Source organism: Streptomyces sp. NPDC107500, from assembly GCF_055582785.1.
The window spans coordinates 222,866-280,536 of the sequence record NZ_JBVJPF010000011.1; the positions used below are offsets into that span (position 1 = coordinate 222,866).

General features: G+C 72.5%; 45 protein-coding genes (2 of these 45 running past the window's edge). 32 read left to right on the top strand and 13 right to left on the bottom strand.

Features of this window, described 5'->3' with window-relative positions:
* From ACZ67M_RS36380 to ACZ67M_RS36415, 8 genes are all read left to right on the top strand, one after another.
* Positions 1 to 665 carry the end of a gamma-aminobutyraldehyde dehydrogenase gene (locus tag ACZ67M_RS36380; protein WP_469854178.1) on the top strand. The gene continues 871 nt to the left of window position 1, outside the view, so only the last 665 of its 1,536 coding nucleotides appear in the window; its start codon lies off the left edge, out of view; the stop codon is at positions 663 to 665.
* 55 nt (positions 666 to 720) lie between these two features.
* Positions 721 to 1,968 (top strand): polyamine ABC transporter substrate-binding protein, encoded by a 1,248-nt coding sequence (locus tag ACZ67M_RS36385; protein ID WP_469854179.1) that lies wholly within the window; start codon positions 721 to 723, stop codon positions 1,966 to 1,968.
* Between the two features lie 5 nt (positions 1,969 to 1,973).
* Positions 1,974 to 3,134, top strand: coding sequence for an ABC transporter ATP-binding protein (locus ACZ67M_RS36390; RefSeq protein ID WP_122615188.1), 1,161 nt, complete (start codon positions 1,974 to 1,976; stop codon positions 3,132 to 3,134).
* The gene (locus tag ACZ67M_RS36395; protein WP_392016701.1) at positions 3,134 to 4,066 is read left to right on the top strand and encodes an ABC transporter permease; all 933 of its coding nucleotides are present in this window, start codon (positions 3,134 to 3,136) and stop codon (positions 4,064 to 4,066) included. The genes ACZ67M_RS36390 and ACZ67M_RS36395 overlap by 1 nt, the downstream gene beginning before the upstream one ends.
* Positions 4,067 to 4,867 (top strand): ABC transporter permease, encoded by an 801-nt coding sequence (locus tag ACZ67M_RS36400; RefSeq protein ID WP_385802282.1) that lies wholly within the window; start codon positions 4,067 to 4,069, stop codon positions 4,865 to 4,867.
* Between the two features lie 35 nt (positions 4,868 to 4,902).
* Positions 4,903 to 6,330, top strand: coding sequence for an NAD(P)/FAD-dependent oxidoreductase (locus tag ACZ67M_RS36405; RefSeq protein WP_469854180.1), 1,428 nt, complete (start codon positions 4,903 to 4,905; stop codon positions 6,328 to 6,330).
* 123 nt (positions 6,331 to 6,453) lie between these two features.
* A complete protein-coding gene (locus tag ACZ67M_RS36410; protein WP_361365480.1) occupies positions 6,454 to 6,909 on the top strand; it encodes a hypothetical protein in 456 nt (151 codons plus the stop codon).
* Between the two features lie 87 nt (positions 6,910 to 6,996).
* On the top strand, positions 6,997 to 8,811 hold the full coding sequence (locus ACZ67M_RS36415) for a chitinase (protein WP_453441348.1): 1,815 nt from the start codon (positions 6,997 to 6,999) through the stop codon (positions 8,809 to 8,811).
* Here the strand turns inward: ACZ67M_RS36415 and ACZ67M_RS36420 are convergent.
* Positions 8,799 to 9,449 carry a phosphatase PAP2 family protein gene (locus ACZ67M_RS36420; RefSeq protein WP_469854181.1) on the bottom strand — a complete coding sequence of 217 codons (651 nt, stop codon included), beginning with the start codon at positions 9,447 to 9,449 and terminating at the stop codon, positions 8,799 to 8,801. The genes ACZ67M_RS36415 and ACZ67M_RS36420 overlap by 13 nt on opposite strands.
* A gap of 429 nt (positions 9,450 to 9,878) precedes the next feature.
* Positions 9,879 to 11,213 (bottom strand): 4-aminobutyrate--2-oxoglutarate transaminase, encoded by a 1,335-nt coding sequence (gabT, locus tag ACZ67M_RS36425; RefSeq protein ID WP_392016712.1) that lies wholly within the window; start codon positions 11,211 to 11,213, stop codon positions 9,879 to 9,881.
* A gap of 268 nt (positions 11,214 to 11,481) precedes the next feature.
* Here gabT and ACZ67M_RS36430 point away from each other — a divergent pair, with 268 nt between their 5' ends.
* The 3 genes from ACZ67M_RS36430 (at position 11,482) to ACZ67M_RS36440 (ending at position 16,976) form a co-directional block, all read left to right on the top strand.
* Positions 11,482 to 13,614 (top strand): ATP-binding protein, encoded by a 2,133-nt coding sequence (locus ACZ67M_RS36430; RefSeq protein ID WP_469854182.1) that lies wholly within the window; start codon positions 11,482 to 11,484, stop codon positions 13,612 to 13,614.
* 124 nt (positions 13,615 to 13,738) lie between these two features.
* A complete protein-coding gene (locus tag ACZ67M_RS36435; RefSeq protein WP_361365494.1) occupies positions 13,739 to 15,373 on the top strand; it encodes a PucR family transcriptional regulator in 1,635 nt (544 codons plus the stop codon).
* 157 nt (positions 15,374 to 15,530) lie between these two features.
* Positions 15,531 to 16,976, top strand: coding sequence for an aldehyde dehydrogenase family protein (locus ACZ67M_RS36440; RefSeq protein WP_392104015.1), 1,446 nt, complete (start codon positions 15,531 to 15,533; stop codon positions 16,974 to 16,976).
* A gap of 73 nt (positions 16,977 to 17,049) precedes the next feature.
* Here ACZ67M_RS36440 and ACZ67M_RS36445 read toward each other — a convergent pair whose 3' ends face one another.
* Positions 17,050 to 17,463 (bottom strand): cytidine/deoxycytidylate deaminase family protein, encoded by a 414-nt coding sequence (locus ACZ67M_RS36445; RefSeq protein ID WP_392016721.1) that lies wholly within the window; start codon positions 17,461 to 17,463, stop codon positions 17,050 to 17,052.
* Positions 17,464 to 17,715: 252 nt separating this feature from the next.
* Positions 17,716 to 20,574 (bottom strand): glycoside hydrolase family 3 C-terminal domain-containing protein, encoded by a 2,859-nt coding sequence (locus ACZ67M_RS36450; protein WP_469854183.1) that lies wholly within the window; start codon positions 20,572 to 20,574, stop codon positions 17,716 to 17,718.
* A gap of 311 nt (positions 20,575 to 20,885) precedes the next feature.
* Between ACZ67M_RS36450 and ACZ67M_RS36455 the strand changes: the two genes are divergently transcribed.
* The 5 genes from ACZ67M_RS36455 to ACZ67M_RS36475 are packed head-to-tail and all read left to right on the top strand — an operon-like array spanning position 20,886 to position 27,308.
* Complete coding sequence (locus ACZ67M_RS36455; protein ID WP_469854184.1) at positions 20,886 to 22,571, top strand: extracellular solute-binding protein; 1,686 nt, start codon at positions 20,886 to 20,888, stop codon at positions 22,569 to 22,571.
* Positions 22,572 to 22,598: 27 nt separating this feature from the next.
* Complete coding sequence (locus ACZ67M_RS36460) at positions 22,599 to 23,639, top strand: ABC transporter permease (RefSeq protein ID WP_469854185.1); 1,041 nt, start codon at positions 22,599 to 22,601, stop codon at positions 23,637 to 23,639.
* The gene (locus ACZ67M_RS36465; RefSeq protein WP_385802259.1) at positions 23,636 to 24,586 is read left to right on the top strand and encodes a carbohydrate ABC transporter permease; all 951 of its coding nucleotides are present in this window, start codon (positions 23,636 to 23,638) and stop codon (positions 24,584 to 24,586) included. Before ACZ67M_RS36460 ends, ACZ67M_RS36465 begins: the two co-directional genes overlap by 4 nt.
* Positions 24,586 to 26,574, top strand: a complete 1,989-nt coding sequence (locus ACZ67M_RS36470) for a beta-galactosidase (protein WP_469854186.1) — start codon at positions 24,586 to 24,588, stop codon at positions 26,572 to 26,574. Before ACZ67M_RS36465 ends, ACZ67M_RS36470 begins: the two co-directional genes overlap by 1 nt.
* 26 nt (positions 26,575 to 26,600) lie before the next feature.
* A complete protein-coding gene (locus ACZ67M_RS36475; protein WP_361365517.1) occupies positions 26,601 to 27,308 on the top strand; it encodes a glycoside hydrolase family 12 protein in 708 nt (235 codons plus the stop codon).
* A 39-nt stretch (positions 27,309 to 27,347) separates the two neighbouring features.
* Here ACZ67M_RS36475 and ACZ67M_RS36480 read toward each other — a convergent pair whose 3' ends face one another.
* Positions 27,348 to 28,361: a LacI family DNA-binding transcriptional regulator gene (locus ACZ67M_RS36480; RefSeq protein WP_122615118.1), complete on the bottom strand. Its 1,014-nt coding sequence runs from the start codon at positions 28,359 to 28,361 to the stop codon at positions 27,348 to 27,350.
* Positions 28,362 to 28,650: 289 nt separating this feature from the next.
* Here ACZ67M_RS36480 and ACZ67M_RS36485 point away from each other — a divergent pair, with 289 nt between their 5' ends.
* From ACZ67M_RS36485 to ACZ67M_RS36515, 7 genes are all read left to right on the top strand, one after another.
* The gene (locus ACZ67M_RS36485) at positions 28,651 to 30,597 is read left to right on the top strand and encodes an acyl-CoA dehydrogenase family protein (RefSeq protein WP_467321223.1); all 1,947 of its coding nucleotides are present in this window, start codon (positions 28,651 to 28,653) and stop codon (positions 30,595 to 30,597) included.
* A 118-nt stretch (positions 30,598 to 30,715) separates the two neighbouring features.
* Positions 30,716 to 31,972, top strand: coding sequence for a 1-deoxy-D-xylulose-5-phosphate reductoisomerase (dxr, locus tag ACZ67M_RS36490; RefSeq protein WP_361365523.1), 1,257 nt, complete (start codon positions 30,716 to 30,718; stop codon positions 31,970 to 31,972).
* Between the two features lie 8 nt (positions 31,973 to 31,980).
* Positions 31,981 to 33,273 (top strand): M50 family metallopeptidase, encoded by a 1,293-nt coding sequence (locus ACZ67M_RS36495; protein ID WP_361365534.1) that lies wholly within the window; start codon positions 31,981 to 31,983, stop codon positions 33,271 to 33,273.
* A gap of 217 nt (positions 33,274 to 33,490) precedes the next feature.
* Positions 33,491 to 34,648 (top strand): flavodoxin-dependent (E)-4-hydroxy-3-methylbut-2-enyl-diphosphate synthase, encoded by a 1,158-nt coding sequence (gene ispG, locus ACZ67M_RS36500; protein WP_365641952.1) that lies wholly within the window; start codon positions 33,491 to 33,493, stop codon positions 34,646 to 34,648.
* Between the two features lie 98 nt (positions 34,649 to 34,746).
* On the top strand, positions 34,747 to 35,595 hold the full coding sequence (locus ACZ67M_RS36505) for a GNAT family N-acetyltransferase (RefSeq protein WP_361368195.1): 849 nt from the start codon (positions 34,747 to 34,749) through the stop codon (positions 35,593 to 35,595).
* Between the two features lie 30 nt (positions 35,596 to 35,625).
* Positions 35,626 to 36,156: a GNAT family N-acetyltransferase gene (locus ACZ67M_RS36510; protein WP_392239749.1), complete on the top strand. Its 531-nt coding sequence runs from the start codon at positions 35,626 to 35,628 to the stop codon at positions 36,154 to 36,156.
* A 73-nt stretch (positions 36,157 to 36,229) separates the two neighbouring features.
* Entirely contained in the window at positions 36,230 to 37,933 is a 1,704-nt protein-coding gene (locus ACZ67M_RS36515; RefSeq protein ID WP_361368189.1) for a proline--tRNA ligase, read from the top strand.
* 81 nt (positions 37,934 to 38,014) lie between these two features.
* On the opposite strand, the gene ACZ67M_RS36520 is transcribed toward ACZ67M_RS36515, so the two are convergent.
* Genes ACZ67M_RS36520 through ACZ67M_RS36530 form a run of 3 tightly spaced genes read right to left on the bottom strand, consistent with a single transcriptional unit; the run spans position 38,015 to position 40,041 of the window.
* Entirely contained in the window at positions 38,015 to 38,926 is a 912-nt protein-coding gene (locus tag ACZ67M_RS36520; RefSeq protein ID WP_469854187.1) for an aminoglycoside phosphotransferase family protein, read from the bottom strand.
* A 39-nt stretch (positions 38,927 to 38,965) separates the two neighbouring features.
* Positions 38,966 to 39,472 carry a ferritin-like domain-containing protein gene (locus ACZ67M_RS36525; RefSeq protein ID WP_392104031.1) on the bottom strand — a complete coding sequence of 169 codons (507 nt, stop codon included), beginning with the start codon at positions 39,470 to 39,472 and terminating at the stop codon, positions 38,966 to 38,968.
* Positions 39,473 to 39,474: 2 nt separating this feature from the next.
* Positions 39,475 to 40,041 carry a hypothetical protein gene (locus ACZ67M_RS36530; RefSeq protein ID WP_392016745.1) on the bottom strand — a complete coding sequence of 189 codons (567 nt, stop codon included), beginning with the start codon at positions 40,039 to 40,041 and terminating at the stop codon, positions 39,475 to 39,477.
* Positions 40,042 to 40,305: 264 nt separating this feature from the next.
* On the opposite strand from ACZ67M_RS36530, the gene rimP reads away from it, so the two are divergent.
* The 9 genes from rimP (at position 40,306) to ACZ67M_RS36575 (ending at position 52,594) form a co-directional block, all read left to right on the top strand.
* Positions 40,306 to 40,836 (top strand): ribosome maturation factor RimP, encoded by a 531-nt coding sequence (rimP, locus tag ACZ67M_RS36535; protein ID WP_392016748.1) that lies wholly within the window; start codon positions 40,306 to 40,308, stop codon positions 40,834 to 40,836.
* Between the two features lie 2 nt (positions 40,837 to 40,838).
* Positions 40,839 to 41,861 carry a transcription termination factor NusA gene (gene nusA, locus ACZ67M_RS36540; protein ID WP_161331259.1) on the top strand — a complete coding sequence of 341 codons (1,023 nt, stop codon included), beginning with the start codon at positions 40,839 to 40,841 and terminating at the stop codon, positions 41,859 to 41,861.
* Positions 41,862 to 41,963: 102 nt separating this feature from the next.
* Positions 41,964 to 42,245, top strand: a complete 282-nt coding sequence (locus ACZ67M_RS36545) for a YlxR family protein (protein WP_361368176.1) — start codon at positions 41,964 to 41,966, stop codon at positions 42,243 to 42,245.
* Between the two features lie 176 nt (positions 42,246 to 42,421).
* On the top strand, positions 42,422 to 45,520 hold the full coding sequence (gene infB, locus ACZ67M_RS36550) for a translation initiation factor IF-2 (protein WP_361368174.1): 3,099 nt from the start codon (positions 42,422 to 42,424) through the stop codon (positions 45,518 to 45,520).
* 154 nt (positions 45,521 to 45,674) lie between these two features.
* A complete protein-coding gene (locus ACZ67M_RS36555; RefSeq protein WP_064730112.1) occupies positions 45,675 to 45,968 on the top strand; it encodes a DUF503 domain-containing protein in 294 nt (97 codons plus the stop codon).
* A gap of 59 nt (positions 45,969 to 46,027) precedes the next feature.
* Complete coding sequence (gene rbfA / locus ACZ67M_RS36560) at positions 46,028 to 46,504, top strand: 30S ribosome-binding factor RbfA (RefSeq protein WP_064730113.1); 477 nt, start codon at positions 46,028 to 46,030, stop codon at positions 46,502 to 46,504.
* Entirely contained in the window at positions 46,501 to 47,406 is a 906-nt protein-coding gene (gene truB / locus ACZ67M_RS36565; RefSeq protein WP_469854188.1) for a tRNA pseudouridine(55) synthase TruB, read from the top strand. The genes rbfA and truB overlap by 4 nt, the downstream gene beginning before the upstream one ends.
* Before the next feature lie 255 nt (positions 47,407 to 47,661).
* On the top strand, positions 47,662 to 51,543 hold the full coding sequence (locus tag ACZ67M_RS36570) for a trypsin-like peptidase domain-containing protein (protein ID WP_469854189.1): 3,882 nt from the start codon (positions 47,662 to 47,664) through the stop codon (positions 51,541 to 51,543).
* Between the two features lie 91 nt (positions 51,544 to 51,634).
* Positions 51,635 to 52,594: a bifunctional riboflavin kinase/FAD synthetase gene (locus tag ACZ67M_RS36575; protein ID WP_307015403.1), complete on the top strand. Its 960-nt coding sequence runs from the start codon at positions 51,635 to 51,637 to the stop codon at positions 52,592 to 52,594.
* 3 nt (positions 52,595 to 52,597) lie between these two features.
* On the opposite strand, the gene ACZ67M_RS36580 is transcribed toward ACZ67M_RS36575, so the two are convergent.
* The 5 genes in view from ACZ67M_RS36580 to ACZ67M_RS36600 are tightly spaced (each overlapping or abutting the next) and all read right to left on the bottom strand, a layout consistent with a single transcriptional unit that may run on beyond the window.
* Positions 52,598 to 53,632 (bottom strand): ABC transporter ATP-binding protein, encoded by a 1,035-nt coding sequence (locus ACZ67M_RS36580; protein ID WP_392016753.1) that lies wholly within the window; start codon positions 53,630 to 53,632, stop codon positions 52,598 to 52,600.
* Positions 53,629 to 54,669 carry an ABC transporter ATP-binding protein gene (locus ACZ67M_RS36585; RefSeq protein ID WP_469854190.1) on the bottom strand — a complete coding sequence of 347 codons (1,041 nt, stop codon included), beginning with the start codon at positions 54,667 to 54,669 and terminating at the stop codon, positions 53,629 to 53,631. The genes ACZ67M_RS36580 and ACZ67M_RS36585 overlap by 4 nt, the downstream gene beginning before the upstream one ends.
* Positions 54,666 to 55,625, bottom strand: a complete 960-nt coding sequence (locus ACZ67M_RS36590; protein WP_385803562.1) for an ABC transporter permease — start codon at positions 55,623 to 55,625, stop codon at positions 54,666 to 54,668. The genes ACZ67M_RS36585 and ACZ67M_RS36590 overlap by 4 nt, the downstream gene beginning before the upstream one ends.
* On the bottom strand, positions 55,622 to 56,683 hold the full coding sequence (locus tag ACZ67M_RS36595) for an ABC transporter permease (protein ID WP_385803564.1): 1,062 nt from the start codon (positions 56,681 to 56,683) through the stop codon (positions 55,622 to 55,624). The genes ACZ67M_RS36590 and ACZ67M_RS36595 overlap by 4 nt, the downstream gene beginning before the upstream one ends.
* On the bottom strand, positions 56,676 to 57,671 hold the 3' portion of the coding sequence (locus tag ACZ67M_RS36600) for an ABC transporter substrate-binding protein (RefSeq protein ID WP_469854191.1). 864 nt of this gene lie beyond the right edge of the window; the window shows 996 of its 1,860 coding nt (coding positions 865-1,860); the start codon falls outside the window, past its right edge; its stop codon occupies positions 56,676 to 56,678. Before ACZ67M_RS36600 ends, ACZ67M_RS36595 begins: the two co-directional genes overlap by 8 nt.

Below are 57,671 nucleotides of genomic sequence, written 5' to 3' on the forward strand. Positions count from 1 at the left end.
GCGCGCTGATCAACACCGGCCAGGACTGCACCGCCGCCACGCGCGCGTACGTGCAGCGGCCCCTGTACGAGGCGTTCGTCGAGAAGACCGCCGCCCTCATGGAGACCGTGCGGGTCGGCGACCCCTTCGCGCCGGGCACCGACCTCGGCCCGCTGGTCAGCCACGTCCAGCGGGACCGCGTCGCCGGGTTCGTCGACCGGGCACGCTCCTACGCGCGCGTGGTGGCCGGCGGCGAGGCACCGCGGGGCGACCTCAAGGACGGCGCCTTCTACCGGCCCACCCTCATCGCCGACGCCGCGCAGGACAGCGAGGTCGTCCAGTCCGAGATCTTCGGGCCCGTCCTGGTCGTGCTGCCCTTCGACAGCGACGACGAGGGCATCCGGCTGGCCAACGACACGCCGTACGGGCTCGCCGCCTCCGCCTGGAGCCGGGACGTGTACCGGGCGAACCGCGCCACCCGCGAGATCAAGGCGGGCTGTGTGTGGGTCAACGACCACATTCCGATCATCAGCGAGATGCCGCACGGCGGATACAAGGCGTCCGGCTACGGCAAGGACATGTCGGCCTACTCCTTCGAGGAGTACACACAGGTCAAGCACGTCATGTTCGACAACACCGCGGTGGCGGCCAAGGACTGGCACCGCACCGTCTTCGGGGACCGATAGTCACGTCGAGAGGCCGCCGACCACGGCCGACCCACCCGAAAGGGCAACCACGCGCATGGAGCAGTACGAGCCCGACCGCCTGTCACCGGCCCAAGTGGCCGCCGTGCGGCGCAGTATCAGGAGCGGCAGGGCCGCCCTCACCCGTCGCTCGCTGCTGCGCTCCTCCGCGGGCGGCGCGCTCGCGGTCGGCGGCCTCGGCATGCTGAGCGGCTGCGGGATCCCGGCGGCCGGCAAGACCGAGGGCGGCGTCTCCGCCGAGGACCGGTCCCAGAAGGAGAAGCGGATCGCCTTCTCCAACTGGACCGAGTACATGGACGTCGACGAGGCCGGCCGGCGCCACCCCACGCTGGAGGCGTTCACCAAGCGCACCGGCATCAAGGTCACCTACACCGAGGACATCAACGACAACAGCGAGTTCTTCGGCAAGATCCAGCCGCAGCTCGCCGCGGGCCAGGAGACCGGCCGCGACATCATCGTCCTCACCGACTGGCTGGCGGCCCGACTGATCCGCCTCGGCTGGGTCCAGAAACTGGATCCGGCCAACCTGCCGCACGCCTTCGTCAACCTGTCGCCCCAGTTCCGCAACCCGGACTGGGACCCGGGCCGCGCCTACTCGTACCCCTGGCAGGGCATCTCGACGGTCATCGCCTACAACAAGAAGGCGCTGGACGGCATCGAGGTGAAGTCGGTCGCCGACCTGCTCGACAACCCGAAGCTCAAGGGCCGCGTCGGCTTCCTCACCGAGATGCGCGACACCGTCGGCATGGTGCTGCTCGACGAGGGCAAGGACCCGGCCCGCTTCACGGACGACGACTACGACGCCGCGATCGCCCGGCTCCAGAAGGGCGTCGACCGCGGTCAGATACGCCGCTTCACCGGCAACGACTACACGTCCGACCTGAGCAAGGGCGACTTCGCGGCCTGCCTGGCCTGGGCCGGGGACGTCGTCCAGCTCAAGGCGGACAACCCGGACATCGACTTCGTGATCCCGGACAGCGGCTACGTCACGTCGAGCGACAACATGCTGGTCCCCAACAAGGCGCGGCACAAGACGAACGCCGAGCGGCTCATCGACTACTACTACGAGCCCCGCCCGGCCGCGGAACTCGCCGCCTACATCAACTTCGTCTGCCCCGTCGACGGCGTGAAGGACGAGCTGGCGAAGATCGACGAGGACGCGGCGAACAACCCGCTGATCATTCCCGACAAGGCCATGCAGGCCAAGTCGCACTCCTTTCGCTCCCTGAGTTCGAAGGAAGAGACGGCATACGAAGAGAAGTTCGCGAAGCTCACTGGGGCGTGACGACGATGACGAATACGACGAAGGCTCAGCCGGGCGGCGGCGACGTCCGCCTCTCCGGCATCAGCAAGACCTACGGCTCCTTCACCGCCGTGCACCCGCTCGACCTGACCGTCCCGCAGGGCTCCTTCTTCGCCCTGCTCGGCGCTTCCGGCTGCGGCAAGACCACCACCCTGCGCATGATCGCCGGACTGGAGGAGCCCAGCGGCGGCACCGTGCACCTCGGCGACCAGGACGTGACCGCCCTCCCGCCGTACAAGCGGCCGGTCAACACGGTCTTCCAGTCCTACGCCCTCTTCCCGCACCTCGACATCTTCGAGAACGTCGCCTTCGGCCTGCGCCGGCGCGGTATCAAGTCGGTGAAGAAGCAGGTCGAGGAGATGCTGGACCTGGTCCAGCTCGGCGAGCAGGCGCGCAAGAAGCCGCACCAGCTCTCCGGCGGCCAGCAGCAGCGCGTCGCGGTCGCCCGTGCGCTGATCAACCACCCCAAGGTGCTGCTCCTCGACGAACCGCTCGGCGCCCTCGACCTCAAGCTGCGCCGCCAGATGCAGCTGGAGCTGAAGCGCATCCAGACCGAGGTCGGCATCACCTTCGTGCACGTCACGCACGACCAGGAGGAGGCCATGACCATGGCCGACCAGGTCGCCGTGATGAACGGGGGCCGCGTCGAGCAACTGGGCGCCCCCGCCGACCTGTACGAGAACCCGCAGACCACCTTCGTCGCCAACTTCCTGGGCACCTCCAACCTGATCCAGGCCGAGGTCGACACCCGCAGCGGCGACGACATCGTGGTGCGGGCGGCCGGCGACAAGCTGCTCCTGCCCGGCTCCCGCTGTGCCGTGCCCGCGCAGGCGGGCGGCAAGGTGCTGGTCGGTGTACGCCCGGAGAAGGTCGGCCTCACCCACGCGGACGAGGCCGGCTCCATACCCGAGGGCCGCAACCGCATCACCGGCAAGATCAGCAACAGCAGTTTCATCGGCGTCTCCACCCAGTACGTCGTGGACTGCGCGGCCTGCCCCGACTTCGAGGTGTACGCCCAGAACATCGACCGCGACGCCCGCCTCGTGCCCGGCGCCGACGTCGTCCTGCACTGGAACCCGGCGCACACCTTCGGCCTGGACGCCTCCCAGGACATCGACGCCGGCGTCGCCGAGGGCGAGGCCGCCTGATGTCGACCCTCACCGAGGCGCCGCCGCCGCTCACCCCGCCCGCGCCCGAGCCGAAGAAGCCCCCGCGCAAGAGGGGCCGCTGGACGCCGTACTGGCTGCTGCTGCCCGGCATCCTGTGGCTGGTCGTCTTCTTCGCGGCGCCGATGATCTACCAGGCCTCCACGTCCGTGCAGACGGGCTCGCTGGAGGAGGGCTACAAGGTCACCTGGCACTTCGTGACCTACTGGGAGGCGCTGTCCGAGTACTGGCCGCAGTTCCTGCGCTCGGTCGCCTACGCCGCCTCCGCCACCGTGCTGTGCCTGCTGCTCGGCTACCCGCTCGCGTACCTGATCGCCTTCCGCGCGGGCCGCTGGCGGAACCTGATCATGATCCTGGTGATCGCGCCCTTCTTCACCAGCTTCCTGATCCGCACCCTGGCCTGGAAGACGATCCTCGCGGACGGCGGACCGGTCGTCGGCGCCCTGAACACGCTGCACGTCCTGGACGTCACCGGCTGGCTCGGCTGGACGTCCGGCGACCGCGTGCTGGCCACGCCGCTCGCGGTGGTCTGCGGTCTGACGTACAACTTCCTCCCCTTCATGATCCTGCCGCTGTACACGTCCCTGGAACGCATCGACGGGCGGCTGCACGAGGCCGCGCGCGACCTGTACGCGAAGCCCTCCACGGTCTTCCGCAAGGTCACCTTCCCGCTGTCGATGCCGGGCGTGGTCTCCGGCACGCTGCTGACCTTCATCCCGGCGACCGGCGACTACGTCAACGCCTCGCTGCTCGGCTCGGCGGACACCGGAATGATCGGCAACGTGATCCAGTCGCAGTTCCTCAGGGTGCTCGACTACCCGACGGCGGCCGCGCTCTCGTTCATCCTGATGGCCGCGATTCTCGCCATGGTCACCGTCTACATTCGCAAGTCCGGCACGGAGGATCTGGTTTAAATGGCCTTCGTCAACTGGTTCAAGCGCAATCTGGTCGTCATCGCAGGACTGCTGACGCTCGCATATCTCCTGCTGCCCAACGTCATTGTCACGGTGTTCTCGTTCAACAAACCGAACGGGCGCTTCAACTACGAATGGCAGCAGTTCTCCACGGACGCCTGGAAGGACCCGTGCGGTGTCGCGGGGCTGTGCGGATCGCTGTCGCTGAGCCTCCAGATCGCCCTCTGGGCGACGCTCGGCGCCACGGCGCTGGGCACCGCGATCGCCTTCGCGCTGGTCCGCTACCGCTTCCGAGCGCGGGGCGCGATCAACTCGCTGATCTTCCTGCCGATGGCCATGCCCGAGGTCGTGATGGCCGCCTCGCTGCTCACCCTGTTCCTCAACATGGGCGCCCAGCTGGGCTTCTGGACGATCCTGATCGCCCACATCATGTTCTGCCTCAGCTTCGTGGTGACGGCAGTCAAGGCGCGGGTGATGTCGATGGACCCGAAGCTGGAGCAGGCGGCGCAGGACCTGTACGCCGGTCCCGTCCAGACCTTCGTCCGGGTCACGCTGCCCATCGCGGCCCCCGGCATCGCGGCCGGCGCGCTGCTCGCCTTCGCGCTCTCCTTCGACGATTTCATCATCACGAATTTCAACGCGGGCTCCACCGTCACCTTCCCCATGTTCGTCTGGGGCTCGGCGCAGCGCGGAACGCCCGTTCAGATCAATGTCGTCGGTACGGCCATGTTCGTCATCGCCGTACTGTTCGTTCTGGCCTCGATGGCCATCGGCAACCGCCGAAATCGCCGCAAGGCGTAGCGCACTGAGCAATACCTTCGTAGGGAGTTGAAATCATGGCCCCGAGCGCCATGAGCCGCAGCAACGACTGGACGAAATCCCTTTCCGACGCCCAGCCGGTCCCGTACTGGCTGGACGACCCCGGCCGCCCCCGCCCGCAGCCCGCCCTCACCGGCGCCGAGACCTGCGACCTGCTGGTCGTCGGCGGCGGCTACAGCGGGCTGTGGACCGCGCTGATCGCCAAGGAGCGCGACCCGGGCCGGGACGTGGTGCTGCTGGAGGGCCGCGAGGTGGGCTGGGCCGCCTCCGGCCGCAACGGCGGCTTCTGCGCCGCCTCCCTCACCCACGGCCTGTCCAACGGCCTGAGCCGCTGGCCGGACGAGATCCACAAGCTGGAGGAGCTGGGCGCCCGCAACCTCGACGCGATCGAGACGGCGGTCGCCCACCACTCCCTGGACTGCGACTTCGAGCGCACTGGCGAGATCGACGTGGCGACCGAGCCGTACCAGGCCGCCGAGCTGAAGGACTGGTACGAGGAGATCCGCGCGAAGGGCCTCGCGGACGGCGTCGAGTACCTGGACGGCGACGCGGTACGGGAACAGGTCGACTCCCCGACCTTCCGGGCGGGCCTGTGGGACCGCGGGGGCGTGGCCATGCTCAACCCCGCCAAGCTCGCCTGGAACCTCAAGCGGGCCTGCCTCGGTCTCGGGGTGCGCGTCTACGAGAACACCCCGGCGCTCACCCTGAAGCCGTACGGCGCCGGCATGGCCGTCCGCACCCCGTACGGCGGGGTACGCGCCCGCACGGTCGCGCTCGGCACCAACATCTTCCCGAACCTGGTCAAGCGGGTGCGCCCGTACACCGTCCCGGTCTACGACTACGCCCTGATGACCGAGCCGCTCACCGACGGGCAGCTGGCCTCGATCGGCTGGCGGAACCGACAGGGGCTCGGGGACAGCGCCAACCAGTTCCACTACTTCCGGCTCTCCGCCGACAACCGGATCCTGTGGGGCGGCTACGACGCGATCTACCCGTACGGCGGCCGGGTGCGCGCCGAGTACGACGACCGCCCGGAGACCTACGCCAAGCTCGCGGGGCACTTCTTCACCTGCTTCCCGCAGCTGGAGGGCGTCCGCTTCACGCACGCCTGGGGCGGCGCGATCGACACCTGCTCCCGCTTCTCGGCGTTCTTCGGCACCGCCCACCAGGGCAAGGTCGCCTACGCCGCCGGGTACACCGGCCTCGGGGTGGGCGCGACCCGGTTCGGTGCCGAGGTGATGCTCGACCTGCTGTCGGGGGAGCGCACCGAGCGCACCGAACTGGAGATGGTCCGCCGCAAGCCGCTGCCCTTCCCGCCCGAGCCCTTCGCCTGGACGGGCATCGCGCTCACCAAGTGGTCGCTGGCCCGCGCGGACGCCCAGGGCGGCCGGCGCAACCTGTGGCTGCGGACGATGGACAAGCTCGGGCTGGGCTTCGACAGCTAGCCGGCCGAGTCCGTGTGACCCGCTTCACCCGAACGGGGTGCGGGGACTCGCGTAATGCCCGGCGGTGACCTCCCTCTCCCTCGTGACGCACCCGCGTCCAACGAGCGAGAGGGAGGTCCTCACATGCCTGGTGCGAAGACGGCGGTCGCGTGGCTGGCATCCGTCGCACCGGATCCCGAGTCCTGCCGGCGGGAGTGGGAGCGCGACCCCCTGGGTGTCGCGCTGCTGCCCGCGGGCCGGGCCTGGGACGTGCTCATCCTGCCGAGCAGGCTCGGCTATCCGACCCTCGACGTGCTCTCCCGCGTCCTGGACCGGCCGGGCCCCGTGCTCGCCGACTTCGGCGACGCGCGGACGGGCTTCTTCGTGCCGGCCGGCACGGCGACCCGCTGGGTGGGCACCGGGGTCCGGACGGCCGGGCTCGGCACCTGGATCGTGGTGCCGCACCCGGGGGGAGCGTCCGGCGGGGTCCGCTGGCTGATCCCGCCGGACGGCTCCGGCACCCTCACCGACCCGGCCCTGCTGGAACTGGCGATGCACGAGGCGGCGGCGGCACTCGCGGGGGAGGAGGGAGGGACATGAGCAGCGCGAGGGGTTGACAAGCGAATTGGTCTGGACCAAGTTGGGCGCGCTCCACCCTCCCCATCTCCCCCATGTCCGGAGGCACTTGTGGAACGCTCCAGACCGCTCGCCCGCCGCCCCCTCGTCACCCTGCTCACCGCCGCGGCACTCGCCGCGTCCGGACTGACCGCGCTCACGTCGGCCGCCCGTGCGGCCGACGCGGACCTCGCGCGCAACGGCGGCTTCGAGTCCGCCCTGGACGGCTGGACCTGCACGGCGGGCGCGGTCGTCGGCGCGCCCGTGCGCAGCGGCACGGGGGCCCTCAAGGCCACCCCGGCCGGCGCCGACAACGCGCGCTGCGCGCAGACGGTGACCGTGAAACCCGACTCGCAGTACACGCTCTCCGGTTACGTCCGCGGTACCTACGTCTACCTCGGCGCGAGCGGCACCGGCACCACCGACGTCTCCACCTGGGCCCAGTCCGCCCCCGACTGGCAGCGCCTGACGACCACCTTCCGCACCGGCCCGTCCACCACCCGCGTCACGGTCTACACCCACGGCTGGTACGGCACCGGCGCCTACCATGCCGACGACATCTCGCTCACCGGCCCGGGCGGCGAGGCGGGCCAGCCCCCGGCGGTCCCCGGCGGTCTGACGGCCGGTTCCGTCACGCCGACCGGCGTCGCGCTGAGCTGGTCGCCCGTCCCCGGCGCGACGGGCTACGCCGTCTACCGCGACGGCACCCGCGTCAGCACGGTCACCGGCACCTCGACCACCGTCACCGGCCTGACCCCCTCGACCGCGTACGCCTTCCAGGTCGCCGCCGTCAACGACGCCGGTGAGTCGGCGCGTTCGGCGACGGTCACCGCCACCACCGCCGAGCGCCCGGACGGCGGCGGGTCCGGCGACCTCCCGGCCCACGCCCTGGTCGGCTACCTCCACGCCAGCTTCGCCAACGGCTCCGGCTACACGCGGATGGCCGACGTGCCCGACAGCTGGGACGTCATCGACCTGGCCTTCGGCGAACCCACCTCGGTCACCTCCGGCGACATCCGCTTCGACCGCTGCCCGGTCGCCGAGTGCCCGAACGTGGAGAGCGACGCCGAGTTCAAGGCCGCGATCAAGGCCAAGCAGGCGGCGGGCAAGAAGGTCCTGATCTCCATCGGCGGCCAGAACGGCCAGGTGCAGCTCACCACCGCCGCCGCCCGCGACAAGTTCGTCTCCTCCGTCTCCGCGATCATCGACACGTACGGCCTCGACGGCCTCGACATCGACTTCGAGGGCCACTCGCTGTCGCTGAACGCCGACGACACGGACTTCAAGAACCCGAAGACCCCCGTCATCGTCAACCTGATCTCGGCCCTGAAGACCCTCAAGGCCAAGTACGGCGACGACTTCGTGCTGACCATGGCCCCCGAGACCTTCTTCGTCCAGCTCGGCTACCAGTACTACGGCACGGGCAAGTGGGGCGGGCAGGACCCGCGGGCCGGCGCCTACCTCCCGGTCATCCACGCCCTGCGCGACGACCTCACCCTGCTGCACGTCCAGGACTACAACTCGGGCCCGATCATGGGCCTCGACAACCAGTACCACTCCATGGGCGGCGCCGACTTCCACATCGCGATGACCGACATGCTCCTCACCGGCTTCCCGGTCGCCGGCGACGCGGCCAACGTCTTCCCGCCGCTGCGCCCCGACCAGGTCGCGATCGGCATGCCGGCCTCCGTCAACGCGGGCAACGGACACGTCTCCCCGGCCGAGGTGAACAAGGCGCTGAACTGCCTCACCAAGAAGACCGACTGCGGCTCCTACGCGACCCACGGGACCTGGCCGGACCTGCGCGGCCTGATGACCTGGTCGATCAACTGGGACCGGTTCGGGAACTGGGAGTTCATGAAGAACTTCGACGCCTACTTCGGCTGACCTCCCCCGGGGTGCGGCCGGGCCGCCGTCCGCCGCACCCCGGCCGTCCGCCCCACCTCGGCCACCCGCCACACCCCGGCCAGCAGCACCGCCCCCAGGCACCAGCTGCCGACCACGTCCAGCGGCCAGTGGTAGCCCCGGCGCACCAGCCCGTAGGAGGCGCCCAGGACGAGGAGCGCGCAGAGCACGGCCAGTGCACGGCGTACGGCGGGCGAGCGCAGCGCGCCGAACAGCAGCAGCGTCGCCGCGCCGTACGCGACGAGCGCCGTGGCGGTGTGGCCGGAGGGGTAGTAGCCGACGGCCGGAGGTACCGCCGGGGTGCCGGGGCGGTCGGTCCACGCCTTCAGCGGGGCCACCAGCGCGGGCACCAGCGCCATCGCCAGGGCGCCCGCCAGCGGCGCCGGCCACCAGCGGTCCGCACCCCGCGCCCGCCCTTGCCACGCGACGTACGCCAGCGCGACGGCGAGAACCGGCACGGCGACCTGCACGTTGCCGAGATCGGCCAGCAGCTCGGAGAGGCGGTCCGGACGGACGAGCGCCCGGCTCAGCCGCTCGTCCACGCCGACCAGCGGGCCGTCGGCGACGACCTGCCAGGTGATCAGCGCGAAGAGGAGGACGGGGAGCCCGAGCAGCAGCATGGCGCACAGCTTGGCAAACACACCGAAGGGCCGGCACAAGGGGGGGAGTGTGCCGGCCCTTCGGTGAACCGCCGTCCCGGGTGCCAGGACGGCCGTCCTGACCGGAACGCCGCGCGCCCCGGGGGGTTTGGGGCGGGCGACCGTCCGATCGGTGAGGAGACCCGGAACCCACGGGTTCCGGCTGTGTGCGCGAGGCACGACCAGGTCGAAGCTGGGGAAGCCGCGGCCTGAGATCCGCCCACAGTCCCCTGTGGGCGGGGTGTATCTCTCATCTGCGTAGAACCTACGGCAGGGGGTGCGCTCAGGACAGGGGCATCGGCGTCCTGCCATCCACCCCGCACACCTTCTTCACACGCTCTGCCGCTCCCCACGTCAGGCGTGCGAAACGCAGCTCAGATGCGCGTTCGGGCGCTCGCGCACCTGCCCGTCCTACAGGCCCGCGAAGCCCTGCTCGATGATGTCGAGGCCCTCGTTCAGCAGGTCCTCGCCGATCACCAGCGGCGGCAGGAAGCGCAGCACGTTGCCATAGGTGCCACAGGTCAGGACCAGCAGGCCCTCGGCGTGGCAGGCCTTGGCGAGCGCGGCGGTCGCCTCCGGGTTCGGCTCCTTGGTGGCGCGGTCCTTGACCAGCTCCACGGCGATCATCGCGCCGCGGCCCCGGACGTCGCCGATGATGTCGAACTTCTCCGCCATGGCGGTGAGGCGGGACTTCATGACCGCCTCGATGTGCTTCGCCCTGGCGTTGAGGTCCAGCTCCTTCATCGTCTCGATGGCGCCGAGCGCGCCGGCGCAGGCCACCGGGTTGCCGCCGTAGGTGCCGCCGAGGCCGCCGGAGTGCGCGGCGTCCATGATCTCGGCGCGGCCGGTGACCGCGGCCAGCGGCAGACCGCCCGCGATGCCCTTCGCGGTCGTGATCAGGTCCGGGACGATGCCCTCGTCCTCGCAGGCGAACCACTGGCCGGTGCGGCAGAAGCCGGACTGGATCTCGTCGGCGACGAAGACGATGCCGTTGTCCTTGGCGAACCGGCTGACGGCGGGCAGGAAGCCCTTGGCCGGCTCGATGAAGCCGCCCTCGCCGAGCACCGGCTCGATGATGATCGCGGCCACGTTCTCCGCGCCCACCTGCTTGCTGATCTGGTCGATGGCCTGGGCGGCGGCCTCCGGGCCGGCGTTCTCCGGACCGGTCGGCCAGCGGTAGCCGTAGGCGACCGGGACGCGGTAGACCTCGGGCGCGAAGGGGCCGAAGCCGTGCTTGTACGGCATGTTCTTCGCGGTCAGCGCCATCGTCAGGTTGGTCCGGCCGTGGTAGCCGTGGTCGAAGACGACGACCGCCTGACGCTTGGTGTACGCGCGGGCGATCTTGACGGCGTTCTCGACGGCCTCGGCGCCGCTGTTGAACAGCGCCGACTTCTTGGCGTGGTCGCCCGGCGTCAGCTCGGCCAGCGCCTCGGCGACGGCCACGTAGCCCTCGTACGGCGTCACCATGAAACAGGTGTGGGTGAAGTCGGCGAGCTGCGCGGACGCCTTGCGTACGACGGCCTCGGCGGAGGCGCCGACCGAGGTCACGGCGATGCCCGAACCGAAGTCGATCAGGCGGTTGCCGTCGACGTCCTCGATGATGCCGCCGCCGGCGCGCGCGGTGAAGACGGGCAGGACGGAGCCCACACCCTGCGCGACCACGGCCGTGCGCCGGGCCTGCAGCTCCTGCGACTTCGGGCCGGGGATGGCGGTGACGACGCGGCGCTCCTGCGGAAGGGCGGTCATGAGGGCTCCTGGGGCTTGCGGGATCTTGCGGACTCTTGCCTTCTTTTCTCGCAGGCTAGGACCGGTGGGGTGGGGTGGGCATGCTCCATGTGGGCGTTGTCCGTGGTGTCGGTTGTCCGTCCTGGACAGGTGCCGGAGACCCGACGGGTACGGCGACATCGGGACACGTCGGGGCGGGCCCGGCCGCGTAAGCGGTGAACTCCCCCTGGGAGGGCGTTAGATTGGCTCGCTGATGGTGGACGGAGCGGCTGGTCAGGGGGCAAGGGCGATGGACAGCGACGGGAACCGGGACGCGCGGGGTACGCATGCGAATCCTGTGCCGCGTCCGGCGGGGCCTCCCGAGGTGCCCGGGGCGCCGCCGCGGCCCTCCCGGGCACCGGGGACGCCGGGCGTGCCGCCCTTGCCCGACGGGTCCGCGTTCCTGTCCTGGCTGCGCACCCCGCGGCCGGAGGCGCTGCCCGGCGTGTGGCGGTTCGGACACCGGCCGCGACCGGCGGAGGAGCCCGAGCGGGTGCCGGGACGGCAGCTGGTGAGCGGGGCGGTGATCGCCTTCCTGGTGGGCTGGCTGATCTGGTCGCTGCTGTGGAACGGCTACCTGGGCGGCTGGTGGCTGCTGCCCCTGTACGCGATGATCCCGGACTCCTGGGCCGAGCCGCACAGCTTCGGCTCCGTCGTGGCCGTCTACGCCTACTACGCCCTGATCGCCGGCATCATCATGGTCGGCGTCGGCCGGCTCGGCCGCTGGGACGAGATCTGGCGGCGCTACGGCCCGCCCGCCTGGCGCCCCGCCACCCCGGCCGCCGGACCCCCGCCCGCCCCCGAGGAGGACCCCGCCGCCTGGCCCGCGCTGCGCGCCGCCGGTGCCGTCGAGGCCGCCGAGCGGCTCGCCGGCGAAGCGCGCCAGGGGCTGATGCGGGACGTCGACCACGCCCGCATCGCGCGGGCCTGGCAGGGCGTGCAGCGCGGCCGGCACAGCCTGGCCACCTTCACCGGCGCCGTGCTCGGCGCGGGCGCCGGCGCCTGCCCGCACCCCTCGGGCGACCGCGACCTGCCCGCCCGGCGGGCCCGGCACGACCTGGTCACCGGACAGGTGCGGATCGGCACCGCCGCCGACGACGCCCGCAACCCCTACGCCTACCGCGGCGCCGGCCTCGCCCTCGGCCCCGACCTGCTCGGCACCTCCCTGCTGGCCGTCGGCCCGGCGGGCTCCGGCAAGACCGGCAGCGTGGTCCGGCCGCTCACCGAGTCGCTGTGCCTGCACGCGCTAGCCGGGCAGGCCGCGGTCGTCGTGGTCGGCGCCGCGGGCGCGGACCTCGGCCCCGCCGACGCCTACGACGTCGTCGTACGGATCGGCCACCCGGACTCGGTGTACGACCTCGACCTGTACGGCGGCACCACCGACCCGGACGAGGCCGCGATCGTGCTCGCCGAGGCCCTGGTCGGCGACCTCGCCGACCCGCACCCGGGCAGCGACACCCGCCGCTCCACCACCGTCCTCGCCCAGCTCCTCGGCCCCTTCCGCGCGGTGCACGGCCGCTTCCCCGGCGTACCGGAGCTGCGGCAACTGCTCGACGGGACACCCGGTCCGCTGGCCGAACTGCGGCAGGGCCTGCGGGCGGCCGGCCAGGAGTCCCTGCTGCGCGAGCTGGACGCGCGCGAGCGGCAGATGGGCCACCCCGGGGACGTCGGCGGTGTGCTGGCCGACCGCGTGGCACTCCTCGACCGGCCCGCCTTCGCACCCTTCTTCGACACCTCGGGGCAGTCCCGGCCCTTCTCCCTCAAGTCCCTCGACCACCCGGTGCGGGTCCGCATCGACCTGCCGCAACGCGGTCACGCCGACGCCTCCCGGATGCTGGCCCGGCTGGTCCTCGCCCAGTTCACGGCGAGCGTCTCGGTACGGGAGGACCGGTCGCTCTTCGCCTGCCTGGTGCTGGACGACGCCAGCGGGGTGGTGACGCCGGAGGCGGTACGGGGCGTGCAGCGGCTGCGCTCGGCGGGCGCCGGGGCCGTGCTGACCCTGCGCACCCTGGACGACGTACCGCGACCGCTGCGCGGGCCGTTGCTCGGGGCCATCGGCTGCCGCATGGCACTGTCCGGGCTCACCCCCTGGGACGGGCAGGACTTCGCCGAGGTGTGGGGCAAGGAGTGGACCGAGGCCCGCGACGTCACCGACCGGCAGATCATCGCCGAGACCCCGGCGGGCAAGGCCGCGCACATGGTGCGCCGGGTGATCACCGGGAAGGCGCCCACCGCGCGGGCGGTCACCGTCCGGCAGGTCGAGCGTGAGCGCTGGTCGGCGTCCGAGCTGGCGCACGCCGTGCCGGCCGGGCACGCGGTGCTGTCACTGACCACCGTCAAGGGCGAGCACGCGCCGCCGCTGCTGGTGGATCTACGCGGGTGACCGTCGGGGCCGGGCGCCCGGGACCGTACAGTGAGGCAGAATCGACACAGGTCGTTCATACGCGACGGCCAAAAGATCACAGCCATCTCACACCACTGACACGGATCCGAAGGCCCAGGACCCCATGCGCCCCACGCTCGCCTCGCTCGTCCACCACTCGGCGCTCAAACTGACCGTGCGCGCGGGCGAGGACCGTCTGGACACCCCGGTGCGCTGGGCCCACGTCAGCGAACTCGCCGACCCCGTGCCCTACATGGAGGGCGGGGAGCTGCTGCTCATCACCGCCCTCAAGCTGGACGCCGAGGACCCCGCGGCGATGCACCGGTACGTGAAGCGGCTGGCGGACGCCGGAGTGGTCGGCCTCGGGTTCGCCGTCGGCGTCAACTACGACGAGATCCCCGGGGCACTGGTCGACGCGGCCCGGCAGGAGGGCCTGCCGCTCCTCGAGGTGCCCCGCCGCACGCCCTTCCTCGCCATCAGCAAGGCCGTGTCCGCCGCGATCGCCGCCGACCAGTACCGGGCGGTCACCGCGGGCTTCGCCGCCCAGCGGGAGCTGACCAGGCGGGCGCTGACCGACGGCCCGGAGGGGCTGCTGGCCGCGCTCGCCTCCCAGGTCGACGGGTGGGCGGCGCTGTACGACGCCTCGGGCGCCGTCGTCGCCACGGCTCCGGAGTGGGCCGGGCGCAGGGCCGGCCGGCTCACCGCCGACGTACGGCGGCTGCGCGAGCGGCCCGCGCCCGCCTCCGCCGTGGTCGGCGGGGCCGAGGACCCCGAGCACCCGGAGAACGCCGACCGGGTCGAACTGCACTCCCTCGGCACCTCGCGCAGGCCCCGCTCCGCCCTCGCCGTCGGCACCGCCGCCGCCCTCGGCACCGCCGAGCGGTACGCCGTGCACTCGGCCGTCGCCCTGCTGACGCTCACCACGGAACGCTCGCGCTCCCTGTACGAGGCCGGACTGCGGATAGACGAGGCCGTGCTGCGCATGCTGCTGGCCGGCGAACCGGACCACGCGCGGACGGTCGCCGGGGACCTGTACGGCGGCCTGCTGGACGCGCCCTTCCGGATCATCGTCGCCGAGTCGGTGCCGGCGTCCGCCGCGCGGGCGCACGGCCGCGGGTCCGCCGCGGGCACCGGCGGCGACCGGCTGGGCGCGCTCGCCGAGGTCGTGGAGTCCGCGGCGGCCCGTGCCGGGGAGGCGGTGCTGGCCGTCCCCGAGGGCGAGCGGCTGGTGGTGCTCGCCACGGACGGGGGCGCGGCCGTCGCCGCCTGCGTCGAGTACGCGTCGGCGCTGGAGACCGGCCGCCCGGCGCCCGACCCGGCGGGCGGCGACGAGGACGGCCTGACCGTCGGCCTGTCGGCGCCGTCCGGGCCGATCGCCGCGTCCGCCGCCTACAAGCAGGCCGAGCAGGCGCTGTCGGTGGCCCGGCGGCGTGGACGCGTCTGCGTGGAGCACGAACACCTGGCGGCCGGATCGGTGCTGCCGCTGCTCGCGGACGACGCGGTGCGCGCCTTCGCCGACGGCCTGCTCCGGGCGCTGCGCGACCACGACGCGACCGGCCGGGGCGACCTGGTGGCGTCCCTGCGCGCGTGGCTCTCCCGCCATGGCCAGTGGGACGCGGCCGCGGCCGACCTCGGCGTCCACCGCCACACGCTGCGCTACCGGATGCGGCGTGTGGAGGAGATCCTCGGCCGGTCCCTGGACGACCCGGACGTACGGATGGAGCTGTGGCTGGCCCTGAAGGCGACGTCGGCCGACTAGCCCGTCGGCGCCGGCCCTCACCTGGCCGCCACGTCGAACAACGCACCCCCACCACTACACCCCGGACAAACGCTCCCCGCCGGACCCCGCCCTACCGTGGACCCGCACCCCCGTACACCCCGTACACACCCCCAACGCGGAAGGGCCCGGACGCCACATGACTTCCACCCACGCCTTCTGGCTCGCCGGCCGCCAGGCCACCGGCGAGGCCGCCTTCGACGTCACGTCCCCCTGGGACGGCAGCCGGGTCGGCGCGGTGAGCCTGCCGACCGACGCCCAGGTCGAGGAGGCCGTGGCCGCCGCGTACGCCGTACGGGACGAGTTCGCCGCCACCCCCGCCCACGTCCGCGCCGCCGCACTGGACCACGTCAGCCGACGGCTGGCCGAGCGCACCGAGGAGATCGCCCGCCTGATCTCCGCCGAGAACGGCAAGCCGGTCAAGTGGGCCCGCGGCGAGGTCGGCCGCGCGGTCTCCGTCTTCCGCTTCGCGGCCGAGGAGGCCCGCCGCTTCAACGGCGGCGAGGCCCAGCGCCTGGACACCGACGCGGGCGGTCAGGGGCGGCTCGCGCTGACCCGCCGCTTCCCGAAGGGCGTCGTCCTGGGCATCGCGCCGTTCAACTTCCCGCTGAACCTGTGCGCCCACAAGATCGCCCCCGCGATCGCCGCCGGTGCGCCGATCATCCTGAAGCCGGCCCCGGCCACCCCCCTCTCCGGCCTGATCCTCGGTGAGCTGCTGGCCGAGACCGAGCTGCCGGCCGGTTCCTGGAGCATCCTCCCGGTGCCCAACGAGAAGATGCCCGCCCTCGTCCAGGACGAGCGGCTGCCGGTCATCTCCTTCACCGGCTCCGAGACCGTCGGCTACGCGATCATGGACTCGGTGCCGCGCAAGCACTGCACCCTGGAGCTGGGCGGCAACGGCGCGGCCGTGGTCCTCGCCGACTGGGCGAGCGACGCCGACCTGGACCGGGCCGCGCAGCGCATCGCGACCTTCTCCAACTACCAGGGCGGCCAGTCCTGCATCTCGGTGCAGCGCGTGATCGCCGACGCCGCCGTCTACGACCGCCTGCTGCCGCGCGTCGTCGCCGCCGTCGAGGCCCAGGTGACCGGCGACCCGAACGACGACGCGACGGACGTCGGCCCGCTGGTCAGCGAGGCCGCCGCCGAGCGCGTGGAGGCGTGGGTGCGGGAGGCCGTCGACGCGGGTGCCACGCTGCACACCGGCGGCAAGCGGGACGGCGCCACGTACGCGCCGACCGTGCTCACCGGCCTGCCGGCCGACGTCACCCTCGCCCGCGAGGAGGTCTTCGGCCCCGTGCTCAGTGTGCAGAAGGTCGACGGCGAGGCCGAGGCGTTCGCCGCGGTCAACGACTCCAAGTACGGCCTCCAGGCGGGCGTGTTCACCCACGACCTCCAGGCCGCTTTCCGCGCCCACCGCGCCCTGGAGGTCGGCGGCGTCGTCATCGGCGACGTCCCCTCCTACCGGGCCGACCAGATGCCGTACGGCGGCGCCAAGCAGTCCGGCGTGGGCCGCGAGGGCGTCCGGTTCGCGATGGACGACTACACCTACGAGCGCGTGCTGGTCCTGACGGACCTCGCCCTCTGAGGCACCCCGGGAAGACCGGCGGCCCGAACCCACTGTGCGGGGGTTCGGGCCGCCGGTGCGTGTGGGCCCCGTCCTATCCGGCGTCGAGCTGGTGGTCGGCCCACACGTACGTCTCGGGCAGCAACTCGGCGACGGGGACGGCCCGCAGACGGTCGCCGGCGCCGACGATCACCCGGAGCGCGGGGAAGTAGTCGAGCAGCACCTGGCGGCACCGCCCGCAGGGCGGGACGACGCCCCGCTCCCGGTCGCCCACGGCGACGATCGTCTCCAGCTCGTGGGCGCCCTGGGCGGCGGCCGCGCCGATGACGACCAGCTCGGCGCAGGGGCCGCCGGTGAAGTGGTAGGCGTTGACCGCCGTGACGATCCTGCCGTCCCGGGCGCGGGCGGCGGCCGCCATGGTGTGGTTGTCGCCGCGGCAGCGGGTGCGGGCGACGCCGGCCGCGGCCTCGACGAGTTCGTGGTCGACGGGGTGGTTCTGCGTGGTCATCCTTCTCGCCTTCTCCGGTGTCCGCCGACGGTGCCCCGTGCGGGGCGCGTGTGCAAGGGGATATCGCGGTGCCGGACCGTCCGTTCGGTCAACCGCGAGGGCGGGCGCGCATGGGGCGGGCCGCGTCATACGGGGGCTTCCGCTCCGTTGAAGGCCGGTTTCGTAGAGGTCGTGGCGGCCGCTCCCGGACCGGCCCCACCCCCCGGCCGGCCGGCGCGACCAACTGGGCCTCTCCGGCCGGGCAGGGCCCCCTCAGCCGGAGAAGCCGACGTGCGCGAGCCGCAGTGAGCCGCGCAGCCGGACGCGGACGTCGTGGACGCCCCCGGCGGTGAATGCGCCGTCGAGGTCCACGTAGTCGTACGGCCCCGACGTGGGCGCGTCCGGCGACAGCACCGCCACCGGCGGCCCCCCGTCGAGGGCGATCTCGACCGTGCCCCCGCCCGCCACCGACACCGTCACCCCGGTGACACCGGAACCGAAGTCGCAGTCCTGGTAGAGCAGTTCACCGGTCCGGTCCGTAACCGGCGTCACCGCGTCGCCCGCCGCCCTCGTCCGGTCGACGATCTCGGTGCCGCTCTGCTCGTCGAAGTCGGCGGCCGCCAGGCCGCGTTCGCGCACCGGGCGGGGCGCGGCGGGCTCTCCGTCCAGAACGACGGTCGTCTCCAGGCGCACGTCCTCGCTGGAGGATCCCACCAGCAGCGCGTACGGCCCCGGCTCCAGCCGCCACCGGCCGTGCGCGACGTCCCAGAAGGCGAGGGCGGACAGCGGTACCTCGAAGGAGACCCGGGCCGTCTCGCCCGGAGCGAGGCCCGACCGGCGGTGCGCCAGCAGTTCCCGGCGCGGACGGGGGACCGACCCGCACCCGGCCCGGACGTAGAGCTGGGCCACCTCGTCGGCGGTGACGTCCCCGGTGTTGGTGACGGTGAAGGACACCGACACCCGCCCGTCCGCCACCCGCGCGGCCAGGTCGCCGTAGCCGAAGGACGCGTAGGACAGGCCGTGCCCGAACGGGAACAGCGGCGTCCCCTCGAAGTAGAGGTAGGTCTGACGGCCGCCGATCACGTCGTAGTCGAGTGGGTCGGGCAGGTCGGCGTCGTCCGCGTACCAGGTCTGCGGGAGCCGGCCGCCCGGTGAGACGTCCCCGGCGAGGACCCTGGCCAGCGCGGTGCCGGCCGCCTGCCCGCCGTGCGCGGACCACAGCACCGCCCCGAGCCCCTCCGTGTCCACCGCGTACGGGTAGGCGGACACCAGCGCCAGCACGGTGGCCGGACCGGCGGCGCGGGCCGCGCGCAGCAGCCGCTCCTGGTGTGCGGGCAGCCGCAGCGTCGTACGGTCCTCGGTCTCCCGGCCGTTGATGTGCGGGTCGTTGCCCGCGACCACCACGACCACGTCCGCCTCGGCCGCCGCCCGCGCCACCGCGTCCTCACCGCGTTCGGTGACGACCAGGCCGAAGACCTCGGCGGCGTCCTCGTCCGGAGCGGCAACCTTCACGCCGTCGGCGGCGACCCGGACGTGACGACCCGTTCCCAGGTGCCTCAGGAGGTGACCGTCCCCGTGCGGTTCGAGACGGAACGTCTCCTGCACGACCCAGCCGCCGGGCTGGTCGGCGGAGGCGCGCAGGCGGCCGTCCCCGGCCACCGACAGGTAGCGGCCGTCGGGGGCGCGCAGGGTGAGGACCCCCTCGCCCCAGTCGGTCAGCGCGAACTCGGTGCCGACGGCGTCCGTGGTGAGCGGCGGCAGGTCGGTGCGGCCGGCCAGCAGGGCCGGGTCGAGGGCACCCTCGCTGCCGTGCGCCTCGTCGGCGGAGTCGTCGGCCGGGAGCACGTGCAGGTGGGACCCGTCGGCGGCGCGCAGCCGGACCCGGTCCACGCCCTCGGCGAAGCTCACCCGGTCGGCGCCGAACCGCTCGTACAGGCCCTCCAGCGGAGTGGAGCGGTGGATGAGCGTGCCGCTGTACCAGTCGAGCTTGCACTCGTCGGCGAGCAGCCCGACGACGGCGACGCGGGTGTCGGGGGCCAGCGGCAGAACGCCGTCGTTCCGCAGCAGGACCACCGCCTGTTCGGCCGCCTCCAGCGCCAGCGCCCGGTGCTCCGGCGTGTCGAAGTCCGTGGCGGTGTCGGCCGTGACGGCGTACGGGTCGTGCCCGGGGTCGAACTCGCCGAGCCGGAAGCGGACCGACAGCTGGCGGCGCACGGCCGCGTCGACGTCGGCCTCGGTCAGCAGGCCCCGGTCGAGGGCGCCCCGGACGCGCGCGAGGGTCGTCGAGGAGTCCGTGCCGTGGTCGGTGAAGCTGTCCACGCCGGCCCGGAGCGCGGCGGCCGTGGCCTCCTCGTGGGTGGCGAAGTAGTGCTCGGAGTCGACCAGGTTGGAGGGCGCGCCCGCGTCCGAGCAGACCAGCAGGTCCTCCTCGGTCCAGGTGCGCAGGTGTCCGGCGAGGTGGGGGGAGACGTGGTTGGGGCGGCCGTTGACGAGGTTGTAGGCCGGCATCACCCCGGCGACCGCGCCCGCCTCGACGGTCGCGCGGAAGGCCCGCAGGTCGTACTCGTGCAGGACGCGCGGGCGCACGGACGACGAGGAGGTGTCCCGGTCCCGCTCGTTGTTGTGCGCGAGCCAGTGCTTGAGGACCGGTGCCGTACGCCAGTACACGGGATGTGCGCCGCGCAGGCCCCGGGTGTAGGCGGTGGCGAGGGCGGAGGTGAGCCGCGGGTCCTCGGAGTAGCCCTCCTCGTTGCGGCCCCACAGGGGGTGGCGAAGCAGGTTCACGGTCGGCGACCAGACGTTGAGGCCGACCCGGTCGTCGCGGGCGCGCATCGCCCGGGCCTCCTTGGACACCGCCTCGCCGACCCGGCGCAGAAGGTCCTCGTTCCAGGTCGCGCCGAGCCCCACGGCCTGGGGGAACACGGTCGCCGGGCCCATCCAGGCCACGCCGTGCAGCGCCTCCTGCCCGGTGCGGAAGGCGGCGATGCCGAGCCGTTCGACGGCGGGCGCGAACTGGTGCAGGAACCGGGTCTTCTCGTCCGGCGTGAGCCGCGACATCAGGTCGTCGACGCGCTTCGCGAACGGCAGACGCGGATCACGGAAGGGTGGCGCGGGCGGCGTGGATGCGGTCACGTGGGGTTCCCCTTGCGATGGATCGACCAGGCGCATTCGAAGCGCTTCGATGCTGATTTGCCGCAAGGGTGGGTGTCAAGGCGCATGAGCGTCCCACCTACGACTTCTCGTCACAACCCAGTTGGCACATATGCAGGTTCGGTAGATCCGGGCATGCGTCCACCCCGGAGGAATTCTGGGAGCGGCTCTTGTGCGCCCCCAGGGGTTCACTTAACCTCGCAGCAATATCGAAGCGCTTCGACTAAGCCTCCCCACATCGCAGCCGACGGCCACCGCCGCGTGTCCCGGTGCGCCACGAAGGGTTGACGCAAATGACGCCGAACGCCGCCTCCGGTCCCAGCCGGAGAAGTTTCCTCGCCTCCACGGCGGTCGCCACCGCGGCGGTGGCCGGAGGGGTGCCGCTGCTCTCCGCCTGCGGGGGATCCGACGGAGGCTCGCGCGACGGCACCACATCGGGCAAGGACGCCGACAAGCTGCTGCCGGCATACGTGGCGGCCGGCGTGGTCACCCCCGACATCCCCAGCAAGAACGGCTCCGCGGTCGGCTTCACCGGCAAGCTGGACCTCGCGGACCTGAAGACCTCGGTGCCCGAGAAGCTCGGCAAGGGCGGCCGGGTCACCGTCATGTCCCCGTTCTGGGGGTCACCGCCCAAGGAGGGCAACGCCTACTACCGGGCGATGAACGACCTCATCGGCGTCGACGTGGCCTGGCAGAACCAGGACGGCAACACCTACGACCAGAAACTCGGCGCGGTCCTCGCCTCCAGCGAGGTGCCCGACGTGGTGGTCGTGCCCGGCTGGAACATGACCGGCCGGATACCCAGCGCCATCATCGGAAAGTTCGCCGACCTCGGCCCCCACCTCTCCGGCGACGCGGTCAAGGAGTACCCGAACCTCGCCGCGATCCCGACCGACGCCTGGCGGCGCTCCATCTTCGGCGACAGACTCCGCGGCCTGCCGATGCCCTCCTCCTACGTGACCGCCATCGTGCCGCTGTTCCGGCGGGACGTCTTCGAGAAGGAGGGCTACGAAGTACCCCGCTCCTGCGACGAGTTCATGGCGCTGGCCAAGGAAGCCACCAGCGCGAAGGCCAAGCGCTGGGCCTGCCTGGACATGAAGTGGACCGCCTTCAACGCCTTCGGGGTGCTCTCCGGCAACGAGAAGTCCCTCGGCTGGAACGAGGTCGACGGCAAGCTCGTGTACCGCATCGAGACCGACGAGTACCTCGAAGCGCTGGAGTGGACCCGCAAGCTCTTCGCCGCCGGTGTCGTGCACCCCGACGCCAGGCTGGGCAAGAGCAACGCCGCCGACCCCGGCCCCAAGTTCGCCGCCGGCGAGTTCCTGGTCTACAACCAGGACGTCTCCCAGTGGTGGAGCCGCACCGCCGAACAGGCCACGCAGAACCCGGAGTTCGAGATCTGGGGCATGGACGTCTTCGGGCACGACGGCGGCGCCCTCACGCTGTGGGCGCAGAACCCGGCGAGCATCTTCGCCTTCGTCAGCAAGAAGGCGTCCGAGTCCGTGATCCGCGACGTGCTGGCCGTCGCCAACGTCACCGCGGCGCCGTACGGCACCAAGGAGTACATGGCGACCAACTACGGCGTGGAGGGGACCCACTACACGGTGAAGGACGGCGTGCCCACCAAGACCGACCAGGGCAACATCGACGTGCTGAACGCCTTCGTGATGGTGGCGAGCCCCGCCGCGACCATCGCCCACCCCGACTTCCCCGAGGTCGCCCGCGGACAGGTCGAGTGGCAGCAGCGGATGGGCGCCGTCACGAAGAAGCCCGCGTTCTACGGCATGCAGATCACCGAACCCGCCCGCTACACCAACCTCGCCAACGACTTCGAGCAGCTGGAGGACGACGTCGTCCGCGGCCGCAAGAAGATCGGCGACATGCAGCAGGCCGTCGCCGACTGGAAGAGCAAGGGCGGCGACAAGCTCCGCGACTGGTACCGGAAGATCCTCGACGAGAACGGATCCGCGGCCGGCTGACCGGGTACCGAGGCAAGGAGAACCGCCGTGTCGCACAGCACGGTGCCTCGGACCGACACCGAGGCCGAAGCAGAAGTGAAGGAGAACCCCCCGGCGGCACACCGCGGTGGCCCCGGATCCCGGGGGAGACCGCCCGGCGGGAGGCTCGGCCTGCGGCTCAGGCTGCGCCGCGACCGCGTCCTGCTGATGATGACCCTGCCGGCCGTCCTGCTGGTGCTGCTCTTCAACTACGTGCCGATCCTCGGCAACGTCGTCGCCTTCCAGGAGTACGACCCCTACCTCAGCGACAACGGCGTCGTCTCCATCCTGCACAGCCCGTGGGTGGGACTGGAGAACTTCCAGCGGATCTTCCAGGACTCCGCCTTCTGGAACGCGGTGCGCAACACGCTGGTCCTCTTCGTCCTCCAGCTCGTCCTGTACTTCCCGATCCCCATCCTGCTCGCGCTGCTCATCAACAGCGTGGTCCGGCCCCGCGTGCGCGCGATCTCGCAGGCCATCCTCTACCTGCCGCACTTCTTCTCGTGGGTGCTCGTCGTCGCCGTCTTCCAGCAGCTGCTCGGCGGCGCGGGGCTCCTCTCCCAGCTGCTGCGGGCGCACGGGTACGACGGGCTCGACATCATGACCGACCCGGAGACCTTCAAGTTCCTGATCACCGCGCAGAGCGTGTGGAAGGACGCCGGCTGGGGGATCATCGTCTTCCTCGCCGCCCTCGCGTCGGTCAGTCCCGACCTGTACGAGGCGGCGGCGATGGACGGCGCGGGCCGCTGGCGCCGCTTGTGGCACGTCACCCTGCCCGCCCTGCGGCCGGTCATCGCACTGCTGCTGGTGCTCCGCGTCGGCGACGCCCTGACCGTCGGCTTCGAACAGATCCTCCTGCAACGCGGCGCCGTGGGACCGGGCGCCGCCGAGGTCCTGGACACCTTCGTGTGGTGGAACGGCGTCCGCAACCAGGACTTCGGCTACGCGGCCGCCGCCGGCCTCGTCAAGGGCGTCATCAGCCTCGGCCTGGTCCTGGCCGCGAACAAGGTGGCCCACCTGATGGGCGAGCAGGGGGTGTACAAGAAGTGACCGCCTTCACCGACAGAACCGCGAAGCCGAGGCCCGCGCGCCCGCCCGGCCGGTGGGCGGCCCCGCCCCGCCCGGTGTGGGAGGAGCAGCCCAGCCGCGCCGGACTCGCGGGCAAGGGGCTGGTGCTGCTCCTGGCCTGCCTGGGGATCCTGTTCCCGCTGTGGATCGTCGTCGTCACCAGCGTCTCCACCCGCAGGACCATCGACGAGGCCGGCGGCCTGGTGATGATCCCCAAGGACGTCACCTTCGTCGCCTACCAGGAACTGCTCAGCGGCGGCCAGGTCACCCGCGCGGCGATCGTCAGCGTCGGCGTCACGCTCGTCGGCACCCTGTTCTCCATGGCGGTGTCCGTGCTGTGCGCCTACGGACTCTCCCGCAGCGGTTCCCTCGGCCACCGCTGGATCCTGATGCTGCTGCTGGCCACGATGTTCTTCAGCGCCGGCCTCATCCCCACCTACCTGCTGGTGCAGTCCCTCGGCCTGATGGACAGCTACCTCGCCCTGATCCTGCCCAGCGCCATCAGCGTCTTCAACATCCTGGTGCTGCGCGGCTTCTTCATGGGCATCTCCCCGGAGCTGATCGACAGCGCCCGCATCGACGGTGCGGGCGACCTGCGCATCCTGTGGCGGATCGTGCTGCCGCTGTCCCGCGCGGTCGTCGCGGTGATCACGCTGTTCTACGCGGTCGGCTACTGGAGCGCGTGGTTCAACGCCTCCCTGTACCTGAACGACCAGGACATGCTGCCCCTCCAGAACGTCATGATCCAGCTGGTCCAGAAGCAGGAGGCGCCGGTCGGCCTAGGGCAGGCCATCAAGACCGGTGAACTCTCCGGCCTCGCCGTGCAGATGGCCGTGATGGTCATGGCCCTGCTGCCGGTCGCCGTCCTGTCCCCGTTCGTCCAGCGCCACTTCAGGAAGGGCATGCTCACGGGGGCGGTGAAGGGCTGATGCCGGACCTCGCGGACGTGACCCGGCACCGCATCCTCTACGGCGGCGACTACAACCCCGAGCAGTGGCCGGAGGAGACCTGGCCCGAGGACGTCCGCCTGATGAGGGACGCCGGCGTCAACACCGCCACCGTCGGCGTCTTCTCCTGGGCGCGGCTCGAACCCCGGCCCGGCACGCACGACTTCGCCTGGCTTGACCGGGTCATGGACCTGCTGCACGAGGGCGGCATCGGCGTCGTCCTCGCCACGCCCACCGCCTCACCCCCGCCCTGGCTCGGCCACCTGCACCCCGACACCCTGCCCCGCGACGCGGACGGCCGCACCGAGTGGTGGGGCGGCCGGCAGCACTTCTCGCACTCCAGCGCCACGTATCGCCGGCACGCCGCCGCCATCACCGAGGCCCTGGCCGCGCGGTACGCGAGCCATCCCGCCCTCACCATGTGGCACATCAACAACGAGTACTGCACCCATGACCACGGCGACGAGGCCGCCACCCGGTTCCGCCGCTGGCTCCAGGACCGGTACGGCACCCTCGACGCCCTCAACGCCGCCTGGGGAACCGCCTTCTGGAGCCAGGGCTACGGCGACTGGGCGGAGGTCGCGCCGCCCCGCCGCACCCACTACCTGGGGAACCCCGCGCAGGTCCTGGACTTCCGGCGGTTCACCTCCGACATGCTCCTGGAGTGCTTCGTCGCCGAGCGCGACATCGTCCGCCGCCACACCCCGCACCTCCCGGTCACCACCAACTTCATGCCGCTCTGGTCCGGCCAGGACGCCTGGCGCTGGGCCGAGGAGGAGGACGTCGTCTCCGTCGACCTCTACCCTGACCCGCGCGACCCGTACGGCGCGCAGGAGGGCGCCCTCGTCCAGGACCTGACCCGCTCCCAGGCGCGCGGTCCGTGGATGCTCATGGAGCAGGCGGCCGGCCCGGTCAACTGGCGCGGTGTGAACCACCCCAAGCCCCGCGGCCTGAACCGCCTGTGGTCCTTGCAGGCCGTCGCCCGGGGCGCGGACGCCGTCTGCTACTTCCAGTGGCGCCAGTCGAGACAGGGCGCCGAGAAGTTCCACTCCGGGATGGTCTCCCACGCGGGCCCGCGGGGCCGCACGTACGAGGAGGTCGTGCGGCTGGGCGCCGACCTCGCGAAGCTCGGCCCGCACACCGCCGGCACCCGCGTCGCCGCCGACATCGCCGTCCTGCACGACTGGCACTCGTGGTGGGCCTCCGACCAGGAGGCCCGCCCCTCCGCCCGCGTCGACCACGCCGGCGTCCTGCGCGCCTGGCACCGCGCGCTGTGGCGGGCCCACCTCACCGCGGACTTCGCCCACCCCGACCACGACCTGACCCCCTACAAGGTGGTCCTCGTCCCCCAGCTGTACGCGCTCACCGACACCGCGGTCGACAACCTCCTCGCCCACGTCCGCCGCGGCTCCACCCTGGTCTGCGGCTTCCTCACCGGCGTCGCCGACCAGGACGACCGGATCAGGCCCGGCGGCATGGACGCCCGGCTGCGCGAGCTGTTCGGCATCCGCACCCTGCACGAGTGGTGGCCCCTGGAGGAGGACGAGGCCGCCGACTGCGACGGCTTCCGGGGCGTCCTGTGGTCGGAGGAGATCGAACCGGACGGCACCGCCGACGAGGTGATCCCGTATCGGGGCGGCGAGCTGGACGGACGTCCGGCCGTCCTGCGCAAGGGCGGCGCCTGGTACCTCTCGACCCTCCCCGAACCGGACGCCCTGCGCGACCTGCTTGCCCGGATCGCCGCCGACGCCGGCGTCCGCCCGGCGCTCGACGGACTCCCGGCCGACGTCGAGGCGGTGCGCCGCGGCGGCCTGCTCTTCCTCCTCCACCACGGCCGCGACCCCGTCACCGTCGCCGTCCCCGGCACCCACCGCGACCTGCTGACCGACGCCACCTTCACCGACCGCGTCACCCTCGGCCGCCACGGCGCGGCCGTCCTCACCGAGCCGCCCCATGAGCGCCACCCGTGACTCCCCCCACCCATGGAAGGAACCCCATGGCACCACGCACCCGCACGCTGAAAGCCCTCCTCGCCCCGGCCCTCGCCCTGGGCGCCACCCTCGGTCTGGCCTCCGCCCCCGCCCAGGCCGCCGTCTGGAACTCGTGCGACCAGTGGGGCAACACCACCCTGGACGGCTACATCCTCTACAACAACATCTGGGGCTCCGGTGCGGGCGCCCAGTGTGTCTGGGCCAACTCCGGCACCAACTGGGGCACCTGGGCCGACCACCCGAACACGGGCGGCATCAAGTCCTACCCGAACGCCAAGAAGGTGATCAACAAGCCGGTCAGCTCCCTCGGCTCGCTCCGCAGCAGCTACGACGTCACGGTCCCGGCGTCCGGCGCGTACAACACGTCGTACGACATCTGGGACACGGACTACGACTACGAGATCATGCTCTGGGTCAACCAGAACGGAGCCGTCGGCCCGCTCGGCAGCCCACAGGGTTCCGTCACCCTCGGCGGCCACTCCTGGAACGTCTACAAGGGCAGCAACGGCGCCAACGAGGTCTTCTCGTTCCTGCGCACCTCGGACTCCACCTCCGGCACGGTCGACATCCTGCCGATCCTGAAGTGGATCAAGGACACCAAGGGCTGGATGGGCGACGAGACCATCGGTGACGTGCAGTTCGGCTACGAGATCACCTCGTCCGCCGGCGGCCTCGACTTCACCACCCACAACCTGACGGTCAGCGGCGGCTGACCCACCGCACGCACCCCGGCCCGGGGACCGGCCCCACGCTCACGACCGCGCGGGCGCCGGTCCCGAGCTGGCCCGGACGGTCAGCTCCGGCGCGAGCAGCACGACCTCGTCGCTGCCGCGTCCGTCGAGCTTGGCGATCAGCTGCTCCACGGCCTGCCGGCCCATCTCCTGGGCGGGCAGGGCGACCGAGGTGAGCCGCACCGAGGCGTGGGTGGCGACCTGCTCCGGGCAGACCGCGACCACCGACACGTCCTCGGGGACGGCCCGGCCCTGCTGGCGCAGCAGGGAGAGCAGCGGCTCGACGGCCGACTCGTTCTGGACGACGAAGCCCGTGGTGTCCGGACGCTCGTCGAAGACCCGGGCGAGGGTCGCGGCCATCGCGTCGTATCCGCCCTCGCAGGGCCGGTGCAGCAGCCGCAGGCCCAGCTCCCGGGCCCCGCCGCGCAGTCCGTCGAGGGTGCGTTCGGCGAAGCCGGTGTGCCGCTCGTAGACCGCGGGGGCCTCGCCGATGACGGCGATGTCGCGGTGGCCCAGCCCCGCCAGATGCTCCACGCACAGCGCGCCGGTCGCCCGGAAGTCGAGGTCGACGCAGGTCAGCCCGTCGGTGTCGGCCGGCAGACCGATCAGCACCGACGGCCGGTCGGTGCCCCGCAGCAGCGGCAGCCGTTCGTCGTCCAGTTCGACGTCCATCACGATCATCGCGTCGGCCAGCCCGCTGCCGGTGACGCGGCGCACCGCGTCGGGGCCCTCCTCGCCGGTGAGCAGCAGGACGTCGTACCCGTGGGTGCGCGCGGTCGTGGCGACGGCGATGGCGATCTCCATCATCACCGGCACGTACATGTCCCTGCGCAGTGGGATCATGAGCGCGATGATGTTCGACCTGCTGCTGGCCAGGGCGCGGGCGCCGGCGTTCGGGTGGTAGCCGAGCGTGCGGATGCTCTCCTCGACCCGCTGCCGGGTGGTGGTGGAGATGGACCGCTTGCCGCTGAGGACATAGCTCACCGTGCTCGCGGAGACTCCGGCGTGCTGGGCGACCTCGGCGAGGGTGACCATCCAGCTCTCCAAGCGTTGTGAAGCGCTTCGACAGCGCGCGGGGTTGATACGGGGCGGACGAGGGTGGTTCGACAGTAGCTTCGGGGCGGACGGGTGTCCATAGTCTGTCGAAGCGCTTCGACAGCGTACTCCACCGCTTCTCCACTCCACACGACCCGCCGCGGCATCGGCCGAACGGCCGCACGAAGGGTGGTGGGGTGGCCCGGTATCGGGTACATACGATCGGGTAGCACCGACTAGTAACGTACGTCCGCAAGTTCGCGCAGGACGAATCGTTGAGGTGAGCCTCATGTCCGCAGCAACCACCCCCTCCTCCCGGCCCACGGTCACCGAGCGTGAGGCCCGCCAGGTCGCCGAGGCGGCCCGCGAACAGGACTGGCGCAAGCCCAGCTTCGCCAAGGAGCTGTTCCTCGGCCGCTTCCGCCTCGACCTCATCCACCCCCACCCGTTGCCGGCCGACGACGACGTCCAGCGCGGCGAGGAGTTCCTTGCCAAGCTGCGCGACTTCTGCGAGACGAAGATCGACGGATCCGTGATCGAGCGCGACGCGCGCATCCCGGACCAGGTGATCACGGGGCTGAAGGAGCTGGGCGCCTTCGGCATGAAGATCGACACCAAGTACGGCGGTCTCGGCCTGACCCAGGTCTACTACAACAAGGCCCTCGCCCTGGTCGGATCCGCGAACCCGGCGATCGGCGCGCTGCTCTCCGCCCACCAGTCGATCGGCGTGCCCCAGCCGCTGAAGATGTTCGGCACCCAGGAGCAGAAGGACACGTTCCTGCCGCGCTGCGCCCGCACCGACATCTCGGCGTTCCTGCTGACCGAGCCGGACGTCGGCTCCGACCCGGCCCGGCTCGCCACCACGGCGGTGCCCGACGGCGACGACTACGTCCTCGACGGCGTGAAGCTGTGGACGACCAACGGCGTCGTCGCCGACCTGCTCGTCGTGATGGCCCGCGTCCCGAAGTCCGAGGGCCACAAGGGCGGCATCACCGCCTTCGTCGTGGAGGCCGCCTCCGACGGAGTCACGGTCGAGAACCGCAACGCCTTCATGGGCCTGCGCGGCCTGGAGAACGGCGTCACCCGCTTCCACCAGGTGCGCGTCCCCGCCGCCAACCGCATCGGCCCCGAGGGCGCCGGCCTCAAGATCGCCCTCACCACCCTCAACACCGGCCGCCTCTCGCTGCCCGCCATGTGCGTCGGCGCCGGCAAGTGGTGCCTGAAGATCGCCCGCGAGTGGTCGGCGGTGCGCGAGCAGTGGGGCAAGCCGGTCGCGCTGCACGAGGCGGTCGGCTCGAAGATCTCGTTCATCGCGGCCACCACCTTCGCCCTGGAGGCGGTCCTCGACCTCTCGTCCCAGATGGCCGACGAGGACCGCAACGACATCCGCATCGAGGCCGCCCTCGCCAAGCTCTACGGCTCCGAGATGGCCTGTCTGATGGCCGACGAACTGGTCCAGATCCGCGGCGGCCGCGGCTTCGAGACCGCGGCCTCCCTGGAGGCGCGGGGCGAGCGGGCGGTGCCCGCCGAGCAGATCCTGCGCGACCTGCGCATCAACCGCATCTTCGAGGGCTCCACCGAGATCATGCACCTGCTGATCGCGCGGGAGGCCGTCGACGCCCACCTCTCGGTCGCCGGCGACCTGATCGACCCCGACAAGACCCTGGCCGACAAGGCGAAGGCGGGCGCGCAGGCCGGCGCCTTCTACGCCAAGTGGCTGCCCAAGCTCGTCGCGGGACCGGGCCAACTCCCGCGCTCCTACGCCGACTTCCACCCCTCCGGCCACCCCGACCTCGCCGCCCACCTGCGCTACGTCGAACGCGCCGCCCGCAAACTGGCCCGCTCCACCTTCTACGCCATGTCCCGCTGGCAGGGCCGGATGGAGACCAAGCAGGGCTTCCTGGGCCGGATCGTCGACATCGGCGCGGAGCTGTTCGCGATGAGCGCCGCCTGCGTCCGCGCCGAACACCTGCGCGCCACCGAGGACCACGGCCGCGAGGCGTACCAGCTCGCCGACGCCTTCTGCCGCCAGTCCCGGATCCGCGTCGAGGAACTCTTCGGCCGCCTCTGGACCAACACCGACGACCTGGACCACAAGGTCGTCAAGGGCGTGCTGGGCGGCGCGTACGAGTGGCTCGAACAGGGCATCGTCGACCCGTCGGGCGACGGCCCCTGGATCGCGGACGCGACCCCGGGAGCCTCCCAGCGGGAGAACGTCCACCGCCCCATCCCCTGAGCGAGGCGGCCGCGGTCCCGGCCCCGTGGCCGGGACCGCGGCCCGGCACACCCTCCCGCGACACCCGTGCGAGGGACGCGCTGTCCTCGCGAAGGGCCGTTGCGGCCACAATGGGGGGATGAGCGACAGTCCAGCCCCACTCGCCGACCCCCACCTCGTCTACGACCCGGTGGCGGGCGACGGCCCGAAGGACGTGGTGATCCTCGGGTCCACCGGGTCGATCGGGACCCAGGCCATCGACCTCGTGCTGCGCAACCCGGACCGCTTCCGGGTCACCGGCCTGTCCGCCAACGGCGGCCGGGTCGGCCTCCTCGCCGAGCAGGCGCACCGGCTGAGGCCGCGGACCGTCGCCGTCGCCCGCGAGGACGTCGTCCCCGCGCTGCGCGAGGCACTGGGCGCCCGGTACGACGGCCGGGAGCCGCTCCCCGAGATCCTCGCGGGACCGGACGCGGCGACCCGGCTGGCCGCCTCCGACTGCCACACCGTCCTCAACGGCATCACCGGCTCCATCGGACTCGCTCCGACCCTCGCCGCCCTGGAGGCCGGCCGCACCCTCGCGCTGGCCAACAAGGAATCGCTCATCGTCGGCGGCCCGCTGGTCAAGGCCCTCGCCAAGCCGGGGCAGATCATCCCGGTCGACTCCGAGCACGCCGCCCTCTTCCAGGCCCTGGCCGCCGGCACCCGCGCCGACGTACGCAAGCTCGTCGTCACCGCGTCCGGCGGCCCCTTCCGCGGCCGGACCAGGGACCAGCTGGCCCGCGTCACCGTCGACGACGCCCTCGCCCACCCCACCTGGGCGATGGGCCCGGTGATCACGATCAACTCCGCCACCCTGGTCAACAAGGGCCTGGAGGTGATCGAGGCGCACCTCCTCTACGACATTCCCTTCGACCGCATTGAGGTGGTCGTGCATCCGCAGTCGTATGTCCACTCGATGGTTGAGTTCACGGACGGATCGACCCTGGCCCAGGCGACGCCCCCCGACATGGGCGGGCCCATCGCCATCGGCCTCGGCTGGCCCGAACGCGTTCCCGACGCCGCCCCCAGCTTCGACTGGAGCAAGGCATCCACCTGGGAGTTCTTCCCACTGGACAACGAGGCCTTCCCCTCGGTGAACCTGGCCCGGCACGTCGGACAGCTCGCGGGCACGGCCCCGGCGGTGTTCAATGCCGCCAACGAGGAGTGCGTCGAGGCCTTCCGCTCCGGCGCGCTGCCGTTCCTCGGGATCATGGAGACCGTCACGCGGGTGGTCGAGGAGCACGGCACCCCCCGTACGGGAACCTCGCTCACCGTCGCGGACGTCCTCGAAGCGGAGACCTGGGCACGCGCCCGGGCCCGGCAATTGGCGGCACAGACGGCGGAGGCCCGTGCATGACGACCCTGATGTTCATCCTCGGCATAGTCCTCTTCGCCGTCGGCCTGCTGTTCTCCATCGCCTGGCACGAGCTGGGCCACCTCTCCACGGCCAAGCTCTTCGGCATCCGGGTGCCGCAGTACATGGTCGGCTTCGGACCGACGATCTTCTCGCGGAAGAAGGGCGAGACCGAGTACGGCGTCAAGGCCATCCCGTTCGGCGGCTACATCCGCATGATCGGCATGTTCCCGCCCGGCCCCGACGGCCGCATGGAGGCCCGCTCCACCTCGCCGTGGCGCGGGATGATCGAGGACGCCCGCTCGGCCGCCTTCGAGGAGCTCCAGCCCGGCGACGACAAGCGCCTGTTCTACACGCGCAAGCCGTGGAAACGGGTCATCGTGATGTTCGCGGGCCCGTTCATGAACCTCATCCTGGCGGTGGTGCTGTTCCTCACCGTGCTGATGGGCTTCGGCATCTCGCAGCAGACCACCACCGTCAGCTCCGTCTCCCAGTGCGTCATCTCACAGACGGAGAACCGCGACGACTGCACCAAGTCCGACCCCGCCTCCCCGGCCGCGGCGGCAGGCCTGCGGGCCGGCGACAAGATCCTCTCGTTCGACGGCGTACGGACCGACGACTGGGACAAGCTGTCCAACCTGATCCGCGCCAACCCCGGCGAGCAGGTGCCGGTCGTCGTCGAACGCAAGGGTGAGGAAGTCACCCTGAACGCGACCATCGCCACCAACCAGGTCGCCAAGAAGGACGCGAACGGCCAGATCGTCGAGGGCGAGTACGTCACCGCCGGCTTCCTCGGCTTCAGCGCCGCCACCGGCGTGGTGAAGCAGGACTTCGGCCAGTCCGTGACCTGGATGGGCGACCGGATCGGCGACGCCGTCGACTCCCTCGCCGCCCTGCCCGCCAAGATCCCCGCCCTGTGGGACGCCGCCTTCGGGGACGGACCCCGCGAGGCAGACTCCCCGATGGGCGTGGTGGGCGCCGCCCGGGTCGGCGGTGAGATCGCCACCCTGGACATCCCGCCCACCCAGCAGCTCGCCATGTTCGTCATGCTGGTGGCGGGCTTCAACCTGTCCCTGTTCCTGTTCAACATGCTCCCGCTGCTGCCGCTCGACGGCGGCCACATCGCGGGCGCGCTGTGGGAGTCGCTGCGCCGGGCCGCGGCCAAGGTGCTGCGCAGGCCCGACCCGGGGCCCTTCGACGTCGCCAAGCTGATGCCGGTGGCCTACGTGGTGGCGGGCATCTTCGTCTGCTTCACACTGCTGGTGCTGGTGGCGGACGTCGTCAATCCCGTACGAATCTCCTGATATCGGCACAATCCGAACGATCCGATGAGAAGCCCGATCCGGAGAGCCTGTCCCTCCGGGTCGGGCTTCACTCCGTTCGTCCGGCAGATGGACGCCAACGGGTGCATCTCGCGCGCACCGTGTCCCCGGCGTTCATGTGCGTGCCGTAATCTCGATTGCCGGAGCCCGCGTCAGAACGGGGCCGGACCTTGATCCACGACTTGGGGTTGCACAGCAGATGACTGCCATTTCTCTCGGCATGCCGGACGTTCCGACCAGGCTCGCGGAGCGCCGCAAGAGCCGGCAGATCCAGGTCGGCGCCGTGGCGGTGGGCGGCGACGCCCCCGTGTCGGTGCAGTCCATGACCACCACTCGTACGTCGGACATCGGCGCGACGCTCCAGCAGATCGCCGAGCTGACCGCGTCGGGCTGCCAGATCGTGCGGGTGGCCTGCCCGACCCAGGACGACGCGGACGCGCTCCCGGTGATCGCGCGGAAGTCGCAGATCCCGGTGATCGCCGACATCCACTTCCAGCCCAAGTACGTGTTCGCCGCGATCGAGGCGGGCTGCGCGGCGGTCCGCGTCAACCCGGGCAACATCAAGCAGTTCGACGACAAGGTCAAGGAGATCGCCAAGGCGGCGAAGGACCACGGCACCCCGATCCGCATCGGCGTGAACGCGGGCTCCCTGGACCGCCGGCTGCTCCAGAAGTACGGCAAGGCGACCCCCGAGGCACTGGCCGAGTCGGCTCTCTGGGAGGCGTCGCTCTTCGAGGAGCACGACTTCCGCGACATCAAGATCTCCGTCAAGCACAACGACCCGGTCGTGATGGTCGAGGCCTACCGCCAGCTCGCCGCCCAGTGCGACTACCCGCTGCACCTCGGCGTGACGGAGGCCGGCCCCGCCTTCCAGGGCACCATCAAGTCGGCGGTCGCCTTCGGCGCGCTGCTCTCGCAGGGCATCGGCGACACCATCCGCGTCTCCCTCTCCGCCCCGCCGGTCGAGGAGATCAAGGTCGGCATCCAGATCCTGGAGTCGCTCAACCTGCGCCAGCGCGGCCTGGAGATCGTCTCCTGCCCGTCCTGCGGCCGCGCCCAGGTCGACGTCTACAAGCTAGCCGAAGAGGTCACCGCCGGTCTCGACGGCATGGAGGTGCCGCTGCGCGTCGCCGTCATGGGCTGCGTCGTCAACGGCCCCGGCGAGGCCCGCGAGGCCGACCTCGGCGTCGCCTCCGGCAACGGCAAGGGCCAGATCTTCGTCAAGGGCGAGGTCATCAAGACCGTCCCCGAGTCGAAGATCGTGGAGACCCTCATCGAGGAGGCCATGAAGATCGCCGAGCAGATGGAGAAGGACGGCGTGGCCTCCGGCGAGCCCTCCGTCTCGATCGCGGGCTGACCCTCCCCGCTCCGGCCGCGTCGCCCGGAGGGCGGCGCGGCAAATGCGTGGCAGGTACAGTGCGGGGACCAGCAGATCTCAGGGTGAGGCCCCCGCACGTGTTGACGCAGACCACCTCCCGCGTGCTCGAACCGAGCGACCTGGACGCCGCGCTCGCCATCCTCGACCGCGAGCCGGTCGCCAACGCCTTCGTGGCCGCCCGCGTGAACATCGCCGGACTCGACCCGTGGCGCCTCGGCGGCGAGATGTGGGGCTGGTACGAGCAGGGCATGCTGACGTCCCTGTGCTACGCCGGCGCCAACCTGGTCCCCATCTGCGCCAACGAACGCGCGGTCCGCGCCTTCGCCGACCGCGCCCGCCGGGCCGGCCGCCGCTGCTCCTCGATCGTCGGCCCCGCCGACCAGACCGCCCAGCTGTGGCGGCTGCTCGAACCCGGCTGGGGCCCCGCCCGCGAGGTCCGCACCCACCAGCCCCTCATGGTCACCGACCGCATGCCCGGGGACATCGTCCCCGACCCCTACGTCCGCCGCGTACGCAAGGACGAGCTGGACCGCGTCATGCCGGCCTGCGTGGCGATGTTCACCGAGGAGGTCGGCATCTCGCCGCTGGCCGGCGACGGCGGCCTGCTCTACCAGGCCAGGGTCGCCGAACTCGTCGGCTCCGGCCGCTCGTTCGCCCGGTTCGACGCGGACGGCAAGGTCGTCTTCAAGGCCGAGATCGGCGCCGCCACCGACCGCGCCTGCCAGATCCAGGGCGTGTGGGTGGCCCCCGAGTACCGGGGCAAGGGCCTGGCGGCACCGGGCATGGCGGCGGTCCTGCGCTACGCCCTCGCCGACGTGGCCCCGGTGGCGAGCCTGTACGTCAACGACTTCAACACCGCGGCACGGCGGACGTACCTCCGGGTGGGCTTCCGAGAGGTCGGCGCCTTCATGAGCGTGCTGTTCTGAGCCCCGCGACAGGGCTGTAGGCTCCCCGCCATGGACCTCGTGATCGGCCCACTGGACCTCTCCGCGCACGTGGACGAGGCCTTGGCCGTCCAAGCCGCCGCGTTCGGCCTCGGCCCCGACGAGGTCGCCGTCCGCCGCCAGATCGTCCTGCGCCACATGACCCACCCCGGCGCGCGCGCCCTGGGAGCCACCTGCGACGGCGAGCTGGTCGGCTTCGTCTACGGCATGCCCAACGACCGCACCCACTGGTGGTCCACCGTGGTCGAGCCCTACCTCCGCGCCCAGGGCACGGACACCTGGCTCGACGACTCCTTCGTCATCACCGAACTCCACGTCCACCCGGTCCACCAGAACCGCGGCGCGGGCCGCGCCCTGATCACCACGATCACCGACAGCGCCACGGAACCCCGCTCCATCCTCTCCGCCATCGACACCGAGAGCCCCGCCCGCGGCCTGTACCGCTCCCTCGGCTACCAGGACCTGGCCCGCCAGGTCCTCTTCCCGAGCGCCCCCAAGCCGTACGCGGTGATGGGCGCCCCGCTCCCGCTGCACAGGCGATAACCGATTTCCACCGGGCAGGACCACCCGGCTAACCTCCTAGCACCACCCTTACGCAGCAGGAGACACGAGATCCATGGCCAACGCACCGGTCCAGCGCATGTCGAAGTTGATGGCGAAGACGCTGCGCGACGACCCGGCGGACGCCGAGGTCCTCAGCCACAAGCTGCTGGTCCGCGCCGGCTACGTGCGCCGCACCGCCGCCGGCCTCTGGAGCTGGCTGCCGCTCGGCAAGAAGGTCCTCGGCAACATCGAGCGCATCGTCCGCGAGGAGATGGACGCCATCGGCGCCCAGGAGGTCCAGCTCCCCGCCCTGCTGCCGCGCGAGCCGTACGAGGCCACCGGCCGCTGGGAGGAGTACGGCCCCGAGCTGTTCCGCCTCCAGGACCGCAAGGGGGGCGACTACCTCCTCGGCCCGACCCACGAGGAGATCTTCACCCTCCTGGTGAAGGACCAGGCGTCCTCCTACAAGGACCTGCCGGTCATCCTCTACCAGATCCAGAACAAGTATCGCGACGAGGCCCGCCCCCGGGCCGGCATCCTGCGCGGCCGCGAGTTCCTGATGAAGGACTCCTACTCCTTCGACGTCGCCGACGAGGGCCTGGCCGAGTCCTACGCCCTGCACCGCGCCGCCTACCAGCGCATCTTCGAGCGCCTCGGCCTCGACTACCGCATCTGCGCGGCCACCGCGGGCGCGATGGGCGGCTCGAAGTCCGAGGAGTTCCTGGCCCCCGCGCAGGCCGGCGAGGACACCTTCGCCGACTGCCCGAACTGCGACTTCGCCGCCAACACGGAAGCGATCACGTACACCCTCAAGCCGGTGGACGCGGCCTCCGTACCCGCCGCCGAGGACATCCCCACCCCCGACACCCCCACGATCGAGACCCTGGCCGCCTCCCTCGGTGTCGAGGCGTCCGCCACGCTGAAGAACCTCCTGGTCAAGGTGGACGGCGAGATCGTGGCCGTGGGCGTCCCCGGCGACCGCGAGGTCGACATGGACAAGGTGGAGGCGCACTTCGCCCCCGCCGCCGTCGAACTGGTCACCGCGGAGGACTTCGTCGGCCGCCCCGACCTGGTCCGCGGCTACGTGGGCCCGCAGGGCCTGGGCGACAAGGTCAAGTACATCGCCGACCCCCGCGTCGCGCCCGGCACCGCATGGATCACGGGCGCCAACAAGGCCGACACCCACGCCAAGAACGTCGTGGCGGGCCGCGACTTCGAGGTCGACACCTACGTCGACGTCGTGGTCGTCCGGGAGGGCGACCCCTGCCCGAACTGCGGCACCGGCCTCAAGCTGGACCGCGCCATCGAGATCGGCCACATCTTCCAGCTGGGCCGCAAGTACGCCGACGCCCTCAAGCTCGACGTCCTCGGCCAGAACGGCAAGCCGGCCCGCGTCACGATGGGCTCCTACGGCATCGGCGTCTCCCGCGCCGTCGCGGCCCTCGCCGAGCAGCACGCCGACGACAAGGGCCTCGTCTGGTCCAAGGAGGTCGCCCCGGCCGACGTCCACGTCGTCGCGGCCGGCAAGGCCCTCCAGACCGAACTGGCCCTCGAAGTCTCCGACAAGCTGGCCGCGGCCGGCGTACGCGTCCTGGTCGACGACCGCGCGGGCGTCTCCCCGGGCGTCAAGTTCACCGATGCGGAACTCATCGGCGTACCCCAGATCCTGGTCGCGGGCCGCCGCTCGGCCGAGGGCGTCCTGGAACTCAAGGACCGCCGCACCGGCGAACGCGAGGAACTGACGGTCGACGAGGCCATCACCCGCCTCACCAGCTGACCCCTGCCGAGGGTGGGTGTCGCGGCCCGGCGCTTGCCGGATGCCGCTGCGCCCACCCTCCCATCGCCCCAGCGGCACGACTCACAGCCAGCCCGCGAACTCCAACAACAGCTCCGCGTCCTTCTCCCGGCCCACCCGCCGAGCCCGTACCCCCGACTCGACCGCGCGGAACAGCGTCCACCCCCGCAGCCGTTCCTGATCGACCTCCAGCGACTCCGCGAGCCGCTTCACGCGACGCCGGGTCGTAGAGGCCCCCGAGGGCTGCGCGATCAGGTCCTCGACCCGATCCCGCACCAGCCGCGCCAGGTCGAAGGCGCTCTCGCCCACCACCGGATCCGGCCCCACCGCCAGCCAGGGCATCCGGTCCCCGGCCAGCACCTTGCTCTGCCGAAACGTCCCGTGCAGCAGCCGCGCCGGAGGCGGCCCCGCCAGCAGCTCCTCCCGGGCCCCGAGCGCCGCGTCGACCAGCGGCGCCACCTCGGGATCCGCCGCCGCCCCCGCCAGCATGGCCTCCGCCTGCCGACCGGTCCGCTCGGCCACCGTCTCGAAGGGGTGACCGTCCGGCGGCTCGACCCACAGCCGCCGCAGCGCCCCCGCAGCCTCCAGCAACGCCTTCGCCTCCGGCAACGACCGCACCGACACGTCCGGATGCAGCCGCTCCAGCAGCAGCACTCCCTCGCCGCCCTCCCCGGCAGCGGCCTCCTCGCGCAACTGGACCGCCCCGAGCCCACCCCAGTGCGCCAGCGCGGCCCGCTCACTCTCCGGACGCGCCCGCCGCGGGGCCAGCTTCAGCACCGCCGGCGTCCCCTCGGCATCCCGCACGAGGACCACGAGGCTGCTCCGCCCACCGGGCACCTGCACCCGCTCGGCGCTCAGCCCGCGCAGCGCCACCGCCCGCTCCGCCGCCTCCGGCAGCCGCGCCAGCCAGTCGTCGCCGCCAGGTGCCGTCTCGCCGAGCGCCCTGACCAGCCGCCGCGGCGCTTCGAAAGCCATGCGCGAGCCGTTCCCTTCCCGTACGTGCAGCCGTACGCGTTACCCAGTCGGTGTGGCCGAGGCCGAGGCATCAGGAGCCGAGGCATCCGGAGCCGAGGTGCGCGCCGACGACGTGCCGGTCCGCTCCGCGAGCCCAGGGAAGGCTACGCTCCCGCCCCGCCACCGCGCCGCACGGACCGCGGCCTCCCGCAGCGCCCCGGCGGCAGCGGCCCGCCGGTCGCCTTCGGCCGCCCGCACCAGGTCGGAGTAGACCCCGGCGAGCCGCTCCTCCAGCTCGCCCGCCAGCCGCACCGCGGCGGCCGCATCCGGCACGGAGAAGGGCAGCGCGTACCCGGCGGACGCGGCCACCGGCCGCCCGCCCAGGCCCCGCACGTCGCGCACCAGCGCGTCCCGCCGTGCCCGGTGCGCGTCGTACGCGGTACGCGCCTCGCCGCGCCGTTCCTCGCCGATCCGCCCGCCGACGACCCCGTAGCCGTACACGGCCGCGTGTTCGGCCGAAAGCGCCGCCTGGAGGGCGTCCAGCTCCCGGTCCTCCGCCTCGCTCACCGTCACCCTCCGTCCGTCAGCAGAAACACGTGCGCCGCCCCGGCCGCCGCCACCGACGCCAGCAGCCGCGCCAGCTCACCCGGCACCTCAAGCAGCGCCTCCGCCCGCCGGTCGGCCAGCTTCCGCTCGGCGCCGGCCAGCAGGGCCACCGCGTCCTTCTCGTCCGCCGGCACCCGCCCGACGTCGTCCCCCGGCCCGGCGGCCCGCGCGGACACCGAAGGCGAGGCCCCCGACGACGCCGACGCCCCCGGCGAGGCCGTACCCCCGGTGCCCTTCGCGCCGAACGCCTTCGCGTGCCGCAGCACCTCCTCCCGCAGCGGACGCAACCGCTCCGACAGCCCCGGATGAGCGGCGATCACCGCCGCGTAACGCGCGGCCAGCGCCTCGCTGTCCCGGCCCGCACGCGCGCGTGCCGCGTCGGCCGCCGACCGTTCGGCGGCCGGTTCCCCGGAGTCCGGGTCGCCGGAGCACCCGACGAGCAGGACGGCACCGGCGGCCCCGGCGGCCGACACGAGCAGACTCCTTCTGCGCGGCCCGGACGGCGGGCGCGGCGATGCGGAAAACGACACGGCAGACGTCCTCGACAAGCTCGTACGGAAGCGGCGGCAAAGCGACGGACAGCGACGGACACAGCGACGGGCAGAGCGACCGGCGACGCGGCGGCGACCCACGGTGCGGCCGGCCCGTGATCACGGTACCCGGGCCCCGGCCGGGCACCGGTCATCGGCACCGCCGAGCCGGGGGTGGACGGCAACACCCCCCGGGACCCGATACCCTTTGACCAGACACGCGCCCCATCCCACAACAGCACACGCGGCCGAGGAGTCACCCGGATGAGCACCACCCAGAGCGAGAGGCTGCGAGAGCTGCTTGAGCCGCTCGTCGCCTCCCAGGGACTGGACCTCGAGGAGATCGCGGTGGACTCGGTCGGCCGCAAGCGTGTGCTGAGAGTGGTCGTCGACTCCGACACCGGCGCCGACCTGGACCGGATCGCCGATGTGAGCCGCGTGCTCTCGGCGAAGCTGGACGAGACCGACGCGATGGGCGACGCGGAGTACACCCTCGAGGTGGGCACCCCGGGCGCCGAGCGCTCCCTGACCGAGCACCGCCACTACGTGCGCGCCACGGACCGCCTGGTCCGCTTCCAGCTGCACGAGGGCGGTGAGCTGGTCGCCCGCATCGTCGCCGTGGACGGGGACGGAGTCGACCTCGAGGTGCCCGGCGTCAAGGGCCGCAAGGCCACCACCCGCAGACTCGCCTTCGGTGACATCGACAAGGCACGCGTCCAGGTCGAGTTCAACCGCAAGAACCCCGAGCACACAGAGCACACCCAGAACAGCGACACGACGGAAGAGGAGGCGTAGCCGTGGACATCGACATGAGCGCCCTGCGGGGCTTGGTACGGGAGAAGGAGATCTCCTTCGACCTGCTGGTCGAAGCGATCGAGTCGGCCCTCCTCATCGCCTATCACCGCACCGAGGGAAGCCGCCGCCACGCGCGCGTGGAACTCAAGCGGGACACCGGACACGTGACCGTGTGGGCGAAGGAGGACCCCGACGACCTCGAAGAGGGCCAGGCGGCCCGCGAGTTCGACGACACCCCGTCCGACTTCGGCCGCATCGCCGCCACCACCGCCAAGCAGGTCATCCTGCAGCGGCTGCGCGACGCCGAGGACGACGCGACGCTCGGCGAGTACGCCGGCCGCGAGGGCGACATCGTCACCGGCGTGGTCCAGCAGGGCCGCGACCCGAAGAACGTGCTGGTCGACATCGGCAAGCTGGAGGCCATCCTCCCGGTGCAGGAGCAGGTGCCCGGCGAAACCTACCCGCACGGCATGCGGCTGCGGTCCTACGTGGTCCGGGTGGCCAAGGGCGTGCGCGGTCCCTCCGTGACGCTGTCCCGCACCCACCCCAACCTGGTGAAGAAGCTCTTCGCCCTGGAGGTGCCGGAGATCGCCGACGGGTCGGTCGAGATCTCCGCGATCGCGCGCGAGGCCGGCCACCGCACCAAGATCGCCGTCCGCTCCACCCGCTCGGGCCTGAACGCCAAGGGTGCCTGCATCGGCCCCATGGGCGGCCGGGTGCGCAACGTCATGGGGGAGCTGAACGGCGAGAAGATCGACATCGTCGACTGGTCGGACGACCCGGCCGAGATGGTGGCGAACGCGCTCTCCCCGGCTCGCGTCTCCAAGGTGGAGGTCGTGGACCTGGCCGCCCGCTCCGCGCGGGTGATCGTGCCGGACTACCAGTTGTCGCTGGCCATCGGCAAGGAGGGCCAGAACGCCCGCCTCGCGGCCCGGCTGACCGGCTGGCGCATCGACATCCGCCCGGACACCGAGCAGCCGTCCGGACAGCCCTCCGAGCAGCCCTCGGGCGAGCAGGGGGAATAGATCCAAGCCGTACGGCGCTGAGATCACGTCAGCTTTGCGTGCGGCACGTGTTCGATTCTTGCCCCGAAGGGGTGAGGTCGGCCCGGGGAGGTAGACTTAGGAGTGTCTGGCCGGACACGTACCCGAGCATGCCCTGAGCGCACCTGCGTGGGGTGCCGGGAGCGAGCGGTCAAGAGCGAGCTGCTGCGCACCGTGGCGGTCGAGGGTCATTGCGCCCCTGATCCACGCGGTACGCTGCCCGGCCGGGGTGCGTACGTACACCCCGTACCGGTCTGTGTCGACCAGGCGGTGCGCCGCAAGGCGTTCCCGCGGGCGCTCCGCGTCCCGGGTCCGCTCGACGTAAAGGCGTTGCGTCACTACGTCGAGCAGGCACAAGGTTGCTGAAAGCAGCATGTAAGCAACGTGGTAAGGAAGACGAGCCGTGCGGAACCCACCGCGCGGCCCGGTACCTCGCGAGTCGAAAGCAGGTCGAGATTGCGATGAGCACTCGATGAGTACGCGATGAGTACGCCCATGAACTAGCGACGGTCCGGACGCAACCCGGACCTCAGAGGAGCGAAGTGGCTAAGGTCCGGGTCTACGAACTCGCCAAGGAGTTCGGCGTTGAGAGCAAGGTCGTCATGGCCAAGCTCCAGGAGCTCGGTGAATTCGTCCGTTCGGCGTCTTCGACCATCGAAGCGCCCGTAGTACGCAAGCTGACAGACGCCTTCCAGCAGGGTGGTGGCAACGGCCGGGCAGCCGGTCGCCCCGCCGCCCCGAAGAAGGCCGCCCCCAGGCCCGCCGCGCCGTCTCCGGCGCAGGCTGCGGGCCCCTCCCGCGCCGCTCAGGCGGGGGATCGTCCGGCCGCGCCGCGTCCGGCCGCCCCGAAGCCCGCGGCTGCCCAGCAGCCCGAGGCCCCGGCGGCCCCCGCTCCGGCGCCGTCCCAGGGCCCGCGTCCGACGCCGGGCCCGAAGCCCGCGCCGCGTCCGGCTCCGGCCGCGCCGGAGTTCACCGCTCCGCCGGCCGCTCCGGCCGCCCCCGCCGCCTCGACGCCCGCTCCGGCCGGCCCGAAGCCCGGCGGTGCGCGTCCCGGTGCCCCCAAGCCCGGCGGTCGTCCGTCCGGTCCGGGTCAGGACCGTGGTCAGCAGGGCGGCCAGGGCCGTCCCGGCGGCCAGCGTCCCGGCGCCCCCGCGCAGCGTCCCGGCGGCCGCCCCGGCGGTCCGCGTCCGGGCAACAACCCCTTCACCTCCGGCGGCAACGCCGGCATGGCGCGCCCGCAGGCGCCCCGTCCGCAGGGCGGTCCGCGCCCCGGCGGCCCCGGTGCCCCCGGCGCCGGTCCGCGTCCGCAGGCCCCCGGCGGCCAGGGCGGCGGTCCCCGTCCCCAGGCTCCGGGCGGCAACCGTCCGAGCCCCGGCTCGATGCCGCGTCCGCAGGGCGGCGGCCAGGGCGGTCCCCGTCCCGGCGGCGGTCCGCGCCCGAACCCCGGCATGATGCCGCAGCGTCCCGCTGCCGGCCCGCGTCCGGGCCCCGGCGGCGGCGGCGGTCGCGGTCCCGGCGGTGCCGGTCGTCCCGGCGGCGGCGGTCGTCCCGGTGGCGGCGGCGGCTTCGCCGGTCGTCCCGGCGGCGGTGGCGGCGGCGGTCGTCCCGGTGGCGGCGGCGGTTTCGCCGGTCGTCCCGGCGGCGGTGGCTTCGGTGGCGGCGGTGGCCGTCCCGGCTTCGGCGGTCGTCCCGGTGGTCCCGGTGGCCGTGGTGGCACGCAGGGCGCCTTCGGCCGTCCCGGCGGTCCCGCGCGTCGCGGTCGCAAGTCGAAGCGGCAGAGGCGCCAGGAGTACGAGGCCATGCAGGCCCCGTCGGTCGGCGGCGTGATGCTGCCTCGCGGCAACGGCGAAGCCATTCGCCTGTCGCGCGGTGCGTCGCTCACCGACTTCGCGGAGAAGATCAACGCCAACCCGGCGTCGCTCGTCGCGGTCATGATGAACCTCGGCGAGATGGTCACCGCGACCCAGTCCGTCTCCGACGAGACGCTCCAGCTCCTCGCCGGCGAGATGAACTACACGGTTCAGATCGTCAGCCCGGAGGAGGAGGACCGCGAGCTGCTCGAGTCCTTCGACCTGGAGTTCGGCGAGGACGAGGGCTCCGAGGAGGACCTGGTCGTCCGTCCGCCGGTCGTGACCGTCATGGGTCACGTCGACCACGGTAAGACCCGGCTGCTCGACGCCATCCGCAAGACGAACGTCATCGCGGGCGAGGCCGGCGGCATCACCCAGCACATCGGTGCCTACCAGGTCGCGACCGAGGTCAACGAAGAAGAGCGCAAGATCACCTTCATCGACACCCCGGGTCACGAGGCGTTCACCGCCATGCGTGCCCGTGGTGCGCGGTCGACCGACATCGCGATCCTGGTCGTCGCGGCCAACGACGGCGTCATGCCGCAGACGGTCGAGGCGCTCAACCACGCCAAGGCGGCCGATGTCCCGATCGTCGTCGCGGTCAACAAGATCGACGTCGAGGGTGCCGACCCGAGCAAGGTGCGCGGTCAGCTGACCGAGTACGGCCTGGTGGCCGAGGAGTACGGCGGCGACACCATGTTCGTCGACATCTCCGCCAAGCAGGGTCTGCACATCGACTCCCTGCTGGAGGCCGTGGTCCTCACCGCGGACGCCTCGCTCGACCTGCGGGCCAACCCGAACCAGGACGCGCAGGGCATCTCGATCGAGTCCCGTCTCGACCGCGGCCGCGGTGCCGTGGCGACGGTCCTCGTGCAGCGAGGCACCCTGCGGGTCGGCGACACGATGGTGGTGGGCGACGCCTACGGCCGCGTCCGCGCCATGCTCGACGACAACGGCAACAACGTCGCCGAGGCGGGTCCGTCGACCCCGGTCCAGGTGCTGGGTCTGACCAACGTGCCGGGCGCCGGCGACAACTTCATCGTGGTCGAGGAGGACCGTACGGCCCGCCAGATCGCGGAGAAGCGTGCCGCCCGCGAGCGGAACGCCGCGTTCGCCAAGCGCACGCGCCGCGTGTCGCTCGAGGACCTGGACAAGGTGCTCAAGGCCGGCGAGGTCCAGCAGCTGAACCTGATCATCAAGGGTGACGCTTCCGGATCCGTCGAGGCCCTGGAGTCCTCCCTGCTCCAGCTGGACGTCGGCGAAGAGGTCGACATCCGCGTCCTGCACCGCGGCGTCGGTGCGGTCACGGAGTCCGACATCGACCTGGCGATGGGCTCCGACGCCATCGTGATCGGCTTCAACGTGCGCGCCGCCGGGCGTGCCGCGCAGATGGCCGAGCGCGAGGGTGTGGACGTCCGGTACTACTCGGTCATCTACCAGGCGATCGAGGAGATCGAGGCGGCCCTCAAGGGCATGCTCAAGCCGGAGTACGAAGAGGTCGAGCTGGGCACGGCGGAGATCCGCGAGGTCTTCCGCTCGTCCAAGCTGGGCAACATCGCGGGTGTTCTCATCCGCTCCGGCGAGGTCAAGCGCAACACCAAGGCGCGTCTGCTGCGCGATGGCAAGGTCATCGCGGAGAGCCTCAACATCGTGGGCCTGCGTCGCTTCAAGGACGACGTCACCGAGATCCGCGAAGGCTTCGAGGGCGGTATCAACCTCGGAAACTTCAACGACATCAAGGTCGACGACGTCATCGCGACGTACGAGATGCGCGAGAAGCCGCGGGTGTAACCACCCCGACTTCCGAGACGGTGCGGCCCGGGGCCGGTCGGCGGAGCACAATATCCGTCGATCGGCCCCGGCCGTTCGTTGTACGGTTCTGATGTCCCCGCCGGTGAACGGCGGGGCCATCGATCCCGAACCGGCGGGTGAACCGGTTGCATACATGTATGTGGGGACGCTGTCCTTCGACCTCCTCCTCGGCGACGTACATTCGCTGAAGGAGAAGCGCTCCGTGGTCCGCCCGATCGTCGCCGAACTCCAGCGGAAGTACGCGGTGAGCGCGGCCGAGGTGGAGCACATGAACCTCCACCGCCGGGCGGTCGTCGGCCTGGCCGTGGTGTCCGGCGACGCGGGCCACCTCAGTGACGTACTCGACCGGTGCGAACGGCTGGTGGCCGGCCGGCCCGAGGTGGAACTGCTGTCGGTGCGACGGCGCCTCCACGGCGACGACGACTGACCAGCGGCACGCCAGACCACGCAAGATCACGAAGAGAAGAAAGAACGGGAGACGGACCAGTGGCCGACAACGCGCGGGCGAAAAGGCTGGCGGACCTCATCCGAGAGGTGGTGGCCCAGAAGCTGCAGCGCGGGATCAAGGACCCGCGGCTCGGCTCGCACGTCACCATCACGGACACCCGGGTCACGGGTGACCTGCGGGAGGCGACCGTCTTCTACACGGTGTACGGGGACGACGAGGAGCGAGCGGCCGCCGCGGCGGGCCTGGAGAGCGCCAAGGGCATCCTGCGCTCCGAGGTCGGCAAGGCGGCGGGCGTGAAGTTCACGCCGACCCTGGCCTTCGTCATGGACGCCCTCCCGGACACCGCCCGCAACATCGAGGACCTCCTCGACAAGGCGCGCCAGTCCGATGCCAAGGTGCGCGAGGCGTCCGCGGGCGCCGCGTACGCCGGGGAGGCCGACCCCTACCGCAAGCCGGAAGAGGACGAGGCCGCCGAAGCCGCCGAGGGCGACGAGACGGACGACACCGCTAAATGACCGACAAGCACACCACGCCCGACGGCCTTGTCATCGTCGACAAGCCGTCGGGCTTCACTTCGCACGACGTCGTCGCCAAGATGCGGGGCATCGCCCGGACGCGGCGCGTCGGGCACGCCGGCACGCTCGACCCGATGGCGACGGGCGTCCTGGTCCTGGGTGTGGAGCGGGCGACCAAGCTCCTCGGGCACCTCGCCCTCACCGAGAAGGAGTACCTGGGCACCATCCGGCTCGGGCAGACCACCCTGACCGACGACGCCGAGGGCGAGATCACGGGGTGCGCCGACGCCTCGAAGGTCACCCGTGAGGCGATCGACGCCGGGATCGCCGAACTGACCGGCGAGATCATGCAGGTGCCGTCCAAGGTCAGCGCCATCAAGATCAAGGGCGTGCGCTCCTACAAGCGGGCGCGCGAGGGCGAGGAGTTCGAGATCCCCGCCCGTCCCGTCACCGTCTCCTCCTTCTCCGTGTACGACGTCCGCGACGCCGTCGCCGAGGACGGCACCCCGGTGCTGGACCTGGTCGTCTCCGTGGTCTGCTCCTCAGGTACCTACATCCGGGCCCTGGCGCGCGACCTGGGCGCCGGTCTCGGCGTCGGCGGCCACCTCACCGCGCTGCGCCGCACCCGGGTCGGCCCCTACAGGCTGGACACCGCGCGGACGCTGGACCAGCTCCAGCAGGAGCTGACCGTGATGCCCGTCGCGGACGCGGCCGGCGCCGCCTTCCCGCGCTGGGACGTCGACACCAGGCGGGCCAAGCTGCTCACCAACGGCGTCCGCCTGGACATGCCCGAGGTCTACGCGGGCGCCGGTGCCGTCGCCGTCTACGGGCCCGAGGGCGGACTGCTCGCGCTCGTCGAGGAGCACCAGGGCAAGGCGAAGAGCCTGGCCGTCTTCGGCTGAGCCGACGCGCCGTCGGCGTCCGCCCGTGGAGCGGCGATCACGGGGACTTCACTGTCGCCGCTCCACGGTCCCCCCTCGGTTCCCCCGCCTCCTAGGGTGTATCCAACCGACCCCTCCTGTTCACCCGTCCGGGCAGGCGCTCGGAGTGAACCGGGGGAGTGGAAGGGGGCGCGTTCGCCAGGCGATCTGTCCCGCTGATCATCACGCGCCTACCGTCGAACACACGGCACGGGTGTACGGCGGGGAGGTTCGGCGATGGCGTCGAGGAACCGGTCCCGGGAGGCGGCGGGCGGCAGGGCGGTACCGGGGCCGCGGGACGGAGCCCGGGACGCGCGCGGCGGGCCCCCGGCCCGGGTGGCCGATCCGGCCCGGCACGCGCCCGACGACGCCCTGGTCCAGGTCCACGACCTCGCCGGCCGCCCCCGCGGCACCGGATTCGTCGCCGATCACCACGGCACCGTGCTCACCAGCCACGAAGCGGTCGACGGCCTCTCCCGGCTGGTCCTGCGCACCGCCGGGGACCGGCGCCGCGTGGTCGCCGCCGCCGACGTGACCCCACTGCCCGCCCTCGGCCTGGCCCTGGTCCACACCGAGGGCCTGGGCGTCCGCCCGCTGCCCGTCACCACGCGGGACCGCGTCGAGGCCGGCACCTACGTGCGCATCGCCGCCGGCGGCTGGCGCGAGGCCCGCGTCCTGGGCACCACCGACGTGACCTACACGGCCACCGACCGCTTCCACCTCCTCGGCGACGCGCTGGAACTGGCCTGCGGCACCTCCGGGCGGGACGCGCTGCGGCTCGGCGGCGGGGCGGCCGGCGGTCCCGTCGTCGACATCGAGACCGGTGCCGTCCTCGGGGTCCTCGGCACCGCGCTCAGCTCCGGGCACAGCGACGTCGGCTTCGCCGTGCCGCTGCGCCGCGCGGACACGGGCCCGCTCGCCGCCCTCCTCGCCGAGAACGCGGCGACGGTCCCGGCCTACGGAGCCGATCTCAACCTCGCGGGTGTCCTCGCCCTCACGGCGACCTCGGTCGGGCAGGACGGCCCGCGGGGCGCGTCGGGGGAGTGCGGGGACGCCCGTGCGGTCGAGGGCTCCGGGCCGTGCGGCGGCGCACCCTCGGCGGAGCCGGTGGTGAGGCCGGTCGAACGGCCCGCGGTGACCCGCGCGTTCACCGCCTTCGCGGCCGGCCGCGCCGGCGTACTGGGCCTGGTCGGCGCGCCGGGCAGCGGCCGTACGACCGAGCTGACGGCCCTCGCCGCCCGCCGCTCCCGGGGCCCCGCACCGGCACCCACGTTGTGGCTGCGCGGCGCAGACCTGTGCGACGAGGACATGTCGCTGGCGGACGCGGTGCGCCGGACGCTGGACCGGGCCGCCCGCATCGTCGCCGCCTCGGACCGCGCCCGCCCCGACGACCTCGGAGACATCGCCCCGGAACGCCTCGCCCGCCTGGCCCGCATCGCCGGAAGGCCCCTCCTCCTGGTGCTGGACGGCCCCGAGGAGATGCCGCCCGTGCTCGCCCACCGGCTCCCCGAGTGGACCGAGGGCACCGCGGCCTGGCTGGGGGAGACGGGCATCCGGCTGGTCGTCGCGTGCCGGGCGGAGTACTGGGAGCACGCGGGGGCGGAGTTCCCCCGGGACCTGCTGTACGGCCCGGCGCCCGAGGAGCGTGCCGCCGCGCCGGTCGCGGCGGACGGCGCCCGGAGGCCGCTGTGGGCGGCACGTCAGGGCGGGGCCGCCGTACCGGTGCCGTCCTGGGCGGTCGCCGGAGGGCGCCCGTCGGCCGGTGCCCTGTCGCCGGCCGGGGGACGAGGGCCGGCCGGTTTCGTGTCGTCGGCCGGGTCGGCCGTCGCCCGGGGCGGGGCGGCCGTACCCGTGCCGTCCTGGGCGTCTGCCGGGACACGCCCGTCGGCCGGGGAGACGAGCGCCGGGACGGCGGTCGCCGTACCCCGGCCGGGACTCGACGGCGTGGAGCCGGCGGCTCCCAGGCCAGTGCTCCCGCCCTGCGTTGCGCTCGGCGACCTGGGCGACGAGGAGGCCCGGGAGGCGCGCGCCCGCCATGGCGTCCCGGACGGCGCCCTCGGAGCCCCCGACGACCGGCACCCCCTCACCCTGCGCCTGCTCGGTGAGGTCCGCGCCGGCCTCGACCTGCCCGCGGCGCCCGTCGACCGGGACGAGGTCTTCCAGGCGTACCTGGACCTCGCGTGCCTGCGCGTCGCGACCCGCCTGGCCCGGGAGAACGGGCTGCACGGCACCGCCGTACGCCGGCTCGCCGCGAAGGTCTCCGGGCAGGTCCACGAGGCCGCCCGGCGCAGTCTCGGCCCCGGACAGGGCGCGCTGGACCGGGAGTCCTTCGAGGCGCTCTTCCCGTGGGGGCCCGCCCCGGCCCGGCTCGGCGGCGGCACGGGCTGGGCGTCGGCCGTGCTCGCCGAGGGCCTCCTCGTCCCCGCGGGCCCCGGCTACCGCTTCGCGCACGAGGAGCTGGCCGACTGGATCCAGGGCGTCCACCTCGACCTGGACGAAGCCCTGCGCGCCCTCGTCCACCGTCGAGGCACCCCGCACGAGAAGCACGACACGCACACCCTCCCGGTGCCCCACCACCGCATCGGCCCCGTCGTCGAGGCCGTCCTGCTCCTCGCCCGGCAGCACGGCGTCCTCCAACTCGCCCTGACCCTCGAGGAGCTGGTGCACGCCCTCGACGCCGACCCCCACTCCTGGTGGGCCCCCCGGCTGCTCACCCGCGTCCTCGCGCGCGTGCCCGACGCGACGCCGTACACGGAGGTGCTGCGGCTCCTCGCCGACGGCCTCGCGGAACGGCGCGGAGAGGGACGGCCGGCGCCGGCGGAGTTCGGGCCCGCCTTCTGGACGGGCCTGCGGCTGCCCGACGCCCTCCGGCTGGACCTGCTGCGCCGCCTGGTCCTCGCCGACGGCCCCCCGAGCGAGCCGGGCCCCCGCCACCTCGACACCGTCGCGGCACTGCTCACCGCCGCTCCCCGTGCCGTACAGCCGCTCCTGGTCCGCTGGTTCGACGACGACCGGCCGCTGCCCGCCACCCCGCACGCCACCGTCGCGACGGCCGCGCAGGCGCTGCTGCACACCCACCGCCACCGCGGCCTGGACGGACTCACCGAGGTCCTCGTCGACAGCACCCACCGACGGGCCGACGAACTGCTCGCCGTCCTGGCCGAGGAGGAGCCCTCGGCCCTGTGCCGCGCCGTCGAGCGGTGGGCGCGCGACGAGCGCCCCGAGCGGCGGAGCGCCACCGTCACCCACGGCCTGCGCACCGCCCCGCACGCCCGCACCGCCGCCGACCGCACCCTGCTCCGGCACGCCGCCCTCGTCCTGCTCGCCGCGCCCGCCGACAGCCCGCTGCACGGCGGCGCGCTCGCCCTGCTCGTACACGACCCGGACAGCCGTGAACGCCACCTCCCGAGGGCACTGGACCACTTCGCGGCCGGCGACCCCCACCTCCCGCCCACCGCGGTGGCCACCGCCCTGCCCACCCATCCGGAAGCCGTCCTCGAAGCCTTCCGGGCCCGGCTGCGCGGCCCCGACGCGGGGGAGGCGCTCCGCGTGCTCGCCGACGCCACCACCCCCGCGCTGGCCCGCCGGGTGGCCGCCCTCGTGGCGCGAGCCGTCGCGGACCGCCCCGAGACCGCCGGACACCTGGCCGCCTACGTCGACCGGCGCCTGGACCGGGACCCCGCCGACCGCGCCGTACTCCTCCCCTTCGTCACCCCTCTCCTCGACAACGGACCCGAGCCCGCGCGGGCCGCCCTGGCCGGTGTCCTCCCCGGCGACGGCACCGCCGCGGCCGGCCCGCTCCGCCGGGAACTGCGCGAGCGCCTCCTCACCCACGAGCAGGCCCCCGCCGTCCTGGAGGCGCTGCTGTACGCGGCCGCCCGGTGCGCCGGTGAGGACCAGCGCGCCCTCGTCCACCGCACCGGTCTCCTGCTAGTCCGCACCCCCGACGGAGCCACCCGCTTCGACCGCGGGCTGGTCGACCTGGCCCGTCACCTCCCGGGGTTCGCCATCCGGCTGACCGGCTGGCTGGCCGACGCGCCGCCGGACTGGGCCGCGCTGGTCGGCCCCAGCGCCCGCCGCACGATCGAGAACCTCGCCGGAGCCCGGGTCCCCGCCTGACCCCGGCCCGGACGGCATGGCACCCTTAGACCTGCGTAAGGGTCACCACCGGACCCACCGAGATCACGGAAACCACCAAGGAGCAGACACAGTGCAGCGCTGGCGTGGCTTGGAGGACATCCCCGAGGACTGGGGACGCAGCGTCGTCACCATCGGCTCCTACGACGGCGTCCACCGCGGGCACCAGCTGATCATCAAGCACGCCGTGGACCGCGCCCGCGAGCTGGGCGTCCCCGCCGTCGTCGTCACCTTCGACCCGCACCCCAGCGAGGTCGTCCGCCCCGGCAGCCACCCGCCCCTGCTCGCCGCGCACCACCGCCGTGCCGAACTGATGGCGGACCTGGGCGTGGACGCGGTGCTGATCCTGCCGTTCACGACGGAGTTCTCGAAGCTCTCCGCGGCGGACTTCGTGGTGAAGGTCCTGGTCGACCGGTTGCGCGCCAAGGCGGTCGTCGAGGGCCCCAACTTCCGCTTCGGCCACAAGGCCGCGGGCAACGTGGACTTCCTCACCGAGCAGGGCAAGGTCTACGACTTCGAGGTCGAGGTCGTCGACCTGTACGTGACCGGTGACGCGGGCGGCGGCGAGCCGTTCTCCTCCACCCTGACCCGCCGCCTGGTCGCCGAGGGCGACGTCGAGGGCGCCGCGGAGATCCTGGGCCGCCCGCACCGCGTGGAGGGCGTGGTCGTGCGCGGCGCCCAGCGGGGGCGCGAGATGGGCTTCCCGACGGCCAACGTCGAGACCCTCCCGCACACCGCGATCCCGGCCGACGGCGTCTACGCCGGCTGGCTGCACGCCCAGGGCGAGGCGATGCCGGCCGCGATCTCGGTCGGCACCAACCCGCAGTTCGAGGGCACCGAGCGCACGGTGGAGGCGTACGCCATCGACCGCGTGGACCTCGACCTGTACGGCCTGCACGTCGCCGTCGACTTCCTCGCCTTCGTACGCGGCCAGGCCAGGTTCGAGACCCTGGACGCGCTGCTGGAGCAGATGGGCCAGGACGTCCAGAGGTGCCGCGAGATCATCGCGGCCTCGGACGTCCACCGCCCCTGACGTTCAGCCCGGCCGGACGGCCGCCTCGTCGCCCGCTCCGGCCGTGGGCCGCTCCGCCCGCGACCGGGCCCAGTGGCAGGCGACCTGGGCCTCGTCGCCGCCGGACAGGACCTCCAGCTCCCCGTGCCGGCACGCGTCCGCCACCCCGGCCCGCTCCGCCTCACCGCCGGCCAGCACCTGGCAGCGGACGTGGAAGCGGCAGCCGGAGGGGATGAACGACGGGTCCGGGGGCTCGCCGGTGAGCACGACCGGCGTGCCCGGAGCCTCCGGCAGGACCGACAGCAGCGCCTGCGTGTACGGATGCCGGGGCGCGGTCAGCACCTGTTCCACCGGCCCCGACTCGACGATCCGGCCGAGGTACATCACCGCCACCCGGTCGGCGATGTTCCAGGCCAGGCCCAGGTCGTGGGTGACGACGAGCGCGGCCAGGCCCAGTTCGGTGCGCAGCCGCAGCAGCAGCGCGAGGATCTCGCCGCGTACCGACGCGTCGAGGGAGGCCACCGGTTCGTCCGCGACGAGCAGTTCCGGCTCCAGGACCAGCGCGCCCGCGATGACGACCCGCTGCCGCTGGCCGCCGGACAGCTCGTGCGGGTAGCGCAGGAAGAACCGCTCGGGCGGCCGCAGCCCGGCCCGGGACAGGGCCTCGGCGACCGCCGTCCGCTCGTCCCCCGCGTGACCGTGGATGCGCAGGCCCTCGGCGACGATGTCGTACACCGTGTGCCGCGGGTTGAGCGAGCCGCTCGGGTCCTGGAGGACCAGCTGGGCCCGCTTGCGGTACGCCTTCAGCGCGCGGCCCGAGCGGGCGAGCGGGGCGCCGTCGAAGGTGACACGGCCGCCGGTCGGCGGGACCAGGCCGAGCAGGGAACGCGCGAGGGTGGTCTTGCCGCAGCCCGACTCGCCGACCAGCGCGACGATCTCGCCCCGCCGGATGTCGAGATCGACCCCGTCGACCGCCCGCGCGTCCGCCGCCCCGCGCCGGCCGGGAAAGGTGACGTGCAGCCCCTGGACGCTCAGCAACGGGGGTGTGGTGCTCGTCATGGGCTGCTGCTCCTCACTCCGTCGTTCGTCACGGCACCGCCGGAGGGACCGGCGGCCGCCTCGGTGGCGCCGGGCGCTCCGCCGTCCCCCGCGCCCACGTGGACGCAGGCCGCCCGCCGGCGGGCTCCCGCCTCGCGCAGTGTCTGGTCCTCGGTGGCGCAGACATCCAGGGCGACGGGGCACCTCGGGTGGAACGCGCAGCCGGAGGGCACCGCCGCGGGGTCGGGCGGGTCGCCGGGCAGGCCGCGGGGCGCGAACCGCGAGGCCGGGTCGCCGATCGTCGGGAAGGCCGCCGACAGCGCGCGGCCGTACGGATGCCGGGCGTCCTCGTAGACCTGCCGGGCCGGACCCTCCTCGACCACCCGGCCCGCGTACATCACCGCGAGGCGGTCGCAGGTGTCGGCCAGCACCGCGAGGTCGTGGCTGATCATGATCAGGCCGACGTTCTGCTCGCCGACCAGGCCCTCGATCAGCCGCAGGATCTGCGCCTGGATCATCACGTCGAGCGCCGTGGTCGGCTCGTCGGCGACGATCAGACGCGGGTCGCAGGCCAGCGCCATCGCGATCATCACGCGCTGCCGCTGCCCGCCCGACAGCTCGTGCGGGTAGGCACTCGCCCGCGAGGCGGGCAGCCCCACCTGCTCCAGCAGCTCGCCCGTCTTCCTGCGCGCGCCGGCCGCCGTCGCCCCCTGGTGCAGCAGGACGGGCTCGGCGATCTGGTCACCGATGCGGTGCACGGCGTTCAGGGAGTGCATCGCGCCCTGGAAGACGATCGACGCCCCCGCCCAGCGCACCGCCCGCAGCCGCCCCCACTTCATGGTCAGCACGTCCTCGCCGTCCAGCAGGATCTCCCCGCCGGTCCGGGCGCCGGGCGGCAGCAGCCGCAGCAGCGCCAGCGCCAGCGTGGACTTGCCGCAGCCGGACTCGCCCGCGATGCCGAGCTTCTCGCCCGCGCCGAGGCGCAGGTCGACCCCGCGCACGGCGGCCGCGCCACCGGCGTACGTCACCTTCAGGTCCCGTACCTCCAGGAGACTCAACGGGACACCCCCAGCCTGGGATTGAGAACGGCCTCCACCGCACGCCCGCACAGCGTGAACGCCAGCGCCACGACCGCGATCCCGACGCCGGGCGGCACCAGGTACCACCAGTCGCCGGAACTCACCGACCCCGCCTCCCGCGCGTCCTGAAGCAGCCCGCCCCAGGACACCACCGTCGGGTCCCCGAGCCCGAGGAAGGCCAGCGTCGCCTCGGCCAGGATCGCGGAGGAGATGATCAGGGTGGTCTGCGCCAGGACCAGCGGCATGACGTTGGGCAGCACGTGCCGGGACATGATGTGCCAGTGCCCGCCCCCGAGCGCCTTCGCGCGTTCGATGTACGGCCGTGACTCCACCGCCAGCGTCTGCGCCCGCACCAGCCGCGCCGTGGTCGGCCACGTGGTCACACCGATCGCCAGCACGATCGTGGCGAGGGAACGGGACATGACCGTCGCCAGCACGATCGCCAGCACCAGCGTCGGCATCACCAGGAACCAGTCCGTGATCCGCATCATCACCGTGGCGTACCACCCGCGGAAGTGCCCGGCCGTGATCCCGATGACCGCGCCGATCGCCACCGACAGCGCGGCCGCGAGCAGCCCGACGAGCAGGGACACGCGCGAGCCCCAGATCAGCAGGCCGAGCAGGTTCCGCCCGAACTGGTCGGTGCCCAGGGGGAACCGGCCGCTCGGGCTCTCCAGCGGCTGCCCCGGCGCGTCGGTGACGCTGTCCACGTCCGACCCGACCGTCAGCGGCGCGGTGAGCGCGACCAGCACGAACAGCGACAGCGCGGCCAGCCCGAAAAGGCCCGCCCGGTGTCTGCGGTACTCCTTCCAGAAGCGCGCGACGGAGGCACGGCGCCGCCGCCGGGCGAGCGCGCGCGGACTCGGCGCACCCGGCTTCCCGGAGGACTCCTTCCCGGGGGGCTCCGCAGGGGTCTCGGTGGTCTCGGCGGTCATCGGCCCACCCTCGGGTCGAGCAGCGGATACAGGAGGTCGGCCAGCGTGTTCATCAGGATCACCGCCGCGGCGAAGACGAAGAACAGCCCCTGCACCAACGGCAGGTCGGGCACGCTCAGCGCCTGGTAGAACAGCCCGCCGAGCCCCGGCCAGGAGAAGACGGTCTCGACCAGGATGACACCCGCCACGGTCCGGCCCAGGTTGACGAAGACCAGCGTCACGGTCGGCAGCAACGCGTTGGGCACGGCGTGCCGGCGCCGCACGAGGTCGTCCCTGAGCCCCTTGGCCCGCGCGGTCGTCAGATAGTCGCCGCCCATCTCGTCCAGCAGCGCCGACCGGGTGACCAGCAGCGTCTGCCCGTACTCCACGGCGACCAGCGTCACCACGGGGAGGACGAGATGGTGGGCGACGTCGAGCACGTGGGCGAAGCCCTCCTCGCCGCCCGACTCCATGCCGCCGGTCGGGAACAGGCCCGGGATCGGGTCCACGCCGACCGACAGGACGATGATGAGCAGCAGCCCCAGCCAGAACGACGGGATGGAGTAGAGCGTCAGCGCCAGACCGGTGTTGAGCCGGTCGCCCGGCCCGCCGTGACGCCACGCCGACCGGGTGCCGAGGAAGGCACCCAGCGCGGTGTAGATCACGAAGGCCGTGCCGGTGAGCAGCAGCGTGTTCGGCAACGCCTCGACGATCTTGTCGACGACCGGCGCGTGGAACTGGTACGACGTGCCGAGGTCCCCGCTCAGCGCCTTGAGGCAGTAGTCCGTGAACTGCTGCCACATCGGCAGGTCGAGCCCGAACTCCTCCCGGTAGACGGCGAGCTGCTCGGCCGAGACCGGACGGCCGCCGGTCATGAACTTCACCGGGTCGCCGGGGATCAGCCTGAACAGGAAGAAGCTCGTGACCAGGACGGCGAAGAGGGAGACGACCGCTCCGCCCAGCTTCCCCGCCACGTACCGCGGATACCCGCCGCCCCCGCGCCGCGACGGCCCGGACGGCCGCTTGCCGAGCGCGGCACCGGTCGCGGCGAGGGGCGCGGAATCCGTCGCGCTACTCACGGTCGTCCGCCGTCGCCCGGCGGCGGACGGCGAAGAGCACCCCGAGGCCGGCGAGGACGACGACACCCGCGACGATCCCGATCACGGTGCCCGTCGACGACGAACCGCCCGAGGAGTCACCGGAGTCCGCGGGGACGGCCGACCACCAGCTCCAGTACCCGTCCTGGCCGTAGATGTTGCCCGCGTCGGACGGCATGGTGGTGATCGACTCGATCTGGTCCGTGCGGTAGGCCTCGACCGCGTTCGGATACGCCATGACGTTCATGTAGCCGGTGTCGTAGAGCCGGGACTGCATCTGCTTGACGAGGTCCGCGCGCTTGCCGGCGTCGTACTCGCCCAACTGCCCCGCGTACAGGTCGTCGTACTTCTTGTCGCAGATGAAGTTGTCCGTGGCGCCCGTGTCCTTGGGCGTCGCCGGGAGCGCCGCGCAGGTGTGGATGGAGAGCACGAAGTCCGGGTCGGGGTTGACGGACCAGCCGTCGAAGGCGAGGTCGTACTTGCCGGCCAGCCACGGGTCGGTCACGTTGTCGAGGCAGTCGAGGGTGATCGAGATCCCGAGTTCGCCCCACCACTCCTGGAGGTACTTGCCGACCGCCTTGTCGTTCGGGTCGGTGGCGTGGCACAGGACGCGGTAGTTCAGCGGCTTGCCGTCCTTGCCGACGCGCTTGCCGTCGGCGTTCGTCTTGTAGCCCGCCTCGTCCAGCAGCTTCGCCGCCCCGGCCGGGTCGTACGCCAGTTCCTGCTGGGCCGTCGGCTCGTAGAAGTACTGCGAGAAGCGCGGCGGGATGTAGCCGGCGCCCTCGACCGCGTGCCCCTGGAACACCTTGTCGACGATGGCCTTGCGGTCCACCGCCATGAACAGCGCGTTCCGTACCCGCTGGTCGAGGAGCGAGGGATCGCCGTCACCGAACTTCGTGCCGTCCTTCGCCCGGGCGCCCGGGTTGGTGGCGAGGGCGTAGAAGCGGCGGCCGGGGGCGTCGTTGACGCG

Bases quoted from the DNA above. Each gene is read 5' to 3' on its own strand.
- ACZ67M_RS36480 (WP_122615118.1), bottom strand. From the start codon at position 28,361: ATGGTCACCCTCGCCGAGGTCGCCCAGCACGCCGGAGTCTCCGCGAGC.
- ACZ67M_RS36430 (WP_469854182.1), top strand. From the start codon at position 11,482: ATGGACAGCGACGGGAACCGGGACGCGCGGGGTACGCATGCGAATCCT.
- ACZ67M_RS36455 (WP_469854184.1), top strand. From the start codon at position 20,886: ATGACGCCGAACGCCGCCTCCGGTCCCAGCCGGAGAAGTTTCCTCGCC.
- ACZ67M_RS36410 (WP_361365480.1), top strand. From the start codon at position 6,454: ATGCCTGGTGCGAAGACGGCGGTCGCGTGGCTGGCATCCGTCGCACCG.
- gabT (WP_392016712.1), bottom strand. From the start codon at position 11,213: ATGACCGCCCTTCCGCAGGAGCGCCGCGTCGTCACCGCCATCCCCGGC.
- ispG (WP_365641952.1), top strand. From the start codon at position 33,491: ATGACTGCCATTTCTCTCGGCATGCCGGACGTTCCGACCAGGCTCGCG.
- ACZ67M_RS36400 (WP_385802282.1), top strand. From the start codon at position 4,067: ATGGCCTTCGTCAACTGGTTCAAGCGCAATCTGGTCGTCATCGCAGGA.
- ACZ67M_RS36590 (WP_385803562.1), bottom strand. From the start codon at position 55,625: ATGACCGCCGAGACCACCGAGACCCCTGCGGAGCCCCCCGGGAAGGAG.
- ACZ67M_RS36440 (WP_392104015.1), top strand. From the start codon at position 15,531: ATGACTTCCACCCACGCCTTCTGGCTCGCCGGCCGCCAGGCCACCGGC.
- ACZ67M_RS36570 (WP_469854189.1), top strand. From the start codon at position 47,662: ATGGCGTCGAGGAACCGGTCCCGGGAGGCGGCGGGCGGCAGGGCGGTA.
- ACZ67M_RS36580 (WP_392016753.1), bottom strand. From the start codon at position 53,632: ATGACGAGCACCACACCCCCGTTGCTGAGCGTCCAGGGGCTGCACGTC.
- ACZ67M_RS36385 (WP_469854179.1), top strand. From the start codon at position 721: ATGGAGCAGTACGAGCCCGACCGCCTGTCACCGGCCCAAGTGGCCGCC.
- ACZ67M_RS36435 (WP_361365494.1), top strand. From the start codon at position 13,739: ATGCGCCCCACGCTCGCCTCGCTCGTCCACCACTCGGCGCTCAAACTG.
- ACZ67M_RS36390 (WP_122615188.1), top strand. From the start codon at position 1,974: ATGACGAATACGACGAAGGCTCAGCCGGGCGGCGGCGACGTCCGCCTC.
- ACZ67M_RS36485 (WP_467321223.1), top strand. From the start codon at position 28,651: ATGTCCGCAGCAACCACCCCCTCCTCCCGGCCCACGGTCACCGAGCGT.
- ACZ67M_RS36470 (WP_469854186.1), top strand. From the start codon at position 24,586: ATGCCGGACCTCGCGGACGTGACCCGGCACCGCATCCTCTACGGCGGC.
- ACZ67M_RS36555 (WP_064730112.1), top strand. From the start codon at position 45,675: ATGTATGTGGGGACGCTGTCCTTCGACCTCCTCCTCGGCGACGTACAT.
- dxr (WP_361365523.1), top strand. From the start codon at position 30,716: ATGAGCGACAGTCCAGCCCCACTCGCCGACCCCCACCTCGTCTACGAC.
- ACZ67M_RS36420 (WP_469854181.1), bottom strand. From the start codon at position 9,449: ATGCTGCTGCTCGGGCTCCCCGTCCTCCTCTTCGCGCTGATCACCTGG.
- ACZ67M_RS36405 (WP_469854180.1), top strand. From the start codon at position 4,903: ATGGCCCCGAGCGCCATGAGCCGCAGCAACGACTGGACGAAATCCCTT.
- ACZ67M_RS36475 (WP_361365517.1), top strand. From the start codon at position 26,601: ATGGCACCACGCACCCGCACGCTGAAAGCCCTCCTCGCCCCGGCCCTC.
- ACZ67M_RS36520 (WP_469854187.1), bottom strand. From the start codon at position 38,926: ATGGCTTTCGAAGCGCCGCGGCGGCTGGTCAGGGCGCTCGGCGAGACG.
- ACZ67M_RS36445 (WP_392016721.1), bottom strand. From the start codon at position 17,463: ATGACCACGCAGAACCACCCCGTCGACCACGAACTCGTCGAGGCCGCG.
- rimP (WP_392016748.1), top strand. From the start codon at position 40,306: ATGAGCACCACCCAGAGCGAGAGGCTGCGAGAGCTGCTTGAGCCGCTC.
- ACZ67M_RS36495 (WP_361365534.1), top strand. From the start codon at position 31,981: ATGTTCATCCTCGGCATAGTCCTCTTCGCCGTCGGCCTGCTGTTCTCC.
- ACZ67M_RS36515 (WP_361368189.1), top strand. From the start codon at position 36,230: ATGGCCAACGCACCGGTCCAGCGCATGTCGAAGTTGATGGCGAAGACG.
- ACZ67M_RS36510 (WP_392239749.1), top strand. From the start codon at position 35,626: ATGGACCTCGTGATCGGCCCACTGGACCTCTCCGCGCACGTGGACGAG.
- truB (WP_469854188.1), top strand. From the start codon at position 46,501: ATGACCGACAAGCACACCACGCCCGACGGCCTTGTCATCGTCGACAAG.
- ACZ67M_RS36395 (WP_392016701.1), top strand. From the start codon at position 3,134: ATGTCGACCCTCACCGAGGCGCCGCCGCCGCTCACCCCGCCCGCGCCC.